59 protein-coding genes and 1 pseudogene (1 of these 60 running past the window's edge) are annotated in these 57671 nt (G+C 40.9%); 31 read left to right on the top strand and 29 right to left on the bottom strand.

Translation table 11 applies throughout. The annotated features are described in order from the left end of the window. From H148_RS0112530 to H148_RS0112490, 8 genes are all read right to left on the bottom strand, one after another. A protein-coding gene (locus H148_RS0112530) for a zinc-dependent metalloprotease (RefSeq protein WP_037325216.1) crosses the window boundary here: on the bottom strand, positions 1 to 336 show its 5' portion. The gene continues 2109 nt to the left of window position 1, outside the view; 336 of the gene's 2445 nt are visible here — the first part of the coding sequence; it begins with the start codon at positions 334 to 336; its stop codon lies beyond the left edge, outside the window. Between the two features lie 175 nt (positions 337 to 511). After that, positions 512 to 964 carry a nuclear transport factor 2 family protein gene (locus tag H148_RS0112525; RefSeq protein WP_051286441.1) on the bottom strand — a complete coding sequence of 151 codons (453 nt, stop codon included), beginning with the start codon at positions 962 to 964 and terminating at the stop codon, positions 512 to 514. 34 nt (positions 965 to 998) lie between these two features. Further along, a complete protein-coding gene (locus tag H148_RS0112520) occupies positions 999 to 2294 on the bottom strand; it encodes a M20 metallopeptidase family protein (protein WP_029035109.1) in 1296 nt (431 codons plus the stop codon). 219 nt (positions 2295 to 2513) lie between these two features. After that, positions 2514 to 3323 carry an alpha/beta hydrolase gene (locus tag H148_RS0112515; RefSeq protein WP_037325214.1) on the bottom strand — a complete coding sequence of 270 codons (810 nt, stop codon included), beginning with the start codon at positions 3321 to 3323 and terminating at the stop codon, positions 2514 to 2516. 94 nt (positions 3324 to 3417) lie between these two features. Beyond that, positions 3418 to 3876 (bottom strand): hypothetical protein, encoded by a 459-nt coding sequence (locus tag H148_RS0112510; RefSeq protein ID WP_029035107.1) that lies wholly within the window; start codon positions 3874 to 3876, stop codon positions 3418 to 3420. Between the two features lie 201 nt (positions 3877 to 4077). Continuing rightward, positions 4078 to 4785 carry a hypothetical protein gene (locus H148_RS17855; protein WP_051286439.1) on the bottom strand — a complete coding sequence of 236 codons (708 nt, stop codon included), beginning with the start codon at positions 4783 to 4785 and terminating at the stop codon, positions 4078 to 4080. A 133-nt stretch (positions 4786 to 4918) separates the two neighbouring features. Then, on the bottom strand, positions 4919 to 5845 hold the full coding sequence (locus tag H148_RS17850) for an OmpA family protein (RefSeq protein WP_169578567.1): 927 nt from the start codon (positions 5843 to 5845) through the stop codon (positions 4919 to 4921). Between the two features lie 394 nt (positions 5846 to 6239). Beyond that, positions 6240 to 6482, bottom strand: coding sequence for a hypothetical protein (locus H148_RS0112490; RefSeq protein ID WP_029035106.1), 243 nt, complete (start codon positions 6480 to 6482; stop codon positions 6240 to 6242). Positions 6483 to 6764: 282 nt separating this feature from the next. Here H148_RS0112490 and H148_RS0112485 point away from each other — a divergent pair, with 282 nt between their 5' ends. Then, positions 6765 to 7673 carry a mechanosensitive ion channel family protein gene (locus H148_RS0112485; protein WP_029035105.1) on the top strand — a complete coding sequence of 303 codons (909 nt, stop codon included), beginning with the start codon at positions 6765 to 6767 and terminating at the stop codon, positions 7671 to 7673. Between the two features lie 27 nt (positions 7674 to 7700). On the opposite strand, the gene H148_RS0112480 is transcribed toward H148_RS0112485, so the two are convergent. Continuing rightward, on the bottom strand, positions 7701 to 8891 hold the full coding sequence (locus tag H148_RS0112480) for an LVIVD repeat-containing protein (protein WP_156877254.1): 1191 nt from the start codon (positions 8889 to 8891) through the stop codon (positions 7701 to 7703). 184 nt (positions 8892 to 9075) lie between these two features. On the opposite strand from H148_RS0112480, the gene H148_RS17845 reads away from it, so the two are divergent. Next, on the top strand, positions 9076 to 9702 hold the full coding sequence (locus H148_RS17845) for an alpha-ketoglutarate-dependent dioxygenase AlkB (protein WP_051286435.1): 627 nt from the start codon (positions 9076 to 9078) through the stop codon (positions 9700 to 9702). A 179-nt stretch (positions 9703 to 9881) separates the two neighbouring features. Here the strand turns inward: H148_RS17845 and H148_RS0112470 are convergent, their stop codons facing one another. The 9 genes from H148_RS0112470 to H148_RS0112430 form a co-directional block, all read right to left on the bottom strand. Beyond that, on the bottom strand, positions 9882 to 11081 hold the full coding sequence (locus H148_RS0112470) for a porin family protein (RefSeq protein WP_029035103.1): 1200 nt from the start codon (positions 11079 to 11081) through the stop codon (positions 9882 to 9884). 141 nt (positions 11082 to 11222) lie between these two features. Continuing rightward, positions 11223 to 11591 (bottom strand): hypothetical protein, encoded by a 369-nt coding sequence (locus H148_RS17840; RefSeq protein WP_029035102.1) that lies wholly within the window; start codon positions 11589 to 11591, stop codon positions 11223 to 11225. 164 nt (positions 11592 to 11755) lie between these two features. Continuing rightward, positions 11756 to 12622, bottom strand: coding sequence for a hypothetical protein (locus H148_RS0112460; protein WP_029035101.1), 867 nt, complete (start codon positions 12620 to 12622; stop codon positions 11756 to 11758). A 492-nt stretch (positions 12623 to 13114) separates the two neighbouring features. Continuing rightward, positions 13115 to 13678: a hypothetical protein gene (locus H148_RS0112455; protein WP_029035100.1), complete on the bottom strand. Its 564-nt coding sequence runs from the start codon at positions 13676 to 13678 to the stop codon at positions 13115 to 13117. A gap of 190 nt (positions 13679 to 13868) precedes the next feature. Next, complete coding sequence (locus H148_RS0112450; protein WP_156877253.1) at positions 13869 to 14357, bottom strand: hypothetical protein; 489 nt, start codon at positions 14355 to 14357, stop codon at positions 13869 to 13871. 75 nt (positions 14358 to 14432) lie between these two features. Then, entirely contained in the window at positions 14433 to 14993 is a 561-nt protein-coding gene (locus H148_RS0112445) for an outer membrane beta-barrel protein (protein ID WP_029035098.1), read from the bottom strand. Positions 14994 to 15107: 114 nt separating this feature from the next. Further along, a complete protein-coding gene (locus H148_RS0112440) occupies positions 15108 to 16676 on the bottom strand; it encodes an outer membrane protein assembly factor BamB family protein (RefSeq protein ID WP_029035097.1) in 1569 nt (522 codons plus the stop codon). An 82-nt stretch (positions 16677 to 16758) separates the two neighbouring features. Next, complete coding sequence (locus H148_RS17835; RefSeq protein ID WP_051286429.1) at positions 16759 to 17190, bottom strand: hypothetical protein; 432 nt, start codon at positions 17188 to 17190, stop codon at positions 16759 to 16761. 25 nt (positions 17191 to 17215) lie between these two features. Then, positions 17216 to 17608, bottom strand: coding sequence for a hypothetical protein (locus H148_RS0112430; RefSeq protein ID WP_156877252.1), 393 nt, complete (start codon positions 17606 to 17608; stop codon positions 17216 to 17218). 438 nt (positions 17609 to 18046) lie between these two features. Here H148_RS0112430 and H148_RS0112420 point away from each other — a divergent pair, with 438 nt between their 5' ends. Next, entirely contained in the window at positions 18047 to 21331 is a 3285-nt protein-coding gene (locus H148_RS0112420) for an amidohydrolase family protein (RefSeq protein ID WP_029035095.1), read from the top strand. 424 nt (positions 21332 to 21755) lie between these two features. Here H148_RS0112420 and H148_RS0112415 read toward each other — a convergent pair whose 3' ends face one another. Then, complete coding sequence (locus tag H148_RS0112415; protein WP_051286427.1) at positions 21756 to 23879, bottom strand: tetratricopeptide repeat-containing sensor histidine kinase; 2124 nt, start codon at positions 23877 to 23879, stop codon at positions 21756 to 21758. Beyond that, positions 23857 to 24621: a LytR/AlgR family response regulator transcription factor gene (locus H148_RS0112410; protein ID WP_029035093.1), complete on the bottom strand. Its 765-nt coding sequence runs from the start codon at positions 24619 to 24621 to the stop codon at positions 23857 to 23859. Before H148_RS0112410 ends, H148_RS0112415 begins: the two co-directional genes overlap by 23 nt. A gap of 311 nt (positions 24622 to 24932) precedes the next feature. On the opposite strand from H148_RS0112410, the gene H148_RS0112405 reads away from it, so the two are divergent. The 6 genes from H148_RS0112405 to H148_RS0112375 all read left to right on the top strand — a co-directional run bounded on the left by H148_RS0112405 (position 24933) and on the right by H148_RS0112375 (position 28713). Further along, positions 24933 to 25442 (top strand): outer membrane protein, encoded by a 510-nt coding sequence (locus H148_RS0112405; RefSeq protein ID WP_029035092.1) that lies wholly within the window; start codon positions 24933 to 24935, stop codon positions 25440 to 25442. 136 nt (positions 25443 to 25578) lie between these two features. Next, on the top strand, positions 25579 to 25932 hold the full coding sequence (locus H148_RS0112400) for a DUF4870 domain-containing protein (RefSeq protein ID WP_029035091.1): 354 nt from the start codon (positions 25579 to 25581) through the stop codon (positions 25930 to 25932). A 57-nt stretch (positions 25933 to 25989) separates the two neighbouring features. Next, entirely contained in the window at positions 25990 to 26307 is a 318-nt protein-coding gene (locus H148_RS0112395) for a hypothetical protein (RefSeq protein ID WP_029035090.1), read from the top strand. 334 nt (positions 26308 to 26641) lie between these two features. Beyond that, on the top strand, positions 26642 to 27007 hold the full coding sequence (locus tag H148_RS0112390; protein WP_029035089.1) for a DUF6122 family protein: 366 nt from the start codon (positions 26642 to 26644) through the stop codon (positions 27005 to 27007). 281 nt (positions 27008 to 27288) lie between these two features. Next, positions 27289 to 27906, top strand: coding sequence for a deoxynucleoside kinase (locus tag H148_RS0112380; protein WP_029035088.1), 618 nt, complete (start codon positions 27289 to 27291; stop codon positions 27904 to 27906). 108 nt (positions 27907 to 28014) lie between these two features. Continuing rightward, on the top strand, positions 28015 to 28713 hold the full coding sequence (locus tag H148_RS0112375; RefSeq protein WP_029035087.1) for a protein-L-isoaspartate(D-aspartate) O-methyltransferase: 699 nt from the start codon (positions 28015 to 28017) through the stop codon (positions 28711 to 28713). A gap of 321 nt (positions 28714 to 29034) precedes the next feature. Here the strand turns inward: H148_RS0112375 and H148_RS0112365 are convergent, their stop codons facing one another. The 4 genes from H148_RS0112365 to H148_RS0112345 all read right to left on the bottom strand — a co-directional run bounded on the left by H148_RS0112365 (position 29035) and on the right by H148_RS0112345 (position 34739). Further along, positions 29035 to 30069 carry an App1 family protein phosphatidate phosphatase gene (locus H148_RS0112365; RefSeq protein WP_029035086.1) on the bottom strand — a complete coding sequence of 345 codons (1035 nt, stop codon included), beginning with the start codon at positions 30067 to 30069 and terminating at the stop codon, positions 29035 to 29037. 113 nt (positions 30070 to 30182) lie between these two features. Next, positions 30183 to 32552, bottom strand: coding sequence for a sodium-translocating pyrophosphatase (locus H148_RS17830; RefSeq protein ID WP_083961665.1), 2370 nt, complete (start codon positions 32550 to 32552; stop codon positions 30183 to 30185). Between the two features lie 270 nt (positions 32553 to 32822). Continuing rightward, positions 32823 to 33338: an inorganic diphosphatase gene (locus H148_RS0112355; RefSeq protein WP_029035085.1), complete on the bottom strand. Its 516-nt coding sequence runs from the start codon at positions 33336 to 33338 to the stop codon at positions 32823 to 32825. A 420-nt stretch (positions 33339 to 33758) separates the two neighbouring features. Continuing rightward, the gene (locus tag H148_RS0112345) at positions 33759 to 34739 is read right to left on the bottom strand and encodes a pyruvate dehydrogenase complex E1 component subunit beta (RefSeq protein ID WP_029035083.1); all 981 of its coding nucleotides are present in this window, start codon (positions 34737 to 34739) and stop codon (positions 33759 to 33761) included. Between the two features lie 166 nt (positions 34740 to 34905). Between H148_RS0112345 and H148_RS0112340 the strand changes: the two genes are divergently transcribed. From H148_RS0112340 to asnA, 10 genes are all read left to right on the top strand, one after another. Next, positions 34906 to 35652 (top strand): electron transfer flavoprotein subunit beta/FixA family protein, encoded by a 747-nt coding sequence (locus H148_RS0112340; protein WP_029035082.1) that lies wholly within the window; start codon positions 34906 to 34908, stop codon positions 35650 to 35652. Between the two features lie 87 nt (positions 35653 to 35739). Further along, positions 35740 to 36708 carry an electron transfer flavoprotein subunit alpha/FixB family protein gene (locus H148_RS0112335; RefSeq protein WP_029035081.1) on the top strand — a complete coding sequence of 323 codons (969 nt, stop codon included), beginning with the start codon at positions 35740 to 35742 and terminating at the stop codon, positions 36706 to 36708. Between the two features lie 83 nt (positions 36709 to 36791). Beyond that, the gene (locus H148_RS0112330; protein ID WP_029035080.1) at positions 36792 to 37412 is read left to right on the top strand and encodes a bifunctional nuclease family protein; all 621 of its coding nucleotides are present in this window, start codon (positions 36792 to 36794) and stop codon (positions 37410 to 37412) included. An 11-nt stretch (positions 37413 to 37423) separates the two neighbouring features. After that, positions 37424 to 39136: a nucleoside transporter C-terminal domain-containing protein gene (locus tag H148_RS0112325; RefSeq protein ID WP_029035079.1), complete on the top strand. Its 1713-nt coding sequence runs from the start codon at positions 37424 to 37426 to the stop codon at positions 39134 to 39136. A gap of 336 nt (positions 39137 to 39472) precedes the next feature. After that, complete coding sequence (locus tag H148_RS0112315; protein ID WP_029035078.1) at positions 39473 to 40327, top strand: thymidylate synthase; 855 nt, start codon at positions 39473 to 39475, stop codon at positions 40325 to 40327. Positions 40328 to 40360: 33 nt separating this feature from the next. Beyond that, entirely contained in the window at positions 40361 to 40735 is a 375-nt protein-coding gene (locus H148_RS0112310) for an energy transducer TonB (RefSeq protein WP_029035077.1), read from the top strand. Between the two features lie 19 nt (positions 40736 to 40754). After that, positions 40755 to 41168 (top strand): energy transducer TonB, encoded by a 414-nt coding sequence (locus H148_RS0112305; protein WP_029035076.1) that lies wholly within the window; start codon positions 40755 to 40757, stop codon positions 41166 to 41168. Between the two features lie 128 nt (positions 41169 to 41296). Next, positions 41297 to 42271 (top strand): L-histidine N(alpha)-methyltransferase, encoded by a 975-nt coding sequence (gene egtD, locus H148_RS0112300; RefSeq protein ID WP_029035075.1) that lies wholly within the window; start codon positions 41297 to 41299, stop codon positions 42269 to 42271. Continuing rightward, positions 42268 to 42549, top strand: a complete 282-nt coding sequence (locus tag H148_RS0112295; protein ID WP_029035074.1) for a DUF427 domain-containing protein — start codon at positions 42268 to 42270, stop codon at positions 42547 to 42549. Before egtD ends, H148_RS0112295 begins: the two co-directional genes overlap by 4 nt. A gap of 331 nt (positions 42550 to 42880) precedes the next feature. Further along, positions 42881 to 43903, top strand: a complete 1023-nt coding sequence (asnA, locus tag H148_RS0112290; RefSeq protein ID WP_029035073.1) for an aspartate--ammonia ligase — start codon at positions 42881 to 42883, stop codon at positions 43901 to 43903. A 140-nt stretch (positions 43904 to 44043) separates the two neighbouring features. Here the strand turns inward: asnA and H148_RS0112285 are convergent, their stop codons facing one another. Further along, positions 44044 to 45117: an aminotransferase class V-fold PLP-dependent enzyme gene (locus tag H148_RS0112285; protein WP_029035072.1), complete on the bottom strand. Its 1074-nt coding sequence runs from the start codon at positions 45115 to 45117 to the stop codon at positions 44044 to 44046. A 64-nt stretch (positions 45118 to 45181) separates the two neighbouring features. On the opposite strand from H148_RS0112285, the gene H148_RS0112280 reads away from it, so the two are divergent. From H148_RS0112280 to fabD, 5 genes are all read left to right on the top strand, one after another. Continuing rightward, entirely contained in the window at positions 45182 to 45631 is a 450-nt protein-coding gene (locus H148_RS0112280) for a 2TM domain-containing protein (RefSeq protein ID WP_029035071.1), read from the top strand. Positions 45632 to 45633: 2 nt separating this feature from the next. Beyond that, positions 45634 to 46125 (top strand): dihydrofolate reductase, encoded by a 492-nt coding sequence (locus tag H148_RS0112275; RefSeq protein ID WP_037325212.1) that lies wholly within the window; start codon positions 45634 to 45636, stop codon positions 46123 to 46125. Further along, entirely contained in the window at positions 46109 to 46969 is an 861-nt protein-coding gene (locus H148_RS0112270; protein ID WP_029035069.1) for a fructosamine kinase family protein, read from the top strand. The genes H148_RS0112275 and H148_RS0112270 overlap by 17 nt, the downstream gene beginning before the upstream one ends. A gap of 91 nt (positions 46970 to 47060) precedes the next feature. Then, complete coding sequence (locus H148_RS0112265) at positions 47061 to 47561, top strand: pyridoxamine 5'-phosphate oxidase family protein (RefSeq protein WP_029035068.1); 501 nt, start codon at positions 47061 to 47063, stop codon at positions 47559 to 47561. 190 nt (positions 47562 to 47751) lie between these two features. After that, positions 47752 to 48633: an ACP S-malonyltransferase gene (gene fabD / locus H148_RS0112260; protein WP_029035067.1), complete on the top strand. Its 882-nt coding sequence runs from the start codon at positions 47752 to 47754 to the stop codon at positions 48631 to 48633. Between the two features lie 112 nt (positions 48634 to 48745). Here the strand turns inward: fabD and H148_RS0112250 are convergent, their stop codons facing one another. Then, entirely contained in the window at positions 48746 to 50023 is a 1278-nt protein-coding gene (locus H148_RS0112250; protein WP_029035066.1) for a metal-dependent hydrolase family protein, read from the bottom strand. Positions 50024 to 50029: 6 nt separating this feature from the next. Continuing rightward, on the bottom strand, positions 50030 to 51163 hold the full coding sequence (locus tag H148_RS0112245) for a DegT/DnrJ/EryC1/StrS family aminotransferase (RefSeq protein ID WP_029035065.1): 1134 nt from the start codon (positions 51161 to 51163) through the stop codon (positions 50030 to 50032). 84 nt (positions 51164 to 51247) lie between these two features. Between H148_RS0112245 and H148_RS0112240 the strand changes: the two genes are divergently transcribed. The 4 genes from H148_RS0112240 (at position 51248) to H148_RS0112225 (ending at position 54185) form a co-directional block, all read left to right on the top strand. Further along, positions 51248 to 52483, top strand: a complete 1236-nt coding sequence (locus H148_RS0112240) for a 3-deoxy-D-manno-octulosonic acid transferase (protein WP_029035064.1) — start codon at positions 51248 to 51250, stop codon at positions 52481 to 52483. Positions 52484 to 52592: 109 nt separating this feature from the next. Beyond that, entirely contained in the window at positions 52593 to 52808 is a 216-nt protein-coding gene (locus H148_RS0112235; RefSeq protein WP_029035063.1) for a hypothetical protein, read from the top strand. Positions 52809 to 52879: 71 nt separating this feature from the next. After that, complete coding sequence (locus H148_RS0112230; RefSeq protein ID WP_029035062.1) at positions 52880 to 53116, top strand: hypothetical protein; 237 nt, start codon at positions 52880 to 52882, stop codon at positions 53114 to 53116. 208 nt (positions 53117 to 53324) lie between these two features. Beyond that, positions 53325 to 54185, top strand: coding sequence for a glycerophosphodiester phosphodiesterase family protein (locus tag H148_RS0112225; RefSeq protein WP_029035061.1), 861 nt, complete (start codon positions 53325 to 53327; stop codon positions 54183 to 54185). Here the strand turns inward: H148_RS0112225 and H148_RS0112220 are convergent. Then, positions 54182 to 54559 (bottom strand): response regulator, encoded by a 378-nt coding sequence (locus H148_RS0112220; protein WP_029035060.1) that lies wholly within the window; start codon positions 54557 to 54559, stop codon positions 54182 to 54184. The two genes, H148_RS0112225 and H148_RS0112220, sit on opposite strands and share 4 nt — an antisense overlap. A 334-nt stretch (positions 54560 to 54893) precedes the next feature. Between H148_RS0112220 and H148_RS0112215 the strand changes: the two genes are divergently transcribed. The 3 genes and pseudogenes from H148_RS0112215 to arsB all read left to right on the top strand — a co-directional run bounded on the left by H148_RS0112215 (position 54894) and on the right by arsB (position 57077). After that, positions 54894 to 55229 carry an ArsR/SmtB family transcription factor gene (locus H148_RS0112215; RefSeq protein ID WP_029035059.1) on the top strand — a complete coding sequence of 112 codons (336 nt, stop codon included), beginning with the start codon at positions 54894 to 54896 and terminating at the stop codon, positions 55227 to 55229. A gap of 17 nt (positions 55230 to 55246) precedes the next feature. Then, positions 55247 to 56020, top strand: coding sequence for a metallophosphoesterase family protein (locus tag H148_RS0112210; RefSeq protein WP_029035058.1), 774 nt, complete (start codon positions 55247 to 55249; stop codon positions 56018 to 56020). A 29-nt stretch (positions 56021 to 56049) separates the two neighbouring features. Beyond that, positions 56050 to 57077, top strand: a pseudogene (arsB, locus tag H148_RS17825) (ACR3 family arsenite efflux transporter). A gap of 332 nt (positions 57078 to 57409) precedes the next feature. Here the strand turns inward: arsB and H148_RS0112195 are convergent. After that, on the bottom strand, positions 57410 to 57671 hold a 262-nt coding region (locus H148_RS0112195), incomplete at its 5' end, for an integrase core domain-containing protein (RefSeq protein WP_029035057.1).

The following is a 57671-nucleotide window of genomic DNA, read 5'->3' as shown; positions in this document are numbered from 1 at the left end:
CCAGCGGACCACCTGCTCGTTTACTTTCGATCCCGCATTGACGTAGCCACCACCGTAACTTGCAGGTACTCCGGCAATACGGCTCACCAGCAGCATATCTTTTTCCAGCAGCTCCAGCGGCACCTCGAAATACAATTTATCTCCAACCATATGGGTGGTGAAGAGGCCTTCATCACTTTTTGCTTCTGAAGTTATAATCTCGCTATAAGGCTTGATGTCATCTTTTGACCTTTTTTGAGCCGTGGCCTCACCTGCTTGTGCCGGTACTGCTTTTTGCGTTTGGCAACTCACGCCAACCGCTAACAGCAGTCCGTAGATCGGTAACTTTTTTATCATGGGAAATGGGATTTTTTAGGTTCCCAAGATAGACAATGAAGTTAGAATTACGAAATGCTGGTTATAATTACGCAGCAGAAAGAACGGTTCTAAACAGGACCATATTTGTTTCCTGCAGCTAGCCCAAATCCTGGCCCTGCAGTCTTTGTTTTACAATCCCGGAAGATACTGATTTTCACTCTTTCGCAACAGTAGAGTGAAGCAGCTGCAACTTCCAACCCTCTTCAGTTTGAATGGCGGTAGCGCTTTCCAACCAATTCATCTCTCTTACTACCTCATCTCCCACCGTAAATTCAGCCTTGTTGTGGTATGCGACCCAGGCCATATTACCTTCGATTTCAATTTTTATGAATTTAAAGGAATTAATTCTTTTCACTTTTGTTTTCTGTTCTCCGGCCTGTTTTAAATAATACCTCATCTTTTCCATATCCCACACTTCCCCTGTCTCCAGAAGCAGGAAATCTTCGGTACAATAGGTTTCCAGTGCCTGCAAGTCCATATCAGAAAATATCTCCTGAAAGGAGTTTACAATAAGTGCTTTGATCTGATCTTCATCAGACGCTACTGATTTCTGCCCCAGTGCTGCTGAGGCAAACAATATTATTACAACCTGAAATATTCTCTTCATTGGTAATGATTATAATCTTTTTTTATTCTAAATTCTAGTGATCATTCAGTCGGTCGATTAAAACAGATGAGAAGTAATTCACTCCAAACCTGATGCTTTCCTCATCAACAGCAAAATCTGGCGAATGCGGCATGGAGATAACCCCAGTTTCATAATTAGCTCCTCCCAAAAAGTAATAGACTCCGGGAACTTGTTGCTGAAAATAGGCGAAATCGTCACCACGATCGGCAGTTACCACACCGTAGAGAGGGATGACACTATTCTTTCCATAAATTTCTGAAATGCTGTTCATACTCCCGTTCGTTAGCTCTTCATCATTGACCACAACTGCTTTTTCATATGAATATTCAGTTGAAACAAGATCTTCTGAATATTGTGAATTTTCAATCTTCTGCTTTAGGGTTTTTAAGAATGAATTTAGCTGTTCCTTATCACTGGAATTAAGTGTAGCAGTTATAATCACCCGGTCATCGGTTTTCTCAACACCAAATTTATTTCTCACCGTTAAGAAATCGGTGAAGATCGTGTTTGGATTCTCGATGCCAATTTCCGGATCACCCAGATTCTCCCAATCCCAGAATTTACTGTCGGCAGCCACATTTTGAAAACCGGATATTAGATTCTTAGTAAAATCAATTTTTGACTCTTCATTGTCAGGATCTTTATAAACTATTTTTATTCTATTGGTATGGGCAAAAACACTACCGGACTTTGTTGCGACTGTGCCAACAGGAAAGGGAGAAATATGTAGCCCGTAGATCTCATCGAGATGAGCAATATCCCAAAGCCCGTCATCGATCATTGCTTTAGCGCCTTCATAGGTTTCTTCTGCAGGCTGAAATATAAAATAGACCGTTCCTTCCAGATCTTCCTGTTGTTGTGACAGCACATTTGCTATCCCGAGGCCCACGGTAGTATGAACATCGTGACCGCAGATGTGTCTTACTCCCTTATTCACCGAAGGAAAATCCACCACATCGGGAATATCTGAGGCCATGGCATCAATATCTGCACGCCAGGCTACAGCTTTACCTTCATTATCACCTTTCAATATTCCGACGACTCCGTAACCGCCAATATCAGTTTTAACATCCAATCCCAATGATAGCAGGTAATCTGCAATTTTTTGTGAGGTTCTTTCCTCCTGTCCGGACACTTCGGGATGTACATGAAAATCCCTGCGGACTTCTACCAGCTCGTCAAAAATGGCATCTGTATGCTGTTGTACCTTTTTATGCATCGCAGCTTTCTTGTTGGCTTGTTGTCCAAATGCAAATAATCCCGAGAGAATCATAACAACGAATGCAAAAAGGAATTTTTTGATCTTCATATTATAAAAGTTTTTGTTGAACCGGCACTAAAGGTTCAATTCAGCGCCAGATCTCATCATTTCGCAAAGTGCAGGGGAAGTGTTAAAAATAAAACAAGGATTTAAAAGGACAAGAATTTAGAGGCAAAATTTTAAGGAGTACGATTATTACGATGTCACATTGAGCACCCACTTGTCTAAAAGTATGAATAATATTATCTGGAATATGCTGCTTTATTTTTAATATCTGTTCAGAATCCCTTCAATTTCCCTCCTATACCTTTCCGTATCCAGAAAGTCATTATGTCCCAATCCTTTCAGAGTGATCAAAGTATCTTCCGGTTTAAAATGCTTCTTTAATTTTAACGAGGAGCCGTAGTAAACGATCTCATCCTCATCTCCATGCAGAACCACCACCGGCATTTTGGCCGTTGCCACATGTTTTCCTGTCTCAAGTTTGTACCTGATGAGAAACGGTGGAAAAAGATTAAACGGAAACATCCTTTTTACGAGGTCGGGGATCGAGTATGGTGGTGCCTGCAGAATAAGTAGTTTGGGATCGTTGGCCGTGGCCAGTCTTGCCGCCATTCCCGAACCTATGGAATGTCCCAGCACGATGATTCTGTTTTCAGGGTACTCTTCTTTTAATTCATTATAGAGCACCTGCATGTCTGCATGCAATTGTGCTTCACTTTTTATACTGCCTTCGCTTTTTCCATAGCCACGATAATCGGGGATGAAAACATCAAAATTATGAGCTGTAAATGTTTCCGCTACACTACCCCAGCCTTCCAAAGAACCGGCATTTCCATGGAGGTAGAAAACGACGCCTTTGGGATCTTCCGCTTTAAATAAAAGGGCGTGTAGCTTTTTACCATCCTTCATTTTCACAAAACGTTCTTCGAAATTTTCGTAGTACGGAAAGGAGAAATCGGCTACTAGGGTCTGCGGAAGAAAAATCATTTTCTCCTGGAAAAAGTATAGCAGAACGCAGATAAACAAATAAAGAATTAAGAGGAAGGAGAAGAAAGTAGTCAACCTGGATTTCATTTTTATCAAGAGACAGAGGTCAAAAGATAAAAAATTTTTCGACAGGAAGCTTAAGAAGTTGATTTCCCGGAGATCTTTTTAGATTATATGAATTTCAATATTCAGGATCATATTCTGAAAATCTCAGAGTCACCTTTTTAAAAATATACTCTGTTTCAGTCTCGACAAAATCGATCTTATCTACAAAAACTGTATAGGAAACATTGCCGTCTACTATAATTCGAAATCTTCCTGAAAAAGAAGTTCCATCCTCCTGATAATCTTCCAGGATCATAACATCAAACCATTCCTGATAAGAATCTACTTCCTGGATACTATAGGCAATTGTCGCCGAAGGAACTGTCTGCTTCTGCTTTGTAAAGGAACTCAGTTTTAAAAGAGTAAATGTCTTATTTGGAAATTCCTGAATGGTAACACATTGACCCGGCTCCATAGTGAATGCTTCCTGAAATTTCTTATGAAGGCAAACTTGTTTTTTATCAGGATCCGTGACCTCCTCACCTGTGCACCCATAGATGCCGAGGATCATTATTAGTAAAAGTATTTTTTTCATTATTCCGTGGTTCAAACCCTGTAGGGCGATTCAAATCTATCGAAAAAAGACTTAAGTTTCTACGTATATTTTCATCACAACCAGAATTATGGAACTATAAATCAAGATTCCTCAAACTGCCTCGCAAGGTGAGTCTAAATCCCCTGTACAACTACCTCTCGCGCATAAGGACCGGTTCCGTCTTTTTTTCAGCTGACTGAATTAATTCCGCTCCCGATAGATCTTCTCCCCTATCTTCCCTTCATCACCCAGCGCTCTACCTTTGATCAACCAGGCAGTGCCGAAGAAGAAAAGTGCCAGGGCTTCCAGAATCAGAGTTGAATAGCTGAACAGGTCGAAAGTTTCAGAAACAGGGATTAGAAATATCAATACAATAATCGCGCTGCCACAAAATTTGTAAATGTAGTTTTCATTAAATGTGCTTACCGGAATTTCTTCAGCTTTGTTCTGGCCAATAGTGAAGACGTTGATCGCCAGCAACGCGAAAATTCCGAAGAGCAGGGCGGCGAAGATGTAATGCAACCAGCCCAACCAGGGAAGGTCGTGTGGGATGAGCGTGAACACCTCAGGATAATTAGCTTCAGAAGCAACGGGAATAAGCGCCACACCAACCGCCATGATTCCGGCGACATTGGTGAGCAGCTGATCATTTTTCCACAGCGACGAATTCCCATGACCTTTATAAGAGATCATAAACAAACCTACAGCAGCTAAAGTGCCGGTAAAAATGTCGCGCAGATTGGTATAGTAATAATCACTGATGGAAGGCTGCACTTCAGTTTTAAAAAAGGGTATAAATGACAATCCCACCAGCAGTACCGGCAGCGCAATTCCTAAATAACCTATCGCCCGTCTTAGTCTCCTGTAGGTGAAAACATCATTTCTGCTTCTAATTGTGGGAGCTTTCAATTGGGGAACCGGTTTTGTTTCTCACTAAGATAAAATTTCTCCCGATAAATATTCTGGAAAGAATACCATCCAAAAATGCCATTTTTGGAACCTGCTCTTTTCTCGATCATCCCGCGGTTGCAATTAATTTCTATCATGAATCTGGCAGGATAAGGATATCGACCCGGCGGTTAAGGGCCCTTCCCTCTTCAGTATCATTATTTGCAACAGGTCTGCTTTCCCCACGACCCTGAATGCTCACCAGCTCTTCATCTATAGTGATCTCTTTTGACAATTCGTCCCAAACAGCCTGTGCCCGCTCAATGGAAAGCTCCTCATTTACCTGCGGTGTCCCAATATTATCTGTATGGCCTTCTACTACAACTCGCATGTTGCCAGGCATCTCCTTGATCTGCATGGCTATGGCATCAAGTTCTTTCTTAGCCTCAGGCTGGAGCACGGCTTCTCCCAAATCAAAAAGAACAGCGCTGTTCAAAGACAGACGGTAACCCGATCCTACTGCTGCCACCGCGTCAATATCGGCACCCGGAGTGCGCCCCCCACAACTCTTTCCGGCATTGGTAAGCCGAACATAATTAAACACATCATTTTCTTTTACAAAGGGAGCGATATCAACATCGGCACGTGCGCCTTCAATCTTTCCCACATCTATCCATTCTTTCCCATCATAGGAGATCTCCAGTAAGGTAGGCTCAACAGCGGGTCCTACTTCAAAAACATAAAGATCGGGCCCCTCCACGTCAATGAGTATGTTATCGGTGAACTGAAGCACAACCGAACCATCACACCCCAATGAAAGGAATCCGGGGGCAGAGGGTTTGGTATAATCGGGAACTCCCAAGGTATATTCCGGTCGTACAGCCGGCAGGTCTTCATCAGGAGGTATTTCACCGGGATGGTTGGACACCACTGCATCTGCAAAAGAAGCATCCCCAAGGGGCAAATAAACTGTTCCTCCCTCTCCATCGGGATATTCTTTTCCTGAAGTCCGGTCCCCTTCCTGGGCCGACACCTGGAATGTAAATAGAAAAATTAAAATAGTGTAAATCGTGAATTTCATAATAATGAAGTTTATAAGATTGAGGGGGAAGGATTGTAAAACAGGTGGGGAAATTCGCGGATATGCTACCATTTGAAAATGTTGATTTTCAAATGATTATTATAAATATAAGAAAATTTTTGTAGTCCTGGGAAGGGAAATCCTAATAACCGCTGCGTAGAACTCTTTAAATACTCAAGATTTAACCAACCCGTGGTTTTTTAGGATGAATTGTTTTTCTAAAAGTGGTATTGCAATAATGGCTAAAAAAGCCCTATTCCCGATTTCTTTTTTCCGATCACAACCTGCACCCTGTTTTGGCAGGGGAAGATTTACCCATCGTGACGGGCAATTTCGAATTGACGGGTTAGCTGTTTCAGGACCTGATGTTCCTAAATATAAAATAAATCTTCTTCTAAATTATATTGTTGGGAAGAGCCTCAAATTCGTTTCTTTTACCTTCAAACCAGGCACTTATAGCCTCCGGAGTAGCCATTTGTGCTTTCATGTTATTCATGGTCGTGAGATGGGCTTCATCACCCTTTTCGAACATTTCTCTTCCATGCTGTTTGCTCTGCGCCGCTATTCCTTCGAAGGTACTGGCATGAAATTCCAGGTCGCATGCACCTCCCAATTGTCTGCAGGTCATTGTTTTCATAATCAGGAATTAAGATCCTCCTAAAGATAATCAAAAATGACATTTTTAAAGTACGTTTTTAGAAGGTAGAATTTTGAAGTCTAGACCTCCCCCGGTTCATTTACGAATTTAGAAGGTAGAATGTAGAACTTTTTCACTATTCCCGATGGTTTGGCGGAAAATGTACCGGGATTTTAGAGAAAAGGTCAAAAACTTTGACACTATCCTGCCCTCCAACATCCTAACACTATTTTAATAATAGTTCATTCGGGTTAGTAGTATCTTGAAGAAATTTTTAAAGAAATGCAGGAATCTCAAGAAATTACCATGACCACTGTTACCGAATCCTTCGAAAACTTCTACGATGGTTTGATTGAGCAGCTTCCATTAATCGGAATGGGGCTATTCATAATTATCCTGGGCGTGCTCCTGGGAACCTGGATTGGAAATTTTGCACAAGCCAGGATCTCGAACAGGACAAAGGATCCTCTAATGAGTAAATTCCTCGGGAAATCCATACGCTTGTTGTTTATTATTATTGCAATCATGATAGGATTACGGGCTGCGGGCTTAGGCGGAATAGCAACCGGGCTTTTAACTGCGGCCGGGGCGAGCGCCGTGGTCTTGGGATTTGCATTTAAAGATATAGGTGAAAATTTCATTGCAGGTATAATCCTCTCCTTCAACAGGCCTTTCAATATTAATGACACCGTGCAGGTAGGAGACAACTTCGGAAAAATTAAGGCCCTGGAATTTCGGTATACAAAAATAAAGACCTTTGATGGTAGAGATGTTTACATTCCCAATAGCGATGTGCTTACAGACCCCGTGACCAATTTTACGGAAGATGGTTATTTTAGATGGGATTTCGTGGTGGGAATTGCCTATGAAAATAATATACTGGAAGCGAAACGTTTGATAATGGAAGTGCTGCAGAGCCAGCCCGATGTGTTTGAAGACGGGGATCACCAGAATTTCGTGATTGAGGATGAACTGGCCAGCAGTACGGTAAACTTAAAAGTATTCTTTTGGGTGAATACCAAGGATTATAGAAGAATAGCATTAATAGAAAAAGGAAATGTCATACGTGCAGTAAAAGAGGCCCTTGAACAGAACGGATTCTATTTACCGGCAAATATTCAGGAGCTGAAACTTTACGGACCCGAAAAAGACTTTCCGGTAAGGTTTCGAAAATCTGAAGATGAAATTTAGATGTACTACTTCTTAAAATTTTCTGGTTTACCCGTCAGACTTGAAAATAAAAAGATCTGAATTTATATCGCTTACATAAATATTACCCGCACTGCTAAAAGGATAAACTCCAAAAGCACCATTGAATCCATCTTCAGATCCTGCGCCAATAGAACCATTAGTATCAAATTCATAAAGCAACACCGGGTTTTCAGGATCAACCACGTCAAATACTTTAAGGCCGGCACTATAATAAGAAACATAGGCCAGATCATCTACTATATACAAATTGTGGACCCGCGAAGAATTATCGTGGATTTCTCCCACTTTTAAAGGACTCGATAAATCTGAAATGTCCCAGATGGCAATATCGGGACCTCCCAGGGTGGTAAAACCAAATTGAGAAGAAGCCGCAAATTCATTTGTTATGAAAAGATAATTTCCATCTTCTGTAGGCCAGCCACTATGGTCATAACCCTTATCGGTCGCCAAAGTACTTAACAGAACGGGGGCAGATGGATTGGAAACATCATAAATAAAAGTTCCCATCTCCCCATGAAAATCATACATCCTATCTCCAATTACCGCCATGTCGTGAGATGGGGATAAAGTAGAACTCCATACTAATTGTGATTCTGTAGGATTATTGTTCAAATCGTAAATCGTAATGCCAAATTCCTGTACCTCGTTGTCTATCATGTGATGTCCCCCCGAAAGATATAAATAACCCTGGCTATCAATAAATATATTGTGGGTGGAGGGAAAAGCACCCACAGCTACAGGGTTAGCGGGATCCTGAATATTATATATCATCCCCGGGTTCTCTCCGGTCTCGTCATGACGGCCGTTGACCACATAGAGATAGTTTTGCCATACCTTCATATCAAAAGCAGGATAAGAAGTAGTTGAAACGATTACCGGACTTGAAGGATCTGTAACCTCTACAATCGAGAAATTAAAATTTTCAGCACTCATATCTCCTACTACAGCATATTCCTTACCTGCCTGACTGAATCCCCAAACATCGGAGGTGGAATTACCCTGTATGCTTAAAGAAGAAGCTTTTTCAAAAGCAGGTATTTCCGTCTCAGGTTCTCTTGGAGTCTCCGGTTCAGTTTCATCGTCTTTAGAACAACCTGTCAGGAACAGAAATATCAACAGAACAATTAATGATGAAGAAAAAATCCTGTTCATTGGATCCTGTTGATTGTACCGATGGAGATGATTTTTTACTTTCAAGGCGTTGAAAATTTTTATAGGATGAATTAAGCCAGGTAATTCACAATTATTATTCCGCTTTATAATTGTTAGAGTTTCAGCAATCACACAAATTTTTTATCCTGAATATTTTGCTTAAATTATTGATTAGCCTCCCTTTAGTTACCACTCTCAACTTATTACTGGACCTTTAAATCAAATAATTATGGAAGCATTAGTGCCGGGATTAGAATTGTATCGGGATTTTATAAGTAAATCATTAGAAGAGGAATTAATAACTGAAATTGATGCTCAACCCTGGGTAGTAGACTACGACAGGAGGCTACAATATTATGGATACAGGAATGAATTGGAAAAGCCATACGACCTGGTGGAATTTCCAATTCCTATTCCTCCCGCTATTTACAGCTTATCAGAATCAATTGTCGAACAAAAACTTTTACAATACCAGCCGGACCAGGTGATCATTAACGAATATTCCCCGGGACAGGGAATAAGGCCACATAAGGACAGGAACTATTTTGATAATCAAATTTGTGGTATTAACCTGGGCAGTGGTTGCATCATGCGATTTATAAAGATTAAAGGAGGGGAAGTGGTTGATGTGGAAATCCCCCGGCGTTCCTTGTATGTGATGCAGGATGAGGCAAGGTATAAATATAATCACGCTATTCCTCCCCGAAAAAAAGATAATATTGCCGGCACCATTCAACATAGAGAAAGAAGGTTATCAATTACCTATCGAAAGGTGATGCCGAAAAAAGTGAAACCTATAAATCCCGAAGGAAAGGTGGCGCAAATGTTACGGGAACATTTTGGTATCAAGTCTTGATATTTTCAGGTTCACCCAATTACTGGCGATTTAATCTGAATTCTATCTTGAGAAGAAGTCTAAAATTGCCATTTTTGGAAGGTAGAATCTGGATAGTGGAAGTTACGAAACAGTCTCTGGCGGTACTGCTACAGAAGAGGTGGCAAAAATGACATTTTTGGAGGTTATTCAATCACATTCTAGAATAAGGTGTACCCAAAAATAAGACTTAGGGTGTTGTAATCAGAAGCCCAGGGACCGTAATTCGTCAGTAGATCTCTTGGGGTATAATATCTTATTTCAGCACTATATTGGTTATTGTAGTTATATCCAAATCCTACGGCGAGGTTGGTGCCAGGGTTAATATCCAGGGAAGAAAGTGCACCCTGCCTGGTAAATTCAAATGTGGAGTTAAAATCAAGATCCATTACAACTAGACCATTGACAAACAATTTTGAAACTTCACTAAGGAACATATAATGTCTTATCCCAAATGGCACTTCTAAAGAACGGTAGTTGACCCTGGAATCTAAACCTATTCCTTCCTTTTCTGAAATAAAGCTCTGGTAAGTCGGCTCAATTAATATTCCCCATTTATCATTGTGAAATGGCAAAATAAATTCTGCCTCTAATCCAATCCTAAAACCTATCTTACTACCAAAATCTGTATCTCGTGCAGAAGATTCACTGTTCGCAATCTCTAAAGCTGAGTTTTTAATTCCCGCCTTGAGGCTTAATTGGAAATTAGTCTTGCCCTCATTGGGTGAATATTGCCGAAATTCAACGTTTTCACAATCATTATATTGAGTAAACAGATCAATAAGTTCCCGCGATCTGTAATCTGTTTTTTCAATCTCTTTTCCTGATAATCCTGAACATTTGAGCTCACTCAACAACTGCTGTTTATAATGGTTATTTTCTGCAACCCGGTTAGCACTCGTCAGGTAAGTTTTAAAAACGAGCTGTCTAAGTCCCAGGTTTTCAGTTTTAAAGAAGAACCTCTTTAGATCTCTATCTTCATAGGAATATAAGCTCGCTTTTCCCTCGATCAAGACTTTTAAGAACAGTTGCTCTTCTACAAAGGCCGTTTGGCTGGCCCTGTCCAGCGACTTGAGGGATTCACTGGACCTGTCAATATTGACAGTTGCTCTTAAATATTTAGTTTTTCCATTGATACCAAACTCTTTTACGTATCCTATCGTCCAGGCTTGGGGCTGATCATCGTCAGAAAGTTTGAAAGTAAATTCTACAGGATTGTTCTTCCAATCGGCATTTTTTATTAGGCCCTCAACTTTTTCCCCGTTATCATTAATAAAGTAGCCTTTTTCATAACCTGTCTGGCAGTAAGAATTAAAGTTAAAAATTAGTGCAATTGCGAGACTAGTAAGGATTGATTTCATACCTGTATTGATATACTTTTTTAGTGAAGCAGCTCTAATTTCCTGAGACAATTGCCACTATTCTGAAAATTTTTTAAAAATAAGATATTTCCTACGAAAAAGGTTCTTTTTGGAGATTTGGAAACAAAGAAGATGGGAAAATTAAAAGGCTTCAAAAATGACATTTGGAAGTGCGATTTTAGAAGGTAGAAGTTGGTCCCTTCCCCCACTTTTTACCGGAAAGTATGCTGTGACTTTTAATGCTTCAGAAGCAAGGTCGAGATAATAATAGTGCAGCTTTTCACCTGCATCCAGTTTGCCGTTATCGTTCACATCATCCATACTTCTGAAGTAAAGACGGTTCACTGCTTGAAGCACCTCATGATCCTGAAGCAACTGCCCTGCCCGATTTATACTTCTAAAGTCACTACCGTCGATCCCGCTTATGTACAGGGCATTGTGATCCTTGTAATCCAATTCCCCATTTGCATTCGTGTCGGTGCCAACGATTTTGTAAAAAAATATCAGCATCACCTCACCACCTATGTAATTAATGTAAAGGCTACTGGCAATGCTATCAGGTTGTTTTAAGGGTTTATTTTCTTCTCCACAGCCGTTAATTTGTTGGAATAGACCTTAGCAAAAAATTGAAGGAACCATTAATAAGGTAAGACGGAGGAGAATTTTTTCATAATCTAAAAAGGAAGTTCGTCATCATCGTATTGCAGCAAAAATTTGCTGATAATTTTATTGTCAATATATTCTACAAAAAGAGAAACATCCTTAATAACTTCATCGATCTCAGTTTTAAGAACATCTTGAAGATTATCTTCTTTATCTATTCCGCTGCGGTGAACAAAATTGTGACGTTTTTGAATGTGTATAGCGATCCTTTCTATCTTTTCAAAATTATGAAGTTCGAATTCATAAATATTAAAGATATTAATTAGCTTAGAAACGTTGTGAAATATGAAATTATCTAAATCATCTTTTACTTTTAATTTTAATGAGTTATGTTTTGTGAAAATTTCATGAACGGTTATCTTCTCCTTTTTGTACGGTTCGTAATTGGCTACAAATACTTCTAAAGTATAGGAAGAATGAAATACAATCTGGTTGAAAATTTCACCCAAGTAAGTTTCTAAACATGTAATTATTCCAGAGAATACTAATCTTCTTTTGGCTAATTCAACATCAGGTTCTATCGAATTTAACCTTAAAATTTTCTGCAATCTTTCTAATTCTAAGAAGAAGTATTTTTTGGATTGTTGAGGAGTAGCCGTTCTATACTCTTCAAAAGAAATTGAATTACTGTATTTTAAGCCTCCGAAAAGCTCATTAGTTTTAAATTCTATTGAGAGATTACTATTGTCATACTTCAACATGTACTCATAAGGTTCTTCACAATAGCTACAATAAAGATTATCACTACTCTGAAAATGATTTTCTCCACTCTTGAATTGAACATCCAATTCTGTAGAAAATTTATTTCCACATTCCTTGCACAAGAGTTCTACGCATACAGGCCTATTTAATCTGAGCTCTTTATAAAACTTACTCATTGTAATCCTTGAAATATTATTTAGTAAAAAAGTGAACTTATGTTGCTGACGTAAATTATTGAATTCAGTTAGATTATAGTATTAAAATAATATGTAACGATATCCTATTAGTTTTTCCCACTCCCTCTTCAAATTGTAGTTCTATTTGTATTATGACTTAGTTTGTTTAAATAACTGCCACTGGGGAATTTACAAAGGCATCAGTTTAATTACTGTGTGGATTTATACTTCAAGGAAAATTAAATGAAATGCAGAGACTTGTTAAAAATAACTTAATTTTCCTTTGAAAAACGGTCCATCTAATAAAAATTTTCAAATTGTTACCCTCCACTCCACCCAAAAGATAAACCCCCTAACATTCCTCATATTGAGGACTCTCAAAAATGAAATAAATATTCTTCCTAAACCTCTACCGGCAATTCTGCTTGAAATATCCATTGTGTGTGAACAGAAGCAAGAGAAAAGAAGTAGGCTCCATCATTGACCAGTCAATCAATAACCTACAGGATATGAAATCCCTATTGCAGCTGCGCCGGTAAATTGTTTCAGGTTGTTATGGAAATAGTAGGTAAGCTTAAAATCGAAATTATTTTCGTCCCCAAAATCTAATCCCAGGGAGACAGGAATGTGGAAAAATACTCCGCTCTTCTCTATGCTCGTATAGGGGGTAAAGGTTTCGAAGGAACCACGAGAGGCACCTACTCCAATTTCTAAAAAAGGTGCGACAAAGGGAACAGGTGCAGTAATCCGGGTTTTTGCGCCAATGAGTAGTGCGTTAGCCGATGACCGGTACCTTTCTTCCACTTCTTCGGGGTCAACTTCATTGAACTTTGTCAATATAAGTCCGGCGTAAGGTCTAAAATCAATCCAGTCTGCGTGACTCAGCACAAATTCACCCTGTGCGTAAACTCCGGGGTTTTGAATCAAATCCATCTGGTCATAAGGCGCACTCATTCCAAGACCTAAAGAAATATAATGGGACTGTTCTTCAATAAACTGAGCCTGAGCCCGGTTTGAAATTAAAATTGCAAAAATTATAATGAGGATCTTTTTCATCTTAGATAGTGCTGGGCCCGGTGACTCTACCGACATTCTATTTATAGAAAGGGAGCGGGCAGCGAACTGTCAAATTTAAAAATTTTTCTAAATCATAAAAATGGCAAAAATTGATGAATTACCTGTCAAAAAAGGCTTTTTGCAGATGTCTTTTAAGAACCCTGTTCAGTAGGAAAAAAAGGGGCGAAACCTATTTCTTCAGCAACTCTTTGATCATCTTTGGCACTTCCTTTTCGGGGGTTGGAAAGTTGTGTAGTTCCTTATTTTTGTAAATATTGAAGGTAGATTTGGCCAGCAATTTCTCTCCGTCGGGAGATATAAAAGCAATCTCCAGTTTGTCCAGGATCTTTTTAAAATCCCATCTCCAGGTATCACTGTATTCTACAATAAAATCAAAATCTTCGGGCACATCTCCTTTTTTTCCAATGACCGACTCAATTCCGTATTTTTTCAGTTCCTGTTTTATAATGGTGTCGGTATTTCCGATTACTTCATTCTTTTCGGCGGCGTCATCTACAGGTGAGAGATAACCAAAGGGTGTTATTTTTCCGAATTTGAATTTTATGTACTGTGAATTTTCAGTAGAAACAATATAAGCTTTCCGTAATTCAGGATTCGCGTCATCCTGATATCTGGCGGTTTTCACTGTCCCGGCACAACCGGTTAAAATCAGAATCATTAACAGGTAAAAGATTTTATTCATTATTATTTCGAGATTAAATTACGTTCTTCTTTATTCGGTTAGCACAACCTTCTAATCATTCCCAATAGGAAATGTAAGCCCAAAAGCGGCTGCTCCCGCGTACTGTTGCACACTTTTGTGATAGTAATAGGTAAATTCAATATTTACGTTATGCCGGGGACCCAATTCTAATCCCAGAGAGAAAGGAATGTGTACAAGGAAACCGTTATCCTCTAAAGTTGTATCCAGGGTATAGGTCTCAAAAGATCCAACGGAGCCGCCAATTCCTAATTCCACGTAAGGTGCAATCCAGGGAATTGGTACAGTGAACCGTGCTTTTCCACCAAAGAGAAAGGCGTTTGCAATCGATCTTAATTCGGGACGATATTGATCAATGTCTTCTTCCCGCACCTTTGTCAAAATTACCCCGGCATAAGGTCTAAGGTCGACCCAATTGTTAAGGCTTAGTACATATTCTCCCTGTGCGTAAAATCCGGTCCCCATGATGTCATATCCGTCATAAGGTGCACTTAGCCCAAGACCAATGGAAACATCAATGGCCTTTTCCTTAATCTGAGCCTGAACCTGGGTTGAAGCTAAAATTGTGCAGATAATAATTAGTATTTTTTTCATTGGGGGTGAACAATATTAATTGATTATTTAAGGTTTTGTTTTGTAAACGGTATTTCAGGGTGATACGGGCTATAATGGAAATTCAGTAACAGTTGAAGTTTTTATCAGCTACACTTAAAGGCTATTATTAATAATATTATCAAGATCGATTTCCAAAAAGCCGTTTTCCTGTGCATCGTAAAGTTTCCCGTTCAGGAAGATGGAGTTGCCCGATGCCGAAAATTCAGCTATTGTTTTTCCGTTGGTATCGATCACGAAAGTTCTATTCTCCTTAGCAAGAAAACGTTTGTCCTCCCGGTTTAGATAGTTGACGTAAATATCTTCTGTTTCAGTTTTAATTTCATCAACAAGCTCAAGGTTTGAGTCCAGGATCAGGATCCTTCCCGTGCCCGTGTAGAGATAATGTTTAGACGGATCTATGTTTAGCAGACTTTGATACGAATTATCTTTCTCGACAAATACCTGTTCCCCGATAAAATAATTCAGCTCGCCATAAACTTCGGTATCAAATTTCTTGTTCCCGATCAACTGCCCATCTTCCACTGAAAATTTGGAAACCTGATCATTGAATACCAAGGATAACTCCCCATCTTTTAGATCAACTGCCTTGATGATATCTTTTTTACCGGTTCCAACGTTTTTCAGATACTTTTGATTTCCTGAGTGAATATCAAAGGCAGCGATAAAAGGGGTGCCAAAATCCAGTTGCCGATACCCCATAGAGGCAAAGCCTCTGTTTACCATGACCAGATCATCACCCGACCGGAAAATCATGGATTTACTGGTCATATCATCGGGAAGGCCCTTTTGCCAAAGAACCTCTCCTTTCTTGTTAAGTCTTACGAGCTCTTTCCTCGAAGCGAAATAAATATTAGCACTATCTACAAGTACGTTGGAGACCACATCTCTAACCAGGTTGTGCCCGGTTGAGACGGCGTATGTTCCGGTTAAAAGTCCTGCCGCAATTCCCAGGCCGGTGCCTACTGCCGCAGCCGTATAATCCTTCTTCCCCGTGACAGTTTTGTAATGCCATCCTGTGCCATCAAAAATATTTACTGCATGAAGCCCCGAAGCACTTATAAGTAAAGTGGAGTCATTCAAATAGAATACTTCATTCCAGCCGTATTCACGGCTGACTTCTCTTTGCCAGATGGGCTGTCCATTTGTAAGGTCGATCCCTTCGAGTGTGTTTTCTTTAGCTTTTAAAGGCTGGATCTTATAGCCAATCCCAATTTTGTCCACGGCATCGGCAAAGAGCAGGAAGTTTTTTATTTCCCATAGTTCCTTCCCGGTCGCATTGTCAAGGGAATAACTTTTCCTGCCTGTTGAGTGAAGGGTCACTCCTCCCGTTTGTTCAAGATGTTCGGTTTGATATATGATCTTTTTTGACCAAAGAACTCTTTTTCCCTCAGTATCGTAGCGCACTACTCTACCCCTGTTATCCAACCATTTTCCATTTTTACTCAGGCCTCTTAGCTGAATAGTGATACGGTCATTAACTGTATCAACCTGAAAATCATGAATTCTGTCCTGAAAAGTATATTCATTTGCCCGGACAGGCTGCATAGTGAGCAAATTCTTTCCTACTTCTTTTGAATTAGAAAGTACCTCCGGATCTTTTTGAGCAAGAGCCTGAAGCGAAATAAGGAACATAAAACTGAAAATAATATTGATCTTTTTCATTGCTTCATTTTTTAATTCGTCAAAATATTGGACAAATTGTTTTAACAGTGGATTTTTCTTTTTCTGTAATTGATATCTCCTATCAATTTTTATAGAGATCGGGAGTTACAGAAATTTCGGTGACAAACACTCCGTGTTTATCGTAGTATTTGTAGTCCATGCTAATATTGTTATCCCGGTATACCTTGAGATCGGGATTGTTTTTAATATTTTCAATTAGGGTTGGCCGAAGGTATTTATTGACGGTATCCAGGTTCACTTCAGATTTTTCTGTATCAAAAAGCGTGTAGTAGTATATAAAGTTTGTTTTTCCTTTTGAGGAAGCGCTGTCTAATCGCATATAAGGGTCAATCTGCATTGGAGTCTGCTTATTTAATTCCAGTGCGACTTCCCTTAATTCAGATTCAAGGTCCGGTTTAAAAAATTGCTGCGCTCCGTAAAAGAACAGCGCAAAAAATATTGCACCAACTCCAAAGCCGACTATTGTTCCTTTTTTTGAATTTTCTTTATTCATTTCAGTTAATTATTAGTGTCTTATTTCATTCTGCTATTATAAACGTGTAAGTGGTTTTGCCCTTACTATCGTTTCCTTGTTTCCAGTTTTCGGGTTTGTATGGATTATTGGTCTTCACACCATCCAGCGGAGAAATTCTGAATTCTCTAAACCATGTATTGGGTCTTGCATCTTTCCTAAAGCCTACCTGCCTGGCTAAAACGCTGTCCTGCGGATTAACAGTAAATGGGACCGACATCGTAAAAGGTCCTGTTGTAGTGGATTGTTTTATTACTGTAGCTTCAAAATCAACCGGTTTATCTGAAGCATTTTTCACATAAAACGAAGTCATGGGATAGTTGCCTTCCGGCCAGGGGAATAAAACTCCGCAACCTGCCAGTGTAATGCTTAGGAGCAAAAGACTAATTACTCTTTTCATTTCTACACAAATAATAAAATATTGGAAATTTCCGTACATTCTGAAATACCAGATTTTCCCCTTTCCGGAAAGGACAAAAGAAGGCTTCAGATTCCTGAAGTTAATCCCGAAGGACTGGGAAACCCGGGTCTAAGGTGTAGTAATTGTTACCATAATAAAAGCCAGTTGTTAATTAGCAGCTCAGCCGGCTTATGGTAGGACAGAAGAGGTGATACAGCTATGTATCAAAATTATAAAATTTTCTTAAATCTTTGAGAAAAATGTGATGGGGAGATTGGAAAAAAATTCGACCTCACTTCTGCTGAAAAAATTCCGGTTTATAACCCCAAGCCGGTTCTTCTCTCCTGCCCGCCCTTAGATAATATCAACTTCCGCAGCCCTGTTTAAAAACCCAAAACATTCCTTATATTTAGCGCTATTAAAAAACCCTAAAAAAACATGCTTTATAAACACCTACTGGCATTGCTTCTGGTAATGTCTTCTTCGGTCCTTTTTGCACAGGAAGAAGAGAAAAAAGACGATAAAAAATGGGATGTGAATGATCCCTATACAGACGACTGGAAAATCAAGGAAGTGCCTCTTAACACCGATGAAGGCACCTGGATGAACCTCGACGTAAGCCCCGACGGGAATCAAATCGTGTTCGACCTGCTGGGAGATATTTACATCATGCCCATCTCCGGCGGAAAAGCCACTGCCCTTACCAGCGGAATGGCCTATGACGTTCAACCGCGCTTTAGCCCCGACGGAACCAGGATTTCTTTTACCAGCGATGCCGGCGGCGGAGACAATATCTGGATCATGGATGCAGATGGCAGCGACGCCACGCAACTCACTCATGAAGATTTCAGGCTGCTTAACAACGCCGTCTGGATGCCCGACGGAAATGCACTCGTTGCCCGAAAGCACTTTACCTCCGGCCGCTCCCTTGGAGCCGGTGAAATGTGGATGTACCACATTGGTGCAGGAAAAGCAGGAATTCAGCTTGTTGAAAAAAAGAACGAACAACAGGATATCAATGAACCAAGCATTTCTCCCGATGGCCGATACCTTTACTACAGCCAGGATATGTATCCGGGAGGCGCATTCCAGTACAACAAGGATCCTAACAAACAGATCTACGTGATCAACCGTTATGACTTTGAAACGGGAGAGATTGATCGTGTAACCGGAGGTCCCGGTGGTGCAGCAAGACCGCAGGTTTCACCTGACGGAAAAAAGCTCGCTTTTGTAAAACGCGTTAGAACCAAATCTGTACTATTTATTCACGACCTGGAAACAGGAGAAGAATGGCCGGTTCATGATCAGCTGAGTAAAGATCAGCAGGAAGCCTGGGCTATTTTTGGAGTTTATCCAGGCTTCGGTTGGACGCCAGACAGTGAGGAAATCGTTTTCTGGAGTGAAGGAAAGATCAAAAAAGCGAATATTGAAAACACCAGTAGTACTGAGATCCCGTTTGAGGTCAACAACACCATTAAGATCGCAGAAACACACCAGGCGCAGCACGAGGTGTTCACTGAAGAATTTAATCCGAAGGTAATCCGTCATGCAGTAACTTCACCAGACGGAAAAACCCTTGTTTTCAATGCCGTGGGTTACCTGTGGAAGAAAGACCTTCCCAATGGAACTCCCGAAAGGATCACCAATGCGGAAGAATTCGAGTTTGAACCTGCTTTTTCTCCCGACGGAAAGAGTATAGTTTATGTGACCTGGAGCGACGACAACATGGGCGCTGTAAGAACGATAAACCTTAATGGCAGAAACGCCAAAAAACTTACTGCTGAAAAAGGCATTTTCAGAAACCCTTCTTTTTCAAGTGATGGTCGTATGATCGTTTTTAACAAGGAAGGTGGAAATTCAGATTTGGGAAGAACTTTTACAAAGAATCCGGGAATTTACCTGATGAACGCTTCCGGAGAGAACATCAGAAAGATCAATGACGAGGGGGAATTTGCCATGTTTAACACTAACAATGACCGCGTTTTGTTTCAGACCGGAGGTTATATGTTTGGTAATCTTACCAAGTCCCTTAAAAGTATCGACCTCAACGGAATGGACGAGCGCACGCACATGGAATCCAAATACGGTGGTCGCCTGGTACCAAGCCCCGACAATAAATGGGTAGCCTTCAGCAACCTGCACAAAGCTTATGTGGCTCCGCTGATTATGGCTGGAAAAGCCGTGGAAATAGGACCTGACAGTAAAACCGTCCCGGTGAGTCAGCTGGCGAAAGATGCAGGGATCAACATCCACTGGTCGAACAACAGCCAGAATGTACACTGGACTCTGGGCGATGAGTATTTCACTAACAAAATTACCGAGCGTTTTACCTTTTTAGAGAACTCAGTGGATTCTATTCCGCCGATCACCGAGCAGGGAACAAAGATCGGCCTGAAAGTAAAAACAGATGTGCCTACCGGGACAATTGCTTTCACTAACGCACGTATCATCACCATGGATAATGAAAAAGTGATCGAAAACGGAAGTATTGTGATCGAAGGCAACATGATCGTGCAGATAGGAAATGCTGCCGAAGTAAATGTGCCGCGAAACGCCAAGGTTTACGATGTGGCAGGTAAAACCATCATGCCCGGATTAATTGATGCACATGCTCACATTGGAGCTTTTAGATATGGATTGACACCGCAACAACACTGGCCGGCGTTTGCAAACCTTGCGTATGGAGTTACAACTGCGCATGATCCTTCAGCTTTGAGTGAAACCGTCTTCGGAATGGCCGAACTTATCAAAAGCGGGGAAATGGTGGGACCGAGATTGTATTCAACCGGAATCATCCTTTACGGGGCCGAGGGAGACTTTAAAGCCGAGATCAACAGCCTGGAAGACGCAAGATCTGCATTAAGACGGACCAAAGCTTTTGGCGCGACATCGGTAAAAAGTTACAATCAACCACGCCGCGAGCAACGCCAGCAGGTAATGCAGGCTGCAAAAGAACTTAACATGAACGTAGTGCCCGAAGGTGGAAGTACCTTTTTGCACAATATGAATATGATCGTGGACGGGCATACCGGGATCGAACATAATATTCCTATTGCACCGGTTTATAAGGATATCAAGACTTTGTGGGGCAACAGCAATACCGGCTACACTCCTACCCTTATCGTGAACTACGGCGGAATAAACGGAGAGTATTATTTCTACGACAAACACAATGTATGGGAGAATGAAAAACTTTTGGAATTCACTCCGCGAGCTGAAGTCGATGCCCGTTCAAGACACCGCACCAAACTTCCTGAAGAAGAATATGAGCAGGGACCCATTTTGGTTTCAGAAACTGCCAAAGAACTTTCTGATGTTGGTGTAAAAGTAAACATGGGTGCCCACGGACAATTACAGGGACTTGGGGCACACTGGGAACTATGGTTGATCCAGATGGGCGGAATGAGCAACATGGAAGCGCTGAAGACCGCTACTATTAATCCGGCAGAATACATCGGCCTGGGCGACGAGATTGGAAGCCTTGAAGAAGGCAAACTGGCTGACTTAATTGTACTGGAAGAGAATCCGCTGGACGACATCCAGAACACCAACACGATCATCTATACTATGGTAAACGGAAGACTTTATGACGCGAGTAACATGAATGAGATCGGGAACCGTTTGAAGGAAAGAGGAAATTTCTATTGGGAAAACAATAAGTACGATCCTTCATTTGGGTGGCATGAGGAAGGACATACGCATGGTGGGTGTATGGCTCATTAGACCGCTGGCGCTGCTAGAAATTAGATCGCTGCGCTGTTAGAAATTAGACTTTATTTAGATAAAAAGCCGGGATCCTTTGGATTTCGGCTTTTTCTTTGGGCTAAAGCCCAGGAACATATTTCTATTTATCCCACACCTAAAGGTGTGGGCAATTCAATTTTTGAACAATTACTATTTAAACATATGAATTGTCTCCGGCTAAAGCCGGAGGTCCTAAAATGACAATTTTTAATGGCTTTAGCCCAAACCCTCCCCGCCCTGTAGGCACCCTCCGAAGGAGGGGAGTATTGTAGAAGAAAATTGTGGCAGGACGAAGAACTCTCCAAGCGAAAGATATATAGCCACGGAGTTTAACCTAGGGGTTAAAAAAAGAAAGAAAAAACAAAAGCCCTCTTAGGGCGCTACATAACCAGTGATTTCCCGATCAAGATAAAATCTCCACCGGGGTTTCCGAAAAGGATTTTTGCTTCAGCTTAAAAACTATCCTGGTTCCTTCAGGATTTCCTTCATTGTCTTTTTTATCGATGACCTCAAAATCTATATTCCCCGAATAACTTTTGTTGTAAAGATCTATCCGCTCTTTTATGATCTGCATGCCCATGCTTTTATGGTCTTTTTCGTGAGTTTTCTTTTCTGTACAGGTTCTGCCGACTCCGTTATCATCAATAATGATCTGGATATCTTCACCTTCAGGAATTACTTCCAAGAGCAAAGTTTTGGTATCACGTTTACTGGGAAGAAGGCCGTGCCAAATGGCATTTTCAATCAGCGGTTGAAGCAGTAACGGCGGGATCATCACATTCTCAATTTCCGGAGAATCCTCTCCCCGCACCTCAAAAGTAAAATCCTTTTCAAAACGATTTTTTTCCAAGGTAAGATAATACTTGGTTAACTGAAGTTCTTCAGATAAAGGAACCACATGTTTTTGGGAAGTTTCAAGTACCATCCTGGTATAACGACTAAAGACCACCAGGTACTTCATAGCTTTTGCATTCTGCTGACTTTGTATGAGGTAAGTGATGGCGTTAAGGCTGTTAAAGATAAAATGGGGATTAATACGAAGGCGTGTGACAAGAATTTCTGCCCGTGCAAGGTTGCGCTCGTAAATCGCTTTCATTTTCTCCTTTTCTTCTTTTAAAATACGGGCATCTACCTTCTTTTTCATCTGAATGTTACGGTATTGCAACAAGAAAATCACCAAAATAAAGAAAAGGCCAATACCCATGAGTAACATAAAGATCCTGCGCCGCTCCAGTTTTTGTTGCTGATTGTCCAACAGGGTTTGCTGCAGGGCCTTGTCTTTCTCCAGTAACTGAATTTGATCTTCTTTTTTCTCAATGTCATACTGCCGGATAAGGGCAGCTATCTCAACATTTTGTTCTGTAATCTTAATGCTGTCCTCGTATGCTTTCCCCTGTTTGAGGTATTGCAAAGCAGCGGAAGCCTGGTTCTGCCTTTCAAGTATATCGGCCAGCCGATAGGAATTCTGCATGATCAAGCCATGCAGATTCAACTCCCTTGCGATCTCCAATGATCTTTGATAATAATTCCCGGCAGGAACAAGTTCATTCTGCTTAAAATGTACATCTCCCAGGTTTTCCAGGATCTGAGCCTGGCGATGGGCATCACCCAACTTCTCGAATCTATTAAGTGCATCTTCAAAATATGTAGCAGCCCGGTCCAGGTCTTCCCCCTCCTCGAGATAAGATTTTCCGTAGAATTCATGGGTTATAGCAAGACCATAATCATCATTTCTTTCCTGATTGATCGCGAGCAGTTCATCAAGATACTCCCGGGCAGTTTCAAATTCTCTTTTATCAATATAATAGTCCCCAATAGACAGATAATTCATTGCTACTCCGAGACTGTTCCCACGTTCTTTTTCTGCCTCAAGGGAACGTTGGTAATAACTTAAAGCCTCGTCCTGTCGCCCGGCAATATTGCCTAATGTATTTCCAATCCCATTGCTGGCAATTGCGATATTCCTTAGATCTTCCTCCTCTTCTGCTATTTTCAACGCCTTCATGTAATAAGAAACCGCTGTATCATATCTTTGATCGTAACGAGCTGCCACGCCTGCGTTGTTTGCAAAGATCATTTTATGGACCGGCTCAACATCCTCATTTTCAACGAGGTTGTAAGCCTTTATATGCAGTGGTAAAGCTTCATCATATCGTTGATGATACCTGTAAAGCAGCCCGAGGTTGTCCAGTGTCCTGGCATAGAGTAAAGAATCTCCTGTATTTAAAGCTTGTTGGATAATGTCACGCGCAAGTGCATACTCTTCTTCTTCTTCGTGTTCATTTCGGTGGAACTCTCTTAGCATTTGAAGTCCGTAAACCACCTTCAGGGAATCATTCGCTTCCTGTTCAAAAGAAGTCTTTAAACTGTCAAGACGGGACTGGGAAAACCCTGAAATGGAAAAAAGAAAGACCAATACGAAACCCATAAGCAACAGGGGCCTGCAGGGTTTCTCCGGAGAGCTCAAATGAGATCCCGGGTGAGTGAAAAATTTATTAGTAATATCAGGCTGTTTTGGTAATTGCATCAAATAAATTCGTGATCAGGTCCTTTTTATTTTTGCTTACCGGAATGGATTTTCCATCCTGCATCACAAGATATCCCCCATCATTCCGATAATACTTTTTCATATAATTCGGGTTGATGAGATAAGATTTATGAATACGGATAAAAAAATATTTTTCCAGTAATTTTTCAAATTCCTTCAGGGTTTTGCTTAACACCAGTTTCCGGTTATCAACAGTAAATAATAAGGTATAATTATTCTGGCTTTGGCAATATAAAATTTCATTTGTTTCAATAAACTCAAAACCTTCAGTCACCGGGACGGCTATTTTATTTTTCAGGATCCCTTCTCTTTTCATATGATCCAGTAATTCATTCATTTTTTCAGAAGAAAGGTTCTTCTTCATCTCCCTCTCCTTTTTCCACTGTAAAACCGCCGTTTCAAATTCGGTTTCATCAATGGGTTTAAGAAGGTAATTAACAGCATTTGCTTTAAAAGCCTGTGCGGCATATTGACTGTATGCGGTGGTGAAAATTACATCAAAATTTTCTGTGGAAAGTTGATCGAGCAATTCAAAGCCATTCATTCCCGGCATTTCCACATCCAAAAATAATAGATCGGGCTTTACTTTGGGTATAGACAGTAAAGCATCTTCGGGCCTGGTCCCTTTAAAGACGATCTCGGCTTCAGGAAACTTACCTTTTATATGGAGGACCATCCCCTCCACACAATGTACTTCATCATCTACAATTGCTACTCTCATTCTGGAATTAATTCAAAAAGTGAATGGTTTTCCTAATAAATGTAGGTTTTCTAAATGATCTATTAAAAATTTAATGGATAAAATGCTGTTATTCATTAGGGTAAGCGGTGTATGAATTAGGCTATGGCAAAATTTATAAGCTGTATTCAAAACCAACTTAAATAATTAGGGAGGCGTTTTTACTAATCCACATCCCCTGTTCACTAATTTATCATCCTTAGAAGTAATTAAAATTCAGACTTTTACACCAATCAATCAGAAATAATTACTTCTGAAAAATTGAAAAACACTAACCTTTGAACTATTAGAGAATGAAAACTAAATTACTTTTTACCGCCGCTTTGATGTTAATTGGAAGTTGCTTTATGACAAATGCCCAAACAGATACCCGTATTGGCGGAATGGTCGCTTATGGAACTGAAATAGAAAATGTTGGAATTGGCGTCAATGCTGAATTCCCGGTCATGGAAAATCTCACTATTTCCCCCGGCTTCATATATTTTCTTCCAAAAGATGAATCTGGAATTAATGTTAACTGGTGGGAATTAAATGGGAATGCAAATTACTACTTCATGAATAGCGAAAGCCTGGGATTTTATGGTATTGCCGGACTTAATTACACGAATGTTTCGGTGGATTTTGACGAGACGCCTTTTGGAGGTTCTTCAATGGAAGCCAGTGACGGGAGATTTGGTCTAAACCTTGGTGCGGGGGCGAATTTCAATATTGGAAGTAGCATTACACCTTTTGCTGAAGCGAAATATGTCATCATAGACGGCAGTCAGCTGGTACTCGCAGCCGGTGTGAAATTCAATCTTTAAAGATTTTGATTTACAGCAGGGGCAGGGAAATTGCCCGGCAATGAACCGAATCAAGAGCAACAATTTTTAAAAGAATTAATCCGGCGGCATAAACAGTACTTAAAAACACCTTTTTTGAATCCTAAAAAAATATACTATGGAAACCGGAAATACACACGCTAAAACCGAGAACCACGAAACAGATGATATAACAATTGCTGTCGTAGCTTATTTGACCCTTATCGGTCTGGTAGTAGCCTTTGTTATGAATAAGGACAAGAAAGATCCTTTTGCAGCCTATCATATCAAGCAATCATTAGGACTTACTGTATGTGGACTCGCCCTTTTCGTCGTGGGAATGATCCCAATCCTGGGATGGTTGGTGAGTTTCTTTGGTTCCCTTTTCCTCTTGTATTTGTGGATCATGGGACTGGTAAATGCCATTAACGGAAAGGTAAAATCTGTACCTGTTCTGGGAAATAAATTCGAAGAATGGTTCAGAAATATTTGAAGCATTTGATCAAAAAATCTTATCCAACCGAATTCAAAAAACATTTAAACCATAATTATGAAAATAAAATCTACAATCCTTTCAATGATCATGTTTGTAACTTTTTTAAGTTTCCAATCCTGTTCAGGCGATGACTCCGAAGAAACAGATGATGAAATTGCCGGATGCAATAACTTTGAAAGTGAATATGTCCCGGTAAACGATGCTCTGTCGGCATATGCCGAAAATCCCAGTCCGGAGACCTGTGAAAATTATAAAAACGCTTTACTTGATTTTTATGATGAATTCAACGATTGTCCCTACTGGGGGGATTATTACCAGGAGGCCTTTGATCAAATTCAGGCAATTGACTGCAGTGAAGAAGGATCAGCTTAATATTAACCATTCTAAAGTAATGATCTGAAATTATTTGGGGGGAATGGATTTCAGATCTGGTAAGTGGATGGACAGTGAAAACTGTTCATCCATTTTACGTTTGTATTTGTAGTGGTTGTGGCAATTAACGTTCAATGATTAGGATTAGAAAAAAAAATTAAAACATCAGGATTTCGACTACTCCTTCCTTTGGTACGGGTCAGTCTGACAAGTGAATCTTTAAATTTTCTTCTTTAAATATCATTTTTACCTTTTTGTTCTTTCGACCAGAGGGAGCCACCTCTACATTTTAAAAAATGTAACTTTAAACCCCAACTCAAATTTTAATTCCTTAATGCTTCAAACGGTAGTTCATTATTTCCTCCACTTCATCTTTATAGGTGCAATTGCTTACTGGTATGACAAAAAGAACTGGAAAAAATACTGGCTGATTTTATTGGTGACTATGCTGGTGGACCTTGATCACTTGCTTGCCACGCCCATTTTTCATCCCGGAAGGTGTAGTATAGGATTCCATGTACTACACTCAGAATTTGTCATCCCGTTGTACTTCCTGGGAGCTGTTTTTGTCAAACATAAGATCATTCGGCTGGTGATGATAGGCCTGGCTTTTCACATGATCACCGATTTTATCGACTGCCTGTGGATGTTTTCCAAATGTGCGAATTGTTCTGCTGCTGAAATTTTTCAGGGAATCTAAAAAGTGAACGGAGGACATTGCTCAACGCATAAAAAACAGTAACCTTTAATTAAATCCACAATAAATTTCCCGCCGATCCTGTCAATTTAGCCAGATTTCCTACGGTTAACCTGGATATTATAATTAAATAACGATGTCCTGGCTCCTGGTTCTTTTAGCGAAGCGGACTTATATCTAATTAACCATTTCACAGTTTTACCTTTATTAAAAAATCTAATTCTATTATATTTACCACCGGAGTTTTCACTGCTCCGGGATCAACAGCAAAAAATTCACTGAACATGCACGTAGCCATTGCGGGAAACATAGGGGCGGGAAAAACCACCCTTACCAAATTACTAGCGAAACATTTTAACTGGGAAGCTCAATATGAAGACGTACTCGAAAATCCTTATCTCGAGGACTTTTACAACAAAATGGAGCGCTGGTCCTTTAACCTGCAGATCTACTTTTTGAACAGCCGTTTCCGCCAGATCCTTGAAATCCGGGAAAGCGGAAAAGCCATTATCCAGGATCGTACGATCTACGAAGACGCCCACATCTTTGCGCCCAACCTGCACGCCATGGGTCTTATGACTAACCGTGACTACGAGAACTATCGCTCCCTTTTTGACCTTATGGAAAGCGTGGTACAGGGACCCGATCTTTTAATTTACCTGCGCAGCAGCATTCCCAATCTAGTTTCCCAGATCCACAAACGTGGCCGCGAATACGAAAATTCCATCTCCATTGATTACCTAAGCCGCCTTAACGAACGATACGAAGGCTGGGTGCACAACTACAATAAAGGAAACCTGCTGATTATTGATGTGGACAACATCAACTTCGTCGACAATCCGGAAGACCTGGGAAATATTATTACAAGAGTGGATGGAGAGCTCAACGGACTTTTTAAGTAGACGAGAGATGTTAGACGGAAGACTTTAGAACTTGAAAATTGTTTATTATTCATTGATCATTGTTTCCTGATTTTCATTATCTTATAGGGAATCATTAAATTAGAGATCATGAAGACTTCCATATTCATCTGGAGTATAATGCTGCTCTTTTTCTTTCCTTTTACAGAACAGGATAGATATGAGCAACAGCGTGAAAAGATGGTGAAGCAACATCTTGCTCCACGCGAAATAACAGACCCACATACATTAGAAGCCATGCGCAGTGTGGAGCGTCACCGCCTGGTTCCAAAAAACATCGAAAGGTACGCATATGAAGATCGGCCGCTGCCCATCGGGAATGGTCAAACTATTTCTCAGCCGTTCATAGTGGCCTATATGACCCAGGCAATCAATCCCAAACCCGGAATGAAAGTACTGGAAATAGGTACAGGATCGGGCTACCAGGCAGCAGTGCTGGCCGAAATCGTTGATGAAGTTTATACCATTGAGACTGTAGAACCCCTGGCAAAAACTGCAAAAAAGAAGCTTACCGAAATGGGTTATGACAATATTCACTTTAAAGTTGGTGACGGCTTTTACGGATGGGAAGAGCACGCGCCCTATGATGCTATCATTGTGACCGCTGCTCCCGAAGAGATTCCTCCCCGATTGGTAGATCAGCTAAAAGTGGGAGGTAAAATGGTCATTCCCGTTGGACCAATGTCTTCCACCCAGGAACTTAGACTTGTCGAAAAGCAGGAAGACGGAGAGCTAAAGATCAAAAATATGATGCCGGTGCGGTTTGTACCGTTTACAAGAAGGGATTAGCTCTTAATTATTGGTAATCGGTGTCAGTAAAAATGGAATTTCACCGGTACAAGCCCGCGGAGCATTTGAGAGAACCACATTCTCAATGTTTATAACATTTACCTACGAGCCCTCTCAGGTGACTTACCCTTCTGAATAAAATTCCCGGATTCCCACACGTGTCTAGATCCACATGAACTCAAAATTATTGCAGGAACGACAGATATTGCCTTTACAAGGACCACCTCCGCCCAGTGAGCACCACCCGGAAAGAAGGGGGCTTTTATGAAAATTTCCTTAACAATGCAGGTCTAAATACTTTACTTGCTCCCTACTCCTTTTTCATTTTATAAATCCTTGTTCCCTCGCGTGTTCTTCAGCTTGTTGAGAGGTTTCGGCCATAAGCACCGGAACGGTTTCAAAATTATCAACGATACTTCTAACCCGTCTCATTTGTCGGCGGTGATTTACACTCCGTAAATAGATCGCGAGGATGCGATCGGGATATTGAGCAGCAATCTCGGTATAAATCGCGGGGTCATGTTCCCCGCTGTCGCCAATAAGGATGAAGTTGAGGTTAGGATATGTTTTGAGGATATTGATAATCTCCTTTTGCTTGTGTGGTTTTTCAGGTTTAAGCGTCCTGTCAAAGGGGGTCCGGAAATCCCTGAGCAGAATTGGTCCTTTTGGAAAATCATTGATCTCCAGGAATAACTTCAGGTATTCGTACAGGTTCCAGGGGCTGTTGCTCAGGTAGATCATTGGGTTTTGTTCATTACCTTTCTTTCCGGCATGGAGATCGCGGTAAAATTTTGGAGAACCTTCCAGGGAGATCCTGTTATGGGCGTTCTTAAAAAGAGAATTTTTAATGAGTCTCCATTTTAAAAAAGAAGTCACGCCGGTATGTAAAATAGTATCGTCAATATCACTTATTACCCCGAAACTCGCTTTTGTTGGCGGAATAAGTAATTCTGCTTCAAAGTTATTCCCATTTGTAATTATGCTATTAGACACCTCATTTCCAAAAGAAACTTTCAGCTTTACCCAACCTTCATCATCGGCGTGTTCATTTAGATCCAGGGAGATGGTTTTATCGAAAAGAAAATAACCTTCAGCATTCGTTTTTGTGGTAAGCACACGCCCATTAGGCAGTTCCAGAGCCACTTCTGCATCAGTGACCTCATAACTATCAAATTGTTTGTACGTATTGACCAGGGTCCTGAAGAACGATTGATCCTCATGCATCTTGAGCTTATCATCATCAATGGCACGTCCCAGGAGATACAGGTGACTACCGGTCCCATAACTGCGATACGTAGCCAGTTTAACTTCAGGTTTTGCGGTAAGGTGATTTTTTAACCTGGAAAGGAGCTTCATAAAAAGAATTTAGAAATGAAATTTTTGACACCTCTTTCAAGATACATTTAAAAACAAAAATCCCCCGCAGTTGCAGGAGATTTTTAAAATATTTTAGGAAACTTAATCTAGAATTACTCTTTTTGAGTCTCTACTTCTAAAATTTGTTCTGCAGGAATTTCTTCGAAAGCTGTTACAGCATCTGCAATTTCCTCAGCAGCTGCGAGAGTCTCAGCCTTGTCTGTAGAAAATTGGGCCACAGCTGCAGGTTCTTCTTCCTGCTGAAGAATGGTCACTTCATCAACCTCAGGCGTATTGGCAATGGCCATATCTTCACCCAGAATTGGTGCGATCACCAGTCCGATCAAACATGTGAGTTTAATAAGAATATTCATTGAAGGCCCGGAAGTGTCCTTGAAAGGATCTCCAACCGTATCTCCGGTTACAGCAGCTTTATGTGCTTCAGATCCTTTGTAGGTCATCTCCCCGTTGATCATAACCCCTGCTTCAAAGGATTTCTTGGCATTGTCCCATGCACCTCCAGCATTGTTCTGAAAAATAGCCCAAAGTACGCCGCTCACGGTTACGCCGGCCATATAACCGCCAAGCATTTCAGCAATTAAACGATTTTCATATTCAAAAGCCATGGGAACGAGTACAATAATGATTGGGAAACCAATGGTTAGCAATCCAGGTAAAAGCATTTCCCGTAGCGCAGCTTTTGTGGAAATTTCCACACATTTGTCGTATTGAGGTTTTCCGGTTCCTTCCATAATTCCGGGAATTTCACGGAACTGTCGACGCACTTCGTTTACCATTTCCATCGCTGCCTTCCCTACAGACTGCATGGCAAGGGCAGAGAATACCACGGGAATCATTCCTCCGACAAAAAGCATTGCTAGTACGGGAGCTTTAAAGATGTTGATCCCGTCAATGCCTGTAAAAGTCACATAAGCTGCGAAAAGTGCAAGAGAAGTAAGTGCCGCTGAAGCAATTGCAAAACCTTTTCCGGTTGCAGCAGTAGTATTTCCTACGGAATCAAGAATATCTGTTCTTTCCCTAACTTCTGAAGGTAATTCGCTCATTTCGGCAATCCCCCCCGCGTTATCGGCAATAGGTCCAAAGGCGTCAATGGCCAGCTGCATTGCAGTAGTTGCCATCATAGCCGAAGCCGCAAGTGCTACCCCATAGAAACCTGCAAAAGCATATGATGCCCAAATAGCAATGGCAAAAAGAAGTACAGAATAAAAAGTAGAGATCATTCCGGTAGCAAGTCCGGCGATAATATTCGTACCGGCACCTGTGCTGGAATTCTGGACGATAGAAAGTACAGGCTTATTACCAAGCCCTGTGTAGTATTCGGTCACTGCAGAGATCACTCCACCCACGACAAGACCTACAAGAGTGGCATAAAATACCCGAAGGGAAGAGATCACCTGTATCTCTTTTTCACCGAAGAAAACCATTTTCATACTTTCGGGCAACATCCAGGTCACAAGGAAGTATGAAGAAATTGCAACTAATATAATTGAGATCCAGTTTCCTTTGTTTAGAGCAGACTGAACTTCGGCTTCTTTAGCAGTATTGCTTTTGATCTTCACCAGCATAGTTCCGATTATAGAGAAGATAATTCCGAAGCCGGCAATGGCCATTGGCAGCAGGATAGGTCCTATTCCGCTGAAGCCTTCGCCTACGATATTTCCTCCCATGTCGTTAATCACGTAGTTACCCAATACCATGGCAGCAAGCACTGTAGCCACGTAACTTCCAAAAAGATCGGCACCCATTCCGGCTACGTCACCAACGTTGTCACCAACGTTATCGGCAATTGTGGCAGGGTTACGGGGATCATCTTCAGGGATACCGGCTTCCACTTTTCCAACCAGGTCGGCGCCAACATCGGCAGCCTTGGTGTAAATACCACCACCCACACGGGCGAAGAGCGCGATAGATTCAGCTCCCAGCGAGAATCCAGCCAGGGTTTCCAGAACTATGGTCATTTGGTGAACGTTTGTCCACTCCCCACCCATAAAGACATGGTAAAAAATGATAAAGAATGTTGTTAAACCAAGAACTGCAAGTCCGGCAACCCCGAGTCCCATTACTGTACCACCACCAAAAGAGACCTTTAGTGCCTGTGGCAGACTTGTTCTTGCCGCTTGTGTGGTTCGAACGTTGGACTGAGTTGCGATACGCATTCCGATATTTCCGGCAAAAGCCGAAAAAATAGCTCCAAAGATAAAAGCTACAACAATTAAGATATGAGTGGTTGGAACAATAAATGAAATTCCGGCCAGTAAGATACTGGCTACGATAACAAAAATGGTAAGTATCCTATATTCGGCATTAAGAAAAGCCAGTGCTCCTTCATAAATATGAGAAGAAATATCTTTCATCTTTCCATCTCCTGCATCCTGCTTCAAAACCCAGGAGCGTTTTACCCACATAAAAATAAGTCCAATAATCGCCAGAATAGCCGGCAACCAGATCATGTATGATTCCATAATTTTTTGTTAAAATTAATTAGCGGCGCTAAAGTTAGCAAAAGAGGACAAAATATGGCTTACTAAAAATGATGTTTATCAGTATTTGTGTCAATAAATTCAGATATTCCTAGTCGGGAAGGTTTCTCAAGCAGCAAATATGTATTATTATTAAAGATTCCCTGTTAATGCTATTTTTTCATCCCTTTTTTAACGCCGTAGGAAAAATCATATAAAAAGAAAATGCAGCTATTCTTCAATAGCTGCATTTTCTAATTCTTTATTATACAATTACTGGATGGAAAAATTCCCCTTATCTCCGTTACTGTCCTTATAGCGCTGGATACAATCATCAATGATTTGATTTGCTTCAGAAAGATCTCCCCAACCTTCAACATCCACTTTCTTTTGCTCAAGATCCTTATAAACCTGGAAAAAATGTTCTATCTCCTTAAGAAGATGAGCATTTACGTCACTCAGATCATTCAACCTGTTCCAGATAGGATCTGAAACCGGCACACAAATCACTTTTTCATCGGGACCTTTCTCATCGGCCATGTGAAACACTCCAATAGGCTTAACTTCCATTACACAACCGGGAAAAGTAGGTTCTGTAACCAGTACAAGCACATCCAGAGGATCGCTGTCCAGAGCAAGGGTCTCGGGGATGAAACCATAATCTGCAGGATACATCATGGAAGAAAAGATCATCCTGTCATAGCGCACCTTTTTGAGGTTAAAGTCATATTCATATTTATTCCGGCTCCCTTTTGGAATTTCGATAAGAACGTCAAATGTTTTACTCATTACTATAATATATGTTTAATAATTTTTACATAGGGGGCGGCAAATATACTACTTCATTCGGTTTTTTACAGCCTTAAAACAATGGGAAGTACCACCTAAGGCTCATTTGGCCAAAAGTTTATGTTTTTCTTCACACAAGCGGAGCAATTTCCAAAACTCAGGATCTAAATTCCAAATTCTATTAAGTGGCAATTGCAGTAATTTAGAACCGGGGCTCAGAGAGCCCAACTGGAATTGAGTGCCTGGTGTTTTAAATATTCTGAGGTGGTAGGAATTGGCAGCGAAATGAATGAACTAAACAATAATTCAAGATCGAAGTTAAAGGCAACCAGAATTGGAATTTGTTGCTTGGTGCTTGGGATTTTTTTAAATGAAAAGCCTCCCGAAAAGGAGGCTCTAAAATGCTATTTTTAAAAGGTTTTAATCCTTATACATTACTTTCTTCACGGCCTTGATCACATCATTGTGATTTGGCAACCACTCTTCCAGCAATACCGGGGAATATGGCGCCGGAGTATCGGCAGTGTTGATCTTTACAATTGGCGCATCGAGATAGTCAAAGGCCTGGGACTGCACCTGGTAAGTAATCTCTGTGGCAACATTTCCGAACGGCCAAGCTTCCTCAACGACCACTAACCTGTTCGTCTTTTTCACAGATTTAAGTATTGCCTCGTGATCCATAGGTCGAATAGTACGCAGGTCAATGATTTCGCAGGAGATACCTTCTTTTTCTAATTCTTCAGCAGCCTTGTAGCAAATTTTGATGATTTTTCCGAAGGAAACGATAGTTACATCACTACCTTCCCTTTTAATATCGGCCTTACCAATTGGTAATACATATTCTTCTTCGGGCACCTCTCCTTTGTCACCATACATTTGCTCAGATTCCATGAAGATCACAGGATCGTCATCGCGAATGGCGGCTTTTAAAAGTCCTTTTGCATCGTAAGGATTAGAAGGCACAATAACTTTTAGTCCCGGAGTATTTGCATACCAACTCTCAAAAGCCTGAGAGTGTGTAGCACCTAATTGCCCCGCAGATGCTGTTGGCCCACGGAATACTATAGGAATATTAAACTGCCCGCCGCTCATTTGGCGCATCTTGGCAGCGTTATTTATGATCTGGTCAATTCCCACCAGGGAAAAGTTGAAGGTCATGAATTCGATGATAGGTCGGTTTCCATTCATGGCGCTTCCTACCCCAATTCCTGAAAAACCTAATTCTGAAATGGGCGTATCGATCACACGGTCGGGACCGAATTCGTCCAACATACCTTTTGATGCCTTATAAGCTCCGTTATATTCAGCAACCTCTTCCCCCATAAGGTACACAGTTTCATCCCTGCGCATCTCTTCACTCATGGCCTGGGCAATTGCTTCCCTGAACTGGATTGTCTTCATTACACGTATTTGATTAAAAATTTTCGAATCACAAAAATAGTAATTCAAATAAGGATAATAGCCTACTTCAGAACAAAAATTTCTTATGCACGCACAGTATTTTTCCTCACTTTTTACGTATCTTCGTAAACCATTTATAAATTTTATTTAAAAAATTCTGAGAAATATGAAAATATTAGTGTGTATTAGTCATGTTCCTGATACGACCTCAAAGATCAATTTTTCTGAAGGTGATACAAAATTCGACACCGCCGGGGTACAGTTCGTGATCAATCCAAATGACGAATTTGGTCTTACAAGGGCCATGTGGTTCAAAGAAAAACAAGGTGCAACAGTAGATGTGGTAAATGTTGGCGGCACCGAAACCGAGCCTACTTTAAGAAAAGCACTCGCCATTGGAGCCGACACGGCAATTCGCGTAAATACTCCTGCTACAGATGGGGTTTACGTTGCAAAACAAATCGCAAAAGTTGCAAAGGACGGAGATTACGATCTTATCATCGCCGGCCGCGAATCAATTGATTATAATGGCGGAATGGTACCCGGAATGGTTGCAGGTTTGATTGGAGCAAATTTCGTGAATACCTGCATTGGCCTTGAAGTAGAAGGCAATGAAGCCACTGCTGTTCGCGAGATCGATGGCGGAAAAGAAACCCTGAAAGCAAGTCTTCCGTTAGTCGTTGGCGCTCAAAAAGGAATTGTTCAGGAAAGCGATTTGAAAATTCCCAATATGCGCGGAATTATGCAGGCACGTAAAAAGCCGTTAAATGTAGTTGAACCTGTGGAAGCCGGAACTCACTCTGAAGCTGTGAAATTTGAAAAGCCACAGCCAAAAGGAGATATTAAACTTGTGGATGCAGATAATCTTGACGAATTAGTAAACCTACTTCACAACGAGGCTAAAGTAATTTAAAATTCGAAGTTCAAAATTCAGAATTCTTAAAATGGATTTTGAAGTTGGAATTTGGAATTTGTCTATTGGAATTTTAAAAAGAAAGATATGTCAGTTTTAGTATATACAGAATCAGAAGAAGGAAAATTTAAGAAGACCGCATTTGAGGTGGCTTCTTACGCCAAAGGCGTTGCCGAAATGTTGGGAACAGAGGTTACTGCCGTTTCCTTTAATGCACAAAGCGCAGGTGACCTGGGAAAATATGGAGTGAGCAAAGTGCTTAAGGTGAACAATGAAAAGCTTCAAAAGTTCAATGCAAAAGCTTACGCCGATGCCATCAAACAGGCGGCCGAAAAAGAAGGTTCAAAAGTTATTATCCTAAGCCAGAGCGCAAACGCAAAATATTTAGCTCCGTTATTGGCGGTACAACTTGAAGCAGGTTATGCTTCAAACGTTGTTGCATTGCCCGAAGGAACCGAGCCGTTACAGGTAAAAAGAACGGCTTTTACTAATAAAGCTTTTAATTTCACCAAACTTTCCACAGACGTGAAGATCATCGGACTTTCAAAAAACGCATTTGGATTAAAGGAAAGTCAGACGGAAACCAGCGAAGAAGATTTCTCCCCTTCTCTTGCGGAAGGAGATTTCAATGTAAATGTGGTTTCAGTTGACAAAGCAGCCGATAAGGTGACGATTGCCGATGCAGAGATCGTAGTTTCAGGAGGAAGAGGTATGAAAGGACCCGAAAACTGGGGAATGCTTGAAGAGTTGGCCGAAACACTTGGAGCAGCAACAGCATGTTCAAAACCTGTGAGTGATATGGGATGGAGACCACACAGCGAACACGTGGGACAAACGGGAAAACCGGTAGCTGCAAATCTTTATATTGCAGTAGGGATTTCCGGAGCCATACAGCATCTTGCCGGAGTTAGTGCCTCTAAAACCAAGGTGGTGATCAACAACGATCCTGATGCACCTTTCTTCAAGGCAGCCGATTACGGCGTGGTGGGAGATGCCTTTGAAATAGTGCCAAAACTCACCGAAAAATTAAAGGAATTTAAGGCTAGTAACTCATAAATTTTTTAACTTGCGAGCCATTAAAAGGGCTGTCTAAATTAGGTTTTTTGCCCGTTTAGACAGCTTTTTTGTATTTTTAAAGTATGAGTTTAGTGCGCCTTAATATAAAAGGAATTTCTTACAGCCAGACACAGAATGGGGCTTATGCCCTAATCCTGAGCGAGGTGGAAGGAGAACGCAAACTACCCATAGTCATTGGGGCCTTTGAGGCTCAATCTATTGCTATTGCTCTTGAAAAAGAGATCAAACCCCCCCGGCCTCTCACTCACGACCTTTTTAAAAATTTTGCCGACAGGTTTGAGATCGTGGTAAAACAGGTGATCATTCATAAGCTGGTAGATGGAGTATTCTATTCCAGCCTCATTTGTGAACGCGACAAGATCGAGGAGATCATTGATGCCAGGACCAGCGATGCCATCGCTCTCGCTTTGAGATTCCAGGCCCCGATCTTCACCTATAAAAATATACTTGATAAAGCCGGTATTTACTTAAAAGGAGATGCCAGTAAAGAGGAAGAAGAGCAGGAAAAAGAGAATATCATCGTAGATGAACTTTTTTCTAATGAAGTGGAAATAAAATCTGACCGGCCCGATTATAAAAAACTTTCTCTTAACGAACTGAATAACATGTTAGATCAGGCCGTAAAAAATGAAGATTATGAAAAAGCGGCCCGCCTGCGAGATGAGATCTCCAAGCGCAAATAATCCCCCCTTTTATGAATAAAATCTGGTGCTGCCTGTTCCTGATCTTCTTCGGAATTTCCCCTATTTTTGCACAATCCATTTCTAAAACCTGGGATTTTGAAGCCGTTGAAGGCAACACCCAAAATGTCATTTTAGAAATCTCTCCCGGGAATGATTATTTAAAACTTGATAACGGTGACTTTGAACTCGCCCTTACCAATGAAGAATTTCCTAATACAACCGGAAATTACGTTTTCCAGAATGAGGTTTTAATTTTATTCTTTGATACTCCCAACGACAGCATACAGAACTTCAGAGTTGAAACACTTACAGATTCTACTCTTGTACTTAGTGCAAGAGACGTCACCTATTCATTACGGGAAGTACCACAAACCATTGAGGAAGTACTACCGGTAGCAACTGCAAAAACAATTGTACCCAACCAAGGTTTTACCTTTACAAGCTTCTGGAGAGGTGCACTTGGTATGACTTCTCTCATACTTATTGCGTTTCTATTCAGCAGCAACCGGAGAGCTATTAACTGGAAAACAGTTTCTGTAGGTCTTGCTGCCCAGCTTCTCCTCGCAATTGGGGTCTTAAAAGTGACAGTAATTCAGAACATTTTTGAATTTGTAGGTGGAATTTTTGTTCTTATTCTGGACTTCACCGCCGCGGGAAGTGAATTCCTTTTAGGGGGTTTAATGAACGTGGAAAGCTACGGCTTCATATTTCTTTTCCAGGTTTTACCTACCATAATCTTCTTTTCGGCCCTTACCTCCGTGCTTTTTTACCTGGGCGTTATTCAGGTTGTAGTAAGGGGAATGGCATGGGTGCTTACCAGGCTTCTGGGAATTTCGGGTCCTGAAAGTTTAAGTGTGGCCGGAAACATCTTTTTGGGTCAGACAGAAGCGCCGCTTATGATCAAAGCCTATCTTGAAAGAATGACCCGCTCGGAGATCCTGCTGGTTATGATAGGCGGGATGGCTACTGTTGCCGGGGGAGTTCTTGCAGCTTATATTGGATTTTTAGGTGGAGATGATCCTGCCTTGAGACTGGAATTTGCAAAGCACCTGCTTGCAGCTTCGGTGATGGCAGCGCCGGGAGCAATCGTTGTTTCAAAAATTCTTTATCCGCAGCAACAGGAAATTGACTCCAACGTGGAAGTTTCTTCAGAAAAAATTGGTTCAAATATTCTTGATGCCATTGCCAATGGTACTACCGAAGGTTTAAAACTGGCAGCCAATGTTGCCGCTATGTTGTTGGTGTTCATTGCTTTTATTGCGATGATCAATTATGTCCTGGGATGGGTGGGAGATATTACCACTTTAAATGCGGTCATGGCCGAAAATACCCCCTATGGAAAACTATCGCTGGAATCTCTACTTGGCCTGATATTCGCACCGCTTATGTGGCTCATAGGAGTGGCTACCGAAGATATGATGCTTATGGGTCAACTGCTGGGGATCAAACTGGCAGCCAGTGAATTTGTAGGTTACATTCAGCTGGCAGAATTGAAAAATCCGGTGAACGCCCTTAGCTTAACCTATGAAAAGTCCATTATTATGGCCACTTACATGCTCTGCGGATTTGCGAATTTTGCTTCTATTGGAATTCAGATTGGTGGAATTGGATCTCTTGCTCCGGGGCAGCGAAAGACTTTATCTGAATTCGGAATGAAGGCCCTTATTGGTGGTACAATAGCATCATTGCTTTCGGCTACGATCGCAGGGATGATCATTGGTTAATTTGTATTTGTAGCTCTTCAGGGAACCAGGAACCAGGAGCCAAGAGTCAAAATTCAAGACTTTTACTTTTTATGGGTAGTACCTTTCAAAATCCGGTATTACTTATCTTTAATGCAATAGTTGATAAGTCTGTAAAAACTCCTTTCCGGAATTAACTTTTTTAATCGGAGTTGTTTTCTATTTTAGCTCAAATTCAGTCGAAAAATGACATTTTTGACCTGCAAGGTTTTGGAATCCTTGTAGGTCTGGATCAGAATTGAAACCCAATAATTGGAAGCATATCTTTAGACCTACAAGGTCAAAAAAAACCTTGCAGTCTGTCATAAAAACTATAATATGAAACAGTATCACGACCTTATAAAACACGTTCTGGACCATGGAAATGAAAAAGGCGACCGCACAGGCACCGGTACCAAAAGCGTCTTTGGCTACCAAATGAGGTTTGACCTTAGCGAAGGCTTTCCCATGGTCACCACAAAAAAGCTACACCTTAAATCTATTATTTATGAACTGCTTTGGTTTCTCAACGGTGATACCAATGTGAAATACTTACAGGAACACGGGGTGCGGATCTGGAACGAGTGGGCCGATGAGAACGGGGATCTGGGACCGGTGTATGGTCATCAATGGCGTAGCTGGAACAGTGAAGACATTGACCAGATAAAAGAAATAGTGGAAACCCTTAAGAAGAGTCCCAACAGCAGACGTATGCTGGTTACCGCCTGGAACCCTTCTGTGCTACCCGACAATTCCAAAAGCTTTTCAGAAAATGTGGCGAACAACAAAGCAGCACTTCCTCCCTGCCATGCCTTTTTTCAGTTTTATGTAAGCCCCCCTGCCCCTGAAGGGGGAGAAAATGCAAAGCCCAGATTATCCCTACAGCTTTACCAGCGCAGTGCAGACATTTTTCTCGGCGTACCTTTCAATATTGCTTCTTATGCGCTCCTCACTATGATGATGGCCCAGGTATGCGGTTATGAACCGGGAGAGTTTATTCACACTTTTGGAGATGCACATATTTATAACAACCACCTGGAACAGGTAAACCTGCAGCTTTCCCGGGATTTCAGGCCCTTGCCCGTGATGAAACTCAATCCTGAAGTAAAAAATATTTTTGATTTTAAGTTTGAAGATTTTATATTGGAAAATTATGATCCGCATCCGGCCATAAAAGGTCAGGTAGCGGTTTAATTTTTTTCTAATCATTTAAAATTTTCAAGTATTATGAAGAAGTTCTTAGTTATCACATGTTTTCTTTTCGGCGGAATAGCAGCTTCCCACGCGCAGCAAACTTCACCTGTTTGGCCGGGCTGTGAAGACAGCGAAGACAAATCTGAATGTTTTAACGAAAAACTAAATGCCCATGTAAAGAAGCATTACAAATACCCAATGGAAGGCAACGAATATATACGGGGGCAGGTAAAAGTATCCTTTGATATCAATAAAGATGGAGAAGTTGTAGTTAAATCTATTGAAGGATCTGAACCACTGGTAAATGAAGCCGCAAGAGAGATGCTTAATAAGATTCCCGATATGAAGCCCGGAACTCTTAACGGGGAACCGGATAATCGTAACTTTACCTCGACCTACCGTTTTTAAACAAACATAACCCCAGATCATGAAAAAATTATTATTTGGTTTGTTTTTATTTACGGCAACAACAGCCTTTGCTCAGGAAGGGGTAAGCATTTCCAAGAATACCGTCACTACCAAACAGATCCCGCCGGTATGGCCGGGATGTGAAGATTTTTCAGGGGCTTCTAAGGACTGCTTTAAACAGAAGCTTACCCAACATCTACAGGAGAATTACAAATTTCCGAAAGATGCAGGAGGCAACTTCATTCGGGGCAAAGCAGTAGTTTCTTTCGTGATCAACGAAGAAGGGAAAGCGGTAATCACTAAAGTAGAAGGACCTAAAAAGGAGCTGAATGAGGAAGCCAGGAAAATTATACTTTCTATTCCAACAATGACTCCCGGGCAATTGGCCGGCAAACCTTCGGCAGTCAGTTATAAAGTGCCCTTTACTTTCTAAAAACAGCTGGTTACTTGTTAGTATAGCTTTAACTAAAAAGGATTTTTAAAAGTTTAAATTTGAAGGAAACCCGTGGGTTTCCTTTTTTTATTTTAAAGAATGGAACGTGCGGAAATTTTTACTTCACTATGAACAACACCAAACCTCCCGATTTTAAAACCCAATTTGCCGAAGAGATCTTTAAAGGCCTTACCTCTTATCCTAAAAAGATAAGCTCAAAGTTTTTTTATGACGAGAGAGGAGATGAGCTTTTCCAGCAGATCATGGAATTGCCCGAATATTACCTTACAGGTAAAGAATACCAGATCCTTTTGCGGCACCGGGAGGAAATTGGAGATGCCTTTGCTTCTATGGAGGGTTTTGATCTCATCGAACTGGGTGCAGGGGATGGAAAAAAAACTAAGGTTCTGCTAAGGCATTTTGAGGAAAAGAACTTTGACTATAAATATTTACCTGTTGATATCAGCAAAAATGTACTGGAGCAGCTAAGTGCTAGTCTGCAACAGGAAATTCCGGCAGTGGAGGTAGAACCCCAGCAGGGAACTTATGGCGAAGTACTTTCCCGCCTTGCCGATTACCGGGACAGGAAAAAGATTATTTTATTTCTGGGATCTAATATCGGTAATCTTACACCTCAGGAAGCCGTAGTTTTCTTAAGAAAGATTTCATCGTCCATGGACGAAAAAGATTTATTTTTCATGGGTGTGGATCAAAAAAAAGAACCCCGGGTAATCCTCGATGCCTACAACGACAGTGCCGGAGTTACAGAGGCCTTTAATAAGAATCTTTTGGTAAGGATGAACCGCGAACTGGATGCCGATTTTGAACCGGATACCTTTATGCACTGGCCGCTTTATAATCCTGAAACCGGAGTGGCTAAGAGTTACCTGGTGAGCACCAAAGAACAAACAGTCCAAATAAACTCTCTTGATCTCGAAGTGCATTTCCAGAAGTGGGAAACTATACATACCGAAGTATCTCAAAAATATGATGATACCTCAATAGCCTGGCTGGCAGAAGAAGCAGGACTAGAAATCACAGGTAGTTGGACAGACAAGGAAAGCTGCTTTAAAAATTATCTTTTTAAAAGAACAGGATCATGAAAGCAATTTGGAACGACACCATCATAGCAGAGAGTGAAAATACAATTGAAGTGGAAAACAATCACTATTTCCCTCCAGATTCAATTAATTCTGAATTCTTTCACCTAAGCGACACTCATACAGTCTGCCCCTGGAAAGGAAAAGCCTCCTACTTTCACCTGAAAGCAGGAGACGAAAAAAATCCCGATGCAGCCTGGTTTTACCCACATCCAAAACCTGAAGCTTCAAATATTAAAAACCATGTAGCCTTCTGGAAAGGAGTTAAGATCGAAAAATAAATTTGGAGGTTCAGAAAAAAGAATTAAGTTTACAGGAACCAAAAGAAACAAACAGGTGATTTTCAATAACAATAATAATAATTTCAACTACAATCTGAATAAAATCAGATTGCGGAAAGCTATTATTGTGTAATTTAAACCACCAACAATATATAAAAGCCTTTCCGCCACTGGAAAGGCTTTTTTTTTGCTCAAATATGAAACGACCTCAAATAAATAATATCAATAATAACAGTCCGCCACCCGGGGGAGAGGATCTCTGTGCTTTAAAGCCTGTCTCCTTCCCGGGGCGGGCTTTTTAATTTTTTAAAAACAACTAAAACAAGAAATAATGAAAAGTACATTACAACAACTATCACAAAAACTGGAAACTGAAGAAGCAGTTGACTTTGTAAAATCTGAATTTGAAAAACAATTGAAAGCCCGATTATCTCTGGTGCGAATTTGTGCTCCCACGGTCGTACTTCACGGTACCGGGATCAACGATGATCTCAACGGAATTGAACGACCTGTAGGTTTTCCCGTTAAAGCCATGCAGGAGCAAAGAGCAGAAGTAGTTCAGTCTCTCGCAAAGTGGAAACGCCTTCGACTCAAGGAGTATGAACTGGAGCCGGGAACCGGGATAGTTACAGATATGAAGGCCCTGCGACCCGATGAAGACCTGGGACCTTTGCATTCCATCTCGGTAGACCAGTGGGACTGGGAGAAAGTCATGTTACCCGAAGACCGACACCTCGATTTCCTTAAGGAACAGGTGAGCAAAATATATGATTCCATCCTGGCCACACAAGCCGCCGTTGCCACAAAATATCAATTGATTACCCCGGAACTACCCGAAGAAATTACCTTTATACACGCCGAAGATCTTCAAAAGAAGTATCCACATCTTACAGCTAAACAGCGGGAGGATGTAGTAGCCAAAGAATTTGGCGCAGTTTTCCTAATTGGAATAGGCGGATTACTTGGAAGCGGAGAACCTCATGACGGCCGTGCGCCAGATTATGATGACTGGAGCACCCCCACCTCGGCTACCACAAAAGGCCTTAACGGAGATATTCTCGTCTGGAATTCAGTACTGGAAAGAGCTTTTGAACTTTCTTCCATGGGCATCCGGGTGGACAAAGGTACCCTGGAACTTCAATTGAAGGAAAGAAAGGCCGACGACCGCAAAAAATTATATTATCATAGTCAACTACTGGAAGAAAAGCTGCCGCAAACCATTGGCGGGGGAATTGGCCAGTCAAGATTGTGCATGTTCCTCCTCCAGAAGCAGCACATAGGGGAAGTACAGGTAAGCATTTGGCCAGAGGAAATGAAGACAGGTCTTTCCGAAAGAGGAATTCATCTTCTTTAATAGTATTAAAAAATTGCTGTCTTAAAAACTACTTTACGTCAACCTGAACTTGTTTCAGGTTTTGAGTAAATCATATCTTCAATTTTGAGGATTCTGAAATAAATTCAGTATGACGATCTAATGATTTTTAAGACAGCATTTTATTTCAATTGCCTAAGCAGATTTTCGAGATCTTCTTCGGAATTAAAGTAGTGAAAACTGACTCTTATTCCCTCTCCTCTTTGCGAACAAATGATCTTATTACTCCGTAGCTTCTGAAACAACTTTTCATCTCCTTTGATGTTGAAGATCGAAGAATGTAATTCTCTCTTCACCGCCGCAGGCTCCAGAAGTCCTTTTTCGCTGAGCTTTGCTCTGGCCAAAAAAGTAAGTTCCCTGATCCTGTCTTCTATCTGCTCAATCCCTATCTGTTTAATTAGGTCTATAGCTGTTTTTAAACTTCCGAAATTTAGGGTGTCCAGGTGACCGGGTTCAAATTTCCCGATAAAGCTGCCCTTGTGGGGTTTATTCTTCCCCTGCAGTTCCTTTAGTTCTAAACCGGCAGGAGCAATCTTTTCCTGCATGTGTTCCTTAAAAAGAAAAAATCCATTGCCATAACCGGCGTTTAGCCATTTATAGGCACTTGCGCCAAGCACATCAAGAGCCGAGGCTTCAAAATCAAACTTTTCGGTACCGCAGTACTGGGTGCCATCGGCAAAAAGGAGAAGATCGGGATTTTGTTGTTTCAGCTTCAGGAGGAAACCGGGATCTATTTTAATTCCGTTGATGTACTGTACCAGGCTAAAAACAAAAAAATCAGGGTTTTCACGGGAAACGGCTTCAGCAATATTGTTCTCAAGATTTTCATCTATTTCAGCATAACATACTTTGAAGCCGCGGGACTCCACAGCCCAATTGACCGACGGATAATCATTCTGAAGCAACAGCACCTTTTTGCTACGGTCAATTGCTTCCATGAGTAAGTTAAACCCGTAAGAGAAATTTGGAGTGAGCGCTACCAGATTGGGAGCGCAGCCAAACAAGTCTCCCACTGACTTACGCACCTTGAGAAACAGGGAATCACGCTTCTCCCTAAAAATACTTCCGCCAATTAAAAAGTCCAGATCATGGTCCTGCCGAAATTCCAGCAAAGTTTCAGATAAAAGACCAGAAGCAGCAGTATCGAGGTAGGTGTACTGTTCTAAAAGAGGAAACTGTTTCTTAAAATTCTTCATAGACATGGAAGATTCCGCACTAAAATCAATAAATTTGAGAATACTCTCTAAATTACATCTAAATATGGGCCTGGAAAAAAATAGTTCTTCAAAAATTGATCCTGAGCAGCGCATGCTTATTGAAAGAGCGCAGATGCGGGCGAGGCAAAAGAGAAGATTATATCAACATTTCATCGTCTTCCTGCTGGGTTCGGTGGTTTTGATCCTGCTAAATGTAATCTTCGAGATAGGTCGGGATATCAACCCCTTCGGAATAGACTGGTTTGTATGGGCGATCATCTTCTGGGCTTTGCTCCTGCTCATTCACGTTTTCAATTTTTTTGTCACCAATAAATTCTTCGGAAAGGACTGGGAAAACGAGCAGATCGAAAGGCTGGTCGCCAAGCAACAAAGAAAAATAGCAGAACTTCAAAAGAAAGTAGAGAAGGATCATCCTTTGCCTAAAAAAGATGAGCCGTACATCCCTCCCACTGCCCGAAAACCTATTGATCCCGATGCACCAATAAATACTTAGAAATGGGAAAAGTTACTTTGATAGCAGCTGCCGGAGAGAACAATGAACTAGGGAAAGACAAGGACCTGGTGTGGCACCTTCCCGACGATTTCAAGAGGTTCAAAAAACTTACCACCGGCCATTATATCATCATGGGGCGCAAAACATTTGAAACCTTTCCGCAATTGCTGCCCAATCGCACCCACGTTATCATTACCCGAAAGGAAGATTACAATCCTAAAGGAACCATTGTCGTCAACTCCATGGAAAAAGCACTGGAAGTAGCCAAGGAAGATCCACAGCCCTATGTCATTGGAGGCGGTGAGATCTATGATCTTTCAATGGAAAAGGCCGACAGCATTGAGCTCACCCGGGTTCACGGGACTTTTGAAGCAGATACCTTTTTTCCGGAAATAGATGAGAAAAAGTGGAAACTTATAGCTTCAGAAATGCACCCTAAAGATGATCGCCACAATTATGCTTTTACATACTTAACTTATGAGCGTACCGAATGATCAACAGGTCATACATGCAATGGCAAACAGCCACGGCTTTGAAGTGCAAAAAATAAACTCACTAGCCGGAGGCAGTATAAATCAGGTTTATCTTTTAAATACTTCGGAAGGAGAAAGGGTTGTAAAGATAAATTCTGCCGGAAAATTTCCCGGTATGTTCGCTGCCGAAAAACAGGGCTTGGAAACCCTGAAGCAGGCGAATGCATTTGATATCCCGGCTGTTCTTGGACTCGGAGAAGTAGAAGATAAAGCTTACCTCCTGCTGGAGCACAAAAAAGAAGAGGCTCAAAAAGAGCATTTTTGGAAGATATTTGGGGAGCAGCTTTCCCAACTTCATAAGAAATCAACAGACGAATTTGGATTTCCGGAATCGAATTACATTGGTAGCCTTCCACAGTACAACGAGCTACGTAAATCGGCCGCCGACTTTTATATAAGTCAGCGGTTGGAGCCGCAGGTGAAGATGGCTTCAGAAAGAGGGTTTTCTCTGGGAGATCTTTCGGGTTTTTACAGGAATATTTCAGAAGAAATTCCGCAGGAAGCTCCTGCCCTGCTGCACGGGGATCTCTGGAGCGGCAATTACATCACAAATGAGGAAGGTCTACCCCGCTTAATAGATCCTGCAGTTTGTTATGGGCCAAGGGAAATGGATATGGCTATGATGAAGCTTTTTGGCGGTTTTCCTTCAGAAGTATTTCAGGTTTATGATGAACATTTTCCACTTCAGCAGGGATGGGAAGAGCGAATTCCACTGTGGCAACTCTACTATCTTCTTGTGCACCTCAATATTTTTGGCAGCAGTTACCTTCCGCAGGTGAAGAACATTATCGGACGGTTTTCATAATCTTAACAAGCTTCACGGTAGTTTTAGGAGTTCTTTAGTGGACATCGGGTACTAATTATTTTATATTTAAGTAGTTAAATTAAAAAATGATATGAGTACAGAAAACCTAAATAAAGAAGAATCCTGGGAAAAACTAAGGGAATTGGTAGATGACATAAAAGTAGCCATGATGGTTACCGGACTGGAAAAAAAGCCGATTAATGCTATTCCCATGAGAACTAAAAAAATTGATGAAAATGGAAATATCTGGTTTGTAAGTGCGGGAAACAGTGAACACAATAAAAATCTACAAATCAATGAGCAGGTGCATCTCCTGTACAGTGACCCGGATGATAACGAATTTATCACCCTCTATGGAAATGCAGAGATCACAAAGGACAAAACCATTTTGAAAGATCTATACAGTGCCACTACCGACAATTGGTTTGATGGCGTAGACGATCCAAATCTCACAGCAATTAAAGTCAAACCTGTAGAAGCTTATTTTTGGGATAGTAAAACCAATAAATATGTCACCCTCCTAAAAATGGGTGTTGGAGCTTTAACCGGAAACCAACAGGATGTTGGGGAAAAAGGAAAATTGAATCTTTAATATTCATTCCTCTTATGAGTGGCTGTCTAAAAGTTCCAGACCGTCATTCTGAATTTATTTCAGAATCTTATTAATTTTATTTTTAGACCTAATAATAACCTGAAACAAGTTCAGGGTGACGTAAAGAAAGAGGCCTTAATAGACAGCCTCTTTTTTATTTTGTTAATTTTGCAGACTAATCACCAAAGTCATGAAAGCATATATTTTTCCGGGGCAGGGAGCCCAATTTAAAGGAATGGGTCAGGACCTCTATGAGAAATCCTCCCTTGCCAAAGAATTATTTGAAAAAGCCAATGATATCTTAGGTTTTTCTATTACCAGGGTAATGTTTGAAGGAACAGATGAAGATTTAAAGCAAACCAAAGTGACTCAACCGGCTGTATTTCTTCATTCGGTCATTCTCACCAAAGTTTTGGGAGATTCTTTTAAACCTGATATGGTTGCCGGCCACTCCCTTGGGGAATTTTCGGCACTTGTTGCCAACGGCACTTTAAAGTTCGAAGATGCATTAACACTGGTTTCCAAGAGAGCCCGAGCCATGCAAAAGGCTTGTGAACTGGAAGAATCAACTATGGCGGCAGTAATGGGACTTGAAGATCATTTAGTTGAAGCAATTTGTGCCGATGTTAAAGGCACAGTTGTCGCTGCTAACTATAACTGCCCGGGACAATTGGTTATCTCAGGTGAACTTCTAGCTGTAGAAAAAACCTGTGAAGAATTAAAAGAAAGAGGTGCAAAGAGAGCTATGATCCTGCCGGTAGGAGGGGCTTTTCACTCTCCCCTTATGGAACCTGCCAGAGAAGAGCTTGCAGCAGCTATAGAAGAAACAGAATTTAATAAACCTGTTTGTCCTGTCTACCAAAATGTTTCCACTTTTGCAGTAACAGATCCTGCAGAAATAAAGAAAAACCTGATCTTCCAGTTGACCGCACCCGTGAAATGGACCCAGAGTGTACAAAACATGATCAAGGATGGAGCTACCGAATTTATTGAAGTAGGTCCCGGAAGAGTTTTACAGGGACTGGTTAAGAAAATCGACAGAAATGTCGAGGTAAGATCGGCCGAAGTGTAAGGACCGCTTCGCTTTTGCTGCAAGAGCCAAGAACAAAGAAACAAGACTGGTTCTTAAATAAGAAAGCCGGAAGTGTAGAAACTGCCGGCTTTTTTGTAGAGCAGGGAAAAAACTAATCTTTATAAATCTTCCCATCCTTCATCACAAACTGCACATCTTCCAGAATGTTGATGTTAATTGTGGGATCTTCCTGTACTGCGATGATATCGGCAAGGAAACCAGGTGCTATCTGACCCAGTTCGTTTTCCATCTTGAAAATCTGCGCAGGAACTATGGTTGCCGATTGTATAGCTTCTATGGCAGGCATCCCAGCCTCTACCATATAACCAAATTCTTTGGCATTCTTACCATGTTCAAAGACTCCGGCGTCTGTTCCAAACGCGATCTTTACTCCTTTTTTATAAGCCTTACCAAAAGTGGTCTGTAACTGTGGACCTATTTCCCGGGCTTTTGGCACTACCAGTTCGGGATAATAATTTTCTATTTCCGCTTTTTCGGTAACTTCTTTCCCCGCAGTAATGGTTGGGACTAAATAAGTCCCATGTTGCTTCATTAACTCCATTGTTGCGTCGCTTATTAGAGTGCCGTGTTCAATTGTAGTCACCCCGCCCATAATAGCCCGCTGCATACCTTCATCACCATGGGCATGAGCTGCCACGTGGTAGTCGTAATCTTCTGCAATATCTACAATGGCTTTGATCTCCTCAACCGTAAATTGAGGGTTTGAGCTGCTTTTCGCTACACTTAATACTCCGCCGGTGGCTGTGATCTTGATAAGATCGGCTCCGTTTTTATATCGGTATCTAACTGCTTTACGTGCATCTTCGGCGCTGTTCACCACTCCTTCCCTTGGGCCCGGATCTCCTGCCAGCAGGCGGTTCATTCCATTGGAAGGATCGGCGTGACCTCCGGTAGTGGCAAGGGATTTTCCGGAAGTGAAGATTCGTGGCCCTTTTACTTTTCCTTTATTAATGGCATCGCGCAGGGAAATATTTACTCCGGTGCCACCAAGATCACGAACAGTTGTAAAACCTGCCAGCAGCGTGGTTTCAGCAAAGCCTACAGAGTTAAATGCATCATCTGCCGGCTCATTGGTGAATCGCTCCAGGTATTTTGAAGGATTAGTTTCGCTCTCCAGGTGTACGTGCATATCGGTTAAACCCGGAAGCAGGAACATTTCTTTAAGATCGATCAAACTATCGGAAGGTCTTGCAGGTTGCACAAATCCATCCCTGATCTCCTGGATCTTATTTTCGGAGACTATAATAGTCTTATTGGTGAGGATCTTTCCGGTTTTAGTATCGAGAATTTTTCCGCTGTGGATGTAAGTATCCTGTGCAGCAGCTACAAATGTAAAAAGCAGGCTGCAGGCCAAAAAAAGATGTTTCATAAGGAACTATTGTTTTAAAAATTCAGTAATAGAACCGGTAATATAGGAAATTTGTTCATCATCCAGTTCGGTGTGCATAGGAAGCGAGATCACTTCCTCCACTAACCTGTTGGTCACAGGAAAATCGGCTTCTTTGTATCGTTCATCTTTGTATGCTTTTTGATTGTGAAGCGGGATTGGGTAATAAATCCCGTAGGGAATTCCCTTTTTTGACAGGTGAGCTGCAAGAGCATCTCTTTTACCATCGGCTATTTTAATAGTATATTGATGGTAGACATGAGTATCATTTTCTCCTTCGGTATATGGAACTGTAATTCCCTCTACCCCTTTGAGGGCAGCGGTATATTTTTTGGCGGCCTCCTGCCTGGCTTTGTTGTATGTATCAAGATTTGGAAGTTTTGCCCGCAGTACTGCTGCCTGTAAACTGTCAAGCCTGGAGTTCACCCCCACCACATCGTGATGATATCGTTCATACATCCCGTGATTTACAATCCCTCTAATGGTATGTGCCAGGTTATCATCATTGGTAAAAATAGCACCTCCATCTCCATAACAACCCAGGTTCTTTGAAGGAAAAAAGGAAGTGGATGCCACCTGGCCTATGGCACCGGCTTTTTTAGTAGTTCCGTCCTTAAAATGGTAATTAGAACCTATTGCCTGGGCATTATCTTCTATTACATAAAGGTCATGTTCCCGGGCGATCTCCATAATAGCATCCATGTTTGCCGGTTGCCCGAACAGGTGGACCGGCACTATGGCTTTTGTTTTAGGGGTAATTGCTTTTTTTATAGCTTCGGGATCAATGTTAAAAGTATCTGGTTCTACATCTACAAGAACAGGAGTTAACTGTAAAAGCGCAATTACCTCTACGGTTGCGGCAAAGGTAAAATCGGCTGTGATCACTTCGTCCCCTGGTTTTAATCCCAGACCCATCATGGCTATTTGCAATGCGTCTGTACCGTTAGCGCAGGGAATTACATGTTTTACATTAAGATATTCTTCCAGTTCTTTTTGGAAAGCATGAACTTCGGGGCCATTTATAAAAGCAGTGGTGTCAAGAACTTCTAAAACAGAATTATTTACGGTATCTTTTATCTTTTTATACTGACCTTTAAGGTCAACCATTTGTAGTTTCTTCATGTCATTAAATTAGGCTTACGAAAATACGAAGAATGCCACTTTTCTCAATGGGATTTTGTTAATTTAGCTTTCAAAATACCTGCCTTGCACTTCCTCTACAATTTTGCCGTAAACTCTACTGAAAAGCTTCTGCCGCTTGCCGGAAGGTTTAATGAAAAACTTAAACTTTTTAGAGAAGGAAGAAAAAAACTTTTTGATCAACTGGCAGCTGAAATTACCCCTACAGACAAAACTATCTGGTTTCACGCAGCTTCTTTAGGCGAATATGAACAGGCAGTGCCGGTGATCCTTAAGGTAAAGGAATTTTTCCCTGAGCATAAGATCGTACTCAGCTTCTTCTCCCCTTCAGGGTATGAAGTAAAAAAAAATACTTCGGTAGCAGATATCGTTACTTATCTACCTTTGGATACAGAATCAAATGCCGGCAGATTTCTGGATATGGTGCATCCGGACTGGGTACTTTTCGTGAAATATGAATTTTGGCCTAACTTTTTAAAGGAGCTAAAGAAGAGAGAAATAAGAACTCTGCTTATTTCGGGAGCCTTCAGGAAGGACCAGGTATTTTTCCAGCGCTATGGAAAATGGATGCGAAAATATCTGGAAGCGTTCGAATATTTTTTTCTTCAGAATGAAAAGTCCGTTAAGCTTTTACATGAATTGGGATTTGAGAATATTGTGAAAAGCGGCGATACAAGATTTGACCGTGTAAGTGCTCAACTGGAACAGGATAACCATCTAAACTTTGTTGAAACATTTTTAGGAGATGATCTTTGTATAGTTGCGGGAAGTACCTGGCCGGAAGACGAAGAGTTATTGATAGAATTTATTGACAAGAACAGTGCGGGAGTGAAATTCATTATTGCTCCGCATGCGATTAAAAAAGAAAAAATTGAGGCTTTCCGTAAAAAACTTCGTGTAAGTACAGTGTTATATTCAGAAAAAGATAATGAGCGGTTTAAGGATCACGGAGTGCTTATAGTTGATAACGTAGGGCTGCTTACGAAAATCTACAGCTATGCCGATGTTGCCTACGTTGGAGGCGCCGCAGGAGAAACAGGGCTGCACAATATTTTAGAACCTGCCGCTTTTGGAGTTCCGGTGGTTATTGGCAAAAACCATTCAAAGTTTCCTGAAGCAGGAGAATTAAAAGAAGCCGGAGGGTTAATTTCTGTTCGGGACGAAACTGAAGCCTATGCTATTCTCACTACGCTGGTTGAAGATAAGGATCTACGGGAGAGGACAGGATTGAATGCAGTGGCTTATATTCATAAAAATACAGGAGCAACCAAAATTATTATAGAATATCTCTTAAAAGATTAACAATAACAACCTTTTAATAAGACCTGAAGCAGCATATTATTCAATTACTGCTTTTGCATATATAAAAAAAAATAGTTTAAATTTGTTTCAACTAATTAAACATACTAACATGAAAAAATTATTTTTAGGATTACTGGTAGCTTCCTTTACACTGTCGATCTACTCTTGTAGAGAGACTACGGAGGAAAATATTGAAAATGACTTCGAAGAAGTAGGGAATGATCTTGAAGAAACAGGAGAAGACATAGAGTCTGGTCTTGAGGAAACAGGAAATGAGATAGAGGAAGAATATGAAGAGGAAGTTAACGAGGATGAGGAGATTTAATAATTCCTTCTTTCTTACAGAATCTAAAGCCATAAGTTCTCTTATGGCTTTTTAACTTTAAAAGTAATATTATGAAAAAAATATTCTTATTTATTATTACAGCACTTACCCTCGCCACCTACTCCTGTAGAGAAACAACACAGGAAAAGACCGAAGATGCGGTGGAGGCAATTGGGGAAGATATTGAAGACGGAACCCGCCGTGCTGCCGATGAAGTAGAGAAAGGTGCTGAGAAAGTGGAACATGAGATCCATGAAGAGATTCATGAAACCGATGACCACATGGAACACCAGGAAATGGAACACTAATAGCTAAAATTGTTTAGCTTTTAATGTTTTGAAACCCATATTCTTACATTAAAAATATCGAAAGACGTGGAAGAGCCTGCCAGCAGGACTTTTAAAGCCGTCCCTCCAGGGACGGCTTTTTCCATTAAAAAAGAGATTCATAGTATTTTTATACTTATTTTTCGAACACTACCCGTTATTTCCTGACCTTTACTAGTAAAATTCCTAAATGAGTGTCAAAAATGTCATTTCTAATCCCACATTTGAGGTAATTAGCCACAGAGGTCATGTTTCTCAATTTCCCGAAAATTGTACTGAGGGTTTTCTCAGTGCCGTGGCTCTGGGTGTTCATGGGCTGGAAATGGATCTTGTTATTTCTGCCGATAAAAAAGTTGTTGTTTCCCACGAACCATATATGGCAGCTAAAACGCTGATCACTCCTGACGGAAAAAGAATAAGCCCTTCCAAACAAAAGGAGCACAACCTTTATAAAATGGAGTATGCAACCATAAAACAATATAAAACAGGGCTAATAAAGAGTCATCGGTACAGAGATCAGAAAATAATAGATTCTTACAAACCACTCCTGAGCGAAATTTTCAAAAAAGCAGAAGACTTCAGAAAAAATATAGACCTGGCGCCAATAAAATATTATCTCGAGATAAAATCCAAACCACAGGACTATGGAATCTTTCAGCCGTATCCCCGGGAATTTGCAAAATTGATCATGGAAATCATTCGAAAGCAGGAAATGCAGGAATCAGTGATCATCAAATCTTTTGACGCCAATTTTCTCAATACATTAAAGAAAGAATATCCGGAAATTAAAACCTCATATCTCCTCTACAAAACTCCCTTGCACGAGGGGCTAAGTCACCTCGATTTTACCCCCGACGTCATTGCGCCTTACTATAAACAGATAAAAGAAAAAGAACAAATAGATGAAATGCAGTTAAAGGATCTTAAAGTCATACCCTGGACGGTGAACAGCAAAAGCAGAACAAGAGAGATGATCACTTTAGGAGTAGATGGTATAATAACCGATTATCCTGAACGGATTTTAGGCTGCGACAAAAATGCTAGAGATTAATTTTCATTATTCCGGATTAAAATAGCCTGGATCTTTTCTGTTAACTGGTCCATCTCAAAAGGTTTAGCTATAAAGTCATTTGCCCCGGCTTCCCTGCATTTAGTTCCGGCATCATGTAAAGCTGACATCATTAGGACAGGAGTATCTTCAGTTTCCGGATTATATCTAATCCGGGCACAAACATCTGTACCATTAACACCCGAGATAAGCATATCCAGCAGCACCAAATTTATCTTTTTTTCTATAATAAGCTTTTCAGTTTTTTCCGGTTTTTCGGTAACGGTGACCTCATATTCGTAGAATTCGAGAAGGGTTTTGAGCATTTCTCCAATTCCCGAATCATCATCAACTATAAGAATCCTCTTTTTACTCATTTTTCATTTTTTATTTCTCAGAAACACAACCAAAGTGGCCACTTTTCCTGAAAGGGTGGGTACGTTGAGGAGGAGGTAAAATTAACTTTTTCATATTCTTATAATATAAAAGAAATTCCGAATTCTTCAAAAGAAAAGCATTGACAGATGCTAATCCCTTCGGTAAATCAACTTAAAATAACCACTGGCTTTCTTACCATTTATGACACATTTTTTAATTCCTGAAATTTTTTTAATGATTCTCCTCAAAAATGATCATTTTCTTTCCTGGTAATTTTTATTTATCGTAATATCACGATATGGAAACGGAATACGTTTTACCAATATACTAATTATGGGAGTAACTAAAAGCGATCTTTTTACTGAAGCTCAGAACGAACTGGCACTGTCTGCAAAAGCCCTAGCCCATCCTGCAAGAATTGCAATAATTGAATTCCTTCTGAAATCTGACACCTGTATCAACGGCGACCTGGTGAATGAACTGGGGCTGGCACAAGCTACCATTAGTCAGCACCTGCGCGAATTAAAGGATATTCGGATCATCCAGGGAACAATAGAGGGAACGAGTGTAAATTACTGTATAAATCCAAGGAGATGGACCGAAATTCAGCAAAAATTTAATCAAATCTTTAATCAATACAGGGATCCAACTTCAAAGGATTGCTGCTGAACCCATAGTTTTTGCCCATGAAAATTGCGTTATTCAGTGACATCCATGCTAACCTTCCGGCGCTGGAAGCTTTCTTTAGAGATGTAGAAAAAAGGAATATTGATTCCGTTTATTGTTTGGGAGACCTGGTAGGATACAATATTTGGCCTAATGAAGTAACTGAAGAAATAAGGAAACGTCAAATTCCTACAATCGCTGGAAATTATGATTATGGGATTGGCAGGAATAGTGGCGAATGTGGCTGTGCCTATAAAACCGATGAGGAAAAAGCCAACGGTGCAGTTTCAATTTCCCTGACCAATGAATTGATTTCAGACAGGAACCGGGATTATCTTAAAAATCTTCCCGCTCATATACGGGTGGAGTTTCAGCTAAATGATGAAAAGCTGAATCTGCTGTTGGTGCATGGAAGTCCACGTAAAATAAACGAATATCTTTTTGAAGACCGGGCAGAGAAAAGTCTGTTGCGAATCATGGAAGACGCAAACGCCGATATTATGTGTTTCGGTCATACACATAAGCCTTACCACCGCACCTTGAATTCAGGAAATTCAGGAAAAGCACATTTTAGGCACGCCATTAATTTGGGTTCAGTTGGAAAACCTAAAGACAATGATAACCGCGGCTGCTACGTAATCCTTGAAATAAATGAAAACACTTCAGTTCTTAACAAAAACAGCATAAAACCACAATTCGTCAGATTTGAATACGACATTGAAAAAGCAGCAAAAGCCATAGAAGACAGCCGGCTCCCGAATGTATACGCAGAAAATCTCCGGAACGGATATTAAAAATCAACTACCTCCAAATTTCACATGCCATGCCCAACAAGAAACAGATCGACTTTTTTGAAAAATATCTGAGTTTATGGGTTGCTCTCTGTATTGCAGGGGGTGTCTTTATTGGCTACATCGCGGGAGACGCAATGAAAGTTATGAGCACCTGGGAGATCTACCAGGTGAATATTCCCATTGCTATTCTTATCTGGTTAATGATCTATCCAATGATGTTGCAAATAGACTTCACCAGTATCAAAAAAATTGGAAAAAGACCAAAAGGTATCGTACTGACGCTGGTTATGAACTGGTTAATCAAACCTTTTACCATGGCCTTTTTTGCCTGGATCTTCTTTACTAAAATTTTTGCCGCCTTTATTGATCCCGCCCTTGCCGGGGAATATATCGCCGGTGCAATAATACTGGGAGCAGCACCCTGCACTGCAATGGTATTTGTCTGGTCCTATCTTACAGATGGGGATCCTAATTATACACTAATGCAGGTTTCGGTAAATGACCTTATCATCCTGATCGCTTATGTTCCTATTGTAGGGCTATTGCTTGGAATAACAGATGTAGTTGTACCTTATGAAACACTCATCCTTAGTATCCTCATTTACGTAGTGGTTCCATTGGTGGCAGGAATCCTGACAAGCAATTTGTTAGTTAAAAAGCACGGAAAGGACTGGTTCCAATCAGATTTTCTACCAAAGTTCAAACCGCTAAGTGTTATCGCCCTTTTACTGACCCTCATATTACTTTTTGCTTTTCAAGGGGAGAATATTCCAATAATCCGCTCATTATTGTATTAATGGCGGTGCCATTGATCATCCAGACCTATTTTATCTTCTTCGCAACCTGGTTTGCAGGTAAAAGGCTAAAGTTATCGCACCAGGTATGCGCACCGGCTGCCATGATTGGTGCCAGTAATTTCTTTGAATTATCTGTTGCTGTTGCTATTGGTTTATTTGGTCTGGATAGTCCGGCGGCATTAGTTTGTGTAGTGGGAGTTCTGGTAGAAGTACCGGTAATGCTTTCGCTGGTGAATTATGCGAACAGGAAGCGGTATTGATATGCTCCGGCGGTGGATCGGTCAGGAGTAGAGAGTTAATTTTCATAAAATGATAACTCCCTGCTTCCGGTTCAAAAAGTTGATCCATCCCGGCTCTCCCCCAAACAACAGTATTATTTACTTCTGAAAATAAGATCCAGATTCAGTGTTCCACTCAAAAACTCAACGATCTCCTCTACCACCACCTCAGTATTTTTTGATTTTATATCACTCCCCAGAAAATGATTTTTAGGCTCCACCAGCCTTACCAGTTTTTTAAGTGAGTCGGGAGTAGCAAATAGTGCATGGACTTCGGGATAAACTTCAACCTCAACATGATCTGTAAGCTTCCCCTAATTAGAACTGCTTGATGGGATAAAATTATTGTTTTTGGTTTTATCTGTAGTCGCTAATAGAGAATTAAATTCAGCATATTCTATTGGTGCCATTTTTCCTAATGCATCATGTGGTCTTTGATTATTATAATCATCCATCCAGATTTGAGTTTGTTCTCTTACCTGATTCAAGTCTTCAAAAATGTATTTATTTAAAACTCCTCTTCTATAGGTGCCGTTGAATCGTTCAATAAAAGCATTCTGTGTGGGTTTCCCTGGC

The organism is Salinimicrobium terrae DSM 17865, from assembly GCF_000424665.1.
Lineage (GTDB): Bacteria > Bacteroidota > Bacteroidia > Flavobacteriales > Flavobacteriaceae > Salinimicrobium > Salinimicrobium terrae.
The sequence above is the reverse complement of the archived record's forward strand: the minus strand, read 5'-3'. Positions and strand labels throughout refer to the sequence as shown.

Bases quoted from the DNA above. Each gene is read 5' to 3' on its own strand.
- H148_RS0112520 (WP_029035109.1), bottom strand. From the start codon at position 2,294: ATGAAGATCAAAAAATTCCTTTTTGCATTCGTTGTTATGATTCTCTCG.
- H148_RS0112440 (WP_029035097.1), bottom strand. From the start codon at position 16,676: ATGAAAAAGATCAATATTATTTTCAGTTTTATGTTCCTTATTTCGCTT.
- H148_RS0112245 (WP_029035065.1), bottom strand. From the start codon at position 51,163: ATGAAGAAACTACAAATGGTTGACCTTAAAGGTCAGTATAAAAAGATA.
- H148_RS0112270 (WP_029035069.1), top strand. From the start codon at position 46,109: ATGAGCGTACCGAATGATCAACAGGTCATACATGCAATGGCAAACAGC.
- H148_RS0112365 (WP_029035086.1), bottom strand. From the start codon at position 30,069: ATGAAGCTCCTTTCCAGGTTAAAAAATCACCTTACCGCAAAACCTGAA.
- H148_RS17845 (WP_051286435.1), top strand. From the start codon at position 9,076: ATGGAAGCATTAGTGCCGGGATTAGAATTGTATCGGGATTTTATAAGT.
- H148_RS0112485 (WP_029035105.1), top strand. From the start codon at position 6,765: ATGCAGGAATCTCAAGAAATTACCATGACCACTGTTACCGAATCCTTC.
- H148_RS17850 (WP_169578567.1), bottom strand. From the start codon at position 5,845: ATGAAATTCACGATTTACACTATTTTAATTTTTCTATTTACATTCCAG.
- H148_RS0112455 (WP_029035100.1), bottom strand. From the start codon at position 13,678: ATGAAAAAGATCCTCATTATAATTTTTGCAATTTTAATTTCAAACCGG.
- H148_RS0112280 (WP_029035071.1), top strand. From the start codon at position 45,182: ATGGGCCTGGAAAAAAATAGTTCTTCAAAAATTGATCCTGAGCAGCGC.
- H148_RS0112375 (WP_029035087.1), top strand. From the start codon at position 28,015: ATGAAGACTTCCATATTCATCTGGAGTATAATGCTGCTCTTTTTCTTT.
- H148_RS0112210 (WP_029035058.1), top strand. From the start codon at position 55,247: ATGAAAATTGCGTTATTCAGTGACATCCATGCTAACCTTCCGGCGCTG.
- H148_RS0112335 (WP_029035081.1), top strand. From the start codon at position 35,740: ATGTCAGTTTTAGTATATACAGAATCAGAAGAAGGAAAATTTAAGAAG.
- H148_RS0112235 (WP_029035063.1), top strand. From the start codon at position 52,593: ATGAAAAAATTATTTTTAGGATTACTGGTAGCTTCCTTTACACTGTCG.
- H148_RS0112390 (WP_029035089.1), top strand. From the start codon at position 26,642: ATGCTTCAAACGGTAGTTCATTATTTCCTCCACTTCATCTTTATAGGT.
- H148_RS0112285 (WP_029035072.1), bottom strand. From the start codon at position 45,117: ATGAAGAATTTTAAGAAACAGTTTCCTCTTTTAGAACAGTACACCTAC.
- H148_RS0112430 (WP_156877252.1), bottom strand. From the start codon at position 17,608: ATGAAAAGAGTAATTAGTCTTTTGCTCCTAAGCATTACACTGGCAGGT.
- H148_RS0112305 (WP_029035076.1), top strand. From the start codon at position 40,755: ATGAAAAAATTATTATTTGGTTTGTTTTTATTTACGGCAACAACAGCC.
- H148_RS0112490 (WP_029035106.1), bottom strand. From the start codon at position 6,482: ATGAAAACAATGACCTGCAGACAATTGGGAGGTGCATGCGACCTGGAA.
- H148_RS0112325 (WP_029035079.1), top strand. From the start codon at position 37,424: ATGAATAAAATCTGGTGCTGCCTGTTCCTGATCTTCTTCGGAATTTCC.
- H148_RS0112380 (WP_029035088.1), top strand. From the start codon at position 27,289: ATGCACGTAGCCATTGCGGGAAACATAGGGGCGGGAAAAACCACCCTT.
- H148_RS0112310 (WP_029035077.1), top strand. From the start codon at position 40,361: ATGAAGAAGTTCTTAGTTATCACATGTTTTCTTTTCGGCGGAATAGCA.
- fabD (WP_029035067.1), top strand. From the start codon at position 47,752: ATGAAAGCATATATTTTTCCGGGGCAGGGAGCCCAATTTAAAGGAATG.
- H148_RS0112220 (WP_029035060.1), bottom strand. From the start codon at position 54,559: ATGAGTAAAAAGAGGATTCTTATAGTTGATGATGATTCGGGAATTGGA.
- H148_RS0112225 (WP_029035061.1), top strand. From the start codon at position 53,325: ATGAGTGTCAAAAATGTCATTTCTAATCCCACATTTGAGGTAATTAGC.
- H148_RS0112470 (WP_029035103.1), bottom strand. From the start codon at position 11,081: ATGAAATCAATCCTTACTAGTCTCGCAATTGCACTAATTTTTAACTTT.
- H148_RS0112315 (WP_029035078.1), top strand. From the start codon at position 39,473: ATGAAACAGTATCACGACCTTATAAAACACGTTCTGGACCATGGAAAT.
- H148_RS17830 (WP_083961665.1), bottom strand. From the start codon at position 32,552: ATGGAATCATACATGATCTGGTTGCCGGCTATTCTGGCGATTATTGGA.
- H148_RS0112215 (WP_029035059.1), top strand. From the start codon at position 54,894: ATGGGAGTAACTAAAAGCGATCTTTTTACTGAAGCTCAGAACGAACTG.
- H148_RS0112265 (WP_029035068.1), top strand. From the start codon at position 47,061: ATGAGTACAGAAAACCTAAATAAAGAAGAATCCTGGGAAAAACTAAGG.
- H148_RS0112330 (WP_029035080.1), top strand. From the start codon at position 36,792: ATGAGTTTAGTGCGCCTTAATATAAAAGGAATTTCTTACAGCCAGACA.
- H148_RS0112395 (WP_029035090.1), top strand. From the start codon at position 25,990: ATGAAAATAAAATCTACAATCCTTTCAATGATCATGTTTGTAACTTTT.
- H148_RS0112410 (WP_029035093.1), bottom strand. From the start codon at position 24,621: ATGAGAGTAGCAATTGTAGATGATGAAGTACATTGTGTGGAGGGGATG.
- H148_RS0112275 (WP_037325212.1), top strand. From the start codon at position 45,634: ATGGGAAAAGTTACTTTGATAGCAGCTGCCGGAGAGAACAATGAACTA.
- H148_RS0112445 (WP_029035098.1), bottom strand. From the start codon at position 14,993: ATGAAAAAAATACTAATTATTATCTGCACAATTTTAGCTTCAACCCAG.
- H148_RS0112450 (WP_156877253.1), bottom strand. From the start codon at position 14,357: ATGATTCTGATTTTAACCGGTTGTGCCGGGACAGTGAAAACCGCCAGA.
- H148_RS0112345 (WP_029035083.1), bottom strand. From the start codon at position 34,739: ATGAAGACAATCCAGTTCAGGGAAGCAATTGCCCAGGCCATGAGTGAA.
- H148_RS0112525 (WP_051286441.1), bottom strand. From the start codon at position 964: ATGAAGAGAATATTTCAGGTTGTAATAATATTGTTTGCCTCAGCAGCA.
- H148_RS0112405 (WP_029035092.1), top strand. From the start codon at position 24,933: ATGAAAACTAAATTACTTTTTACCGCCGCTTTGATGTTAATTGGAAGT.
- H148_RS0112420 (WP_029035095.1), top strand. From the start codon at position 18,047: ATGCTTTATAAACACCTACTGGCATTGCTTCTGGTAATGTCTTCTTCG.
- H148_RS17840 (WP_029035102.1), bottom strand. From the start codon at position 11,591: ATGCTGATATTTTTTTACAAAATCGTTGGCACCGACACGAATGCAAAT.
- H148_RS0112515 (WP_037325214.1), bottom strand. From the start codon at position 3,323: ATGAAATCCAGGTTGACTACTTTCTTCTCCTTCCTCTTAATTCTTTAT.
- H148_RS0112295 (WP_029035074.1), top strand. From the start codon at position 42,268: ATGAAAGCAATTTGGAACGACACCATCATAGCAGAGAGTGAAAATACA.
- H148_RS0112400 (WP_029035091.1), top strand. From the start codon at position 25,579: ATGGAAACCGGAAATACACACGCTAAAACCGAGAACCACGAAACAGAT.
- H148_RS0112415 (WP_051286427.1), bottom strand. From the start codon at position 23,879: ATGCAATTACCAAAACAGCCTGATATTACTAATAAATTTTTCACTCAC.
- H148_RS0112510 (WP_029035107.1), bottom strand. From the start codon at position 3,876: ATGAAAAAAATACTTTTACTAATAATGATCCTCGGCATCTATGGGTGC.
- H148_RS0112250 (WP_029035066.1), bottom strand. From the start codon at position 50,023: ATGAAACATCTTTTTTTGGCCTGCAGCCTGCTTTTTACATTTGTAGCT.
- egtD (WP_029035075.1), top strand. From the start codon at position 41,297: ATGAACAACACCAAACCTCCCGATTTTAAAACCCAATTTGCCGAAGAG.
- asnA (WP_029035073.1), top strand. From the start codon at position 42,881: ATGAAAAGTACATTACAACAACTATCACAAAAACTGGAAACTGAAGAA.
- H148_RS17835 (WP_051286429.1), bottom strand. From the start codon at position 17,190: ATGAATAAAGAAAATTCAAAAAAAGGAACAATAGTCGGCTTTGGAGTT.
- H148_RS0112355 (WP_029035085.1), bottom strand. From the start codon at position 33,338: ATGAGTAAAACATTTGACGTTCTTATCGAAATTCCAAAAGGGAGCCGG.
- H148_RS0112340 (WP_029035082.1), top strand. From the start codon at position 34,906: ATGAAAATATTAGTGTGTATTAGTCATGTTCCTGATACGACCTCAAAG.
- H148_RS0112460 (WP_029035101.1), bottom strand. From the start codon at position 12,622: ATGAGTAAGTTTTATAAAGAGCTCAGATTAAATAGGCCTGTATGCGTA.
- H148_RS0112230 (WP_029035062.1), top strand. From the start codon at position 52,880: ATGAAAAAAATATTCTTATTTATTATTACAGCACTTACCCTCGCCACC.